Origin of the sequence: Paenibacillus azoreducens, from assembly GCF_021654775.1 — a bacterium.
Classification (GTDB): Bacteria; Bacillota; Bacilli; order Paenibacillales; family Paenibacillaceae; genus Paenibacillus_AQ; species Paenibacillus_AQ azoreducens.
Window position 1 is genome coordinate 4,513,830 of the sequence record NZ_AP025343.1, and the last position, 57,671, is coordinate 4,571,500.

Genomic DNA, 57,671 nt, shown 5'->3' on the forward strand with positions numbered 1-57,671 from the left:
TTGGTTATGCGTCTGTGCGTCGCCGCCTAATACAACGGCAGTAAACGAACTGTTTTCATAAATATCCTTGTACTGTCCGCTCGATTGTATGTTGGCATTCTGGAGCAATGCTTTAAATGCAGCTTGCACTTCATTGCTCTTCGAAGTTGTCTCTAATTTCACGTAAATGGTTCTGCCATAAGCTACATTGGATACCATAAGCGGCGGAGACTCATTGCTTACCCCTTTACGAACCAATTCATCAAACGTCACGCCTTCGGCAAAAAGGTCCGATGGATGGTTTGGAAGTGATGCGCTTACGGTATAAAAGATTTGCTTATAAGCCGCTACCATCACTTTTTTCTCGCCGCTTGCGACCGCATTAAAGTCGATCCCGAGCGTATTGTTAAGCAGTTGACCGTTCACATTAAGCGCGCTGGCAATTTGATTTTTGCTGTAGACCATGGATTCTGCATACTGTAGCCTTGCAGGCAATGTGTGTGTATCGGAATACTTCTCAGCCCAAGTCGATACCAATTGATCAATAGCGCCGGAGACACTGCCGTAATTCGGATTCTGAACCGTGATTGTATTTTCACCCCGGAGCCCGGGCAAATCAATACTGATATCCAAAGGTTTTCTTGCGGCCATAAGCACATCAGGCTGATTATCCGTAAAAGCCCGATTTGCAAGCTGAATTGCGCCTGGATAAGTGCGGCTCGTCATCGAATCAATAATGGAGATATCTACTGGCGAGGTTGAGAGTGATTTTTTCTCACGTTCAACCACAATAAATTTACCATTTGATTGGATTCCTTCTTTGGGAACAAAGCTGCTGATTTGATCGCCGTTTACCGCCAAAACTGCATTGCGATCATAATTCAGGCTTGCGATTCCAGCATCAATATCATGGAGTTCGTTTCCTGCAGCGAAAGAAATACTTGAATAAGCGAACATATGTAAACTTACTAATAGACTTACGAGCACTTTTGTTCCTTTTAGATGTTTTAAAATCTTCATATAGATCCCCTCCTTCTTTATAAAATATATATCGGTATTTTGGTAAAAAATTGTTATATAACAATCGTATGATATAGAATGGGTATGACAAAGAATTGAGGTGAACAAAGTGGACATCCAGCATATAGCGAAATATATGGAAGAGAATTCTGAAATCTATAGGATGCTTAAGCATTGTCCGTATGAAATATTACGGCAATGGAAGCTTATGCGATACAGCAAAGGATCGATGTTGTTTCAGCAAGACGCGATGTACGATCGATTCTGCATTTTGTTAGATGGAGTGGCGGATATTAACATCATTGGGGAGCACGGAAAAAAATACTCACAAGCTACTTACTCTGCCGGAGATATGATTGGCGAGATTGAGATTTACGATTTAATTCCATTTGTCAGTAATGTGGAAGCGATGACGGATGTAACGATAATGAGTTTGCAGCGTGATTACTTTCTAACCTGGCTTCAGTTGGACAGTAACTTTAATCAATACTTTATACGACGGATATTGTACTACAATTACACAATCTCTAAGCGTGAGGGAATTAACATTTTGTATCCTCTTCACCATCGGGTATGTGCCTACTTATTGCACCTTGCTCGAAGTGGAATTCAGTATCCGCAAGGAATAACGATTAAACTGAATAAGCAGGAATTGAGCCAGAAATTCGCAGTTACGCAGCGAAGCATTAATCGAATTCTATTTCAACTTAGAGAAAGCGGCATTATCGATATTCAGAAAAATGAACTGCTTATACGCGACGTGAAGGGATTGGAGCTGGAAACGAAACAAGAAGCCCGATCGTCACCAACGCGATGTTGAACGAGACAGAAGCGTTCCTCGCAGCAGCTGCACTGCTTGAAGGAACGCTTCTTGATATTTTGATCCATCTATAACAGCAGTGCTGTTTCTAACGCCAGTTCAATCATATCGTTCAATTTCGTTTCACGCTCTTCAGGGGTAATCGTCTCTCCTGTCAACATCTGATCCGTTACGGTCAGGATAGATAATGCCTTTGCGCCATAACGCGCTGCGACCATATATAAAGCTGCAGTCTCATTGTCACAAGCCAGTACCTGATGCTTCGCAAGCACATGCTGCATTTCTTCATCGCTGTCATAGAAATGGTCATCCGTACAAACTAGCCCTGCACTTATAGGTTTGCCCTGCTTGACTCCTAGCTCGTAAACGGTCTTCAACAATTCGAAATCAGCTAGCGGTGCATAGGAATACTGGCGGAAAATATGTGAGAACAGATTGGAATTTGTGCAAGCGCCCATAGCGAGCACGATATCCATTTTTTTTACGTCGGGGTGCAACGAACCGCTGGACCCTACGCGCATGACATATTTCGCTCCATATTCATTAACCAGCTCCGTCGCATAGATGGACATGGAAGGCATCCCCATTCCCGTGCCTTGCACAGAGATGCGCTTTCCCTTATACATGCCCGTATATCCCCATATATTGCGAACTTGGTTATAACAAAAGGCATCTTCCAAATACGTCTCAGCGATATACTTAGCGCGTCGCGGATCACCTGGCAACAATACGATTTCAGCAATATCTCCTGGTTTGGCTTCTATATGAAAACTCATGTGTCTTCCTCCTTATTCCGTAACCGTTTGTTTATTCATTGCAGTCTTGTAATCGCGGTTCCATTCAAATAAACCATCAAAGCAGATAAACATGTTAATCAGCGTCAACAAGATCATGACATATAGACCGGACATGAAGTACACAATTAACATGATGCCGTTCATAAGAATCCACAAATGCCAGTTCTCCAAAATCTTTTTACTTAAGAAGTACTGTGCTACAAGTCCAATTACGGCGATAAATGCATCCAGATAAGGATTGCTCGCGTCCGTAAACCGGATTTGTACAAGGGACCATATGGCGGTAGTCGCAATAATGACAATCGACCAGATTAAACTACTTTTTAATGTTAAGCGAGCAATCGGTGAATGGTCTTCTTCACCTTTCGTTTTGTTCCAATAGTACCAGCCATAAATGTTAAACCACAGCTGAAGCAAAGCGAGAATCGTCATCGCATATAGGCCCGTCGTAAAGTAAATATACATAAAACAAGCCACGGCAATAGCTCCAAACAGGAAATTAATGACCTTCTGACGTGCGATCAGCCACACATTAATGACGCCCATAACAGATGCGAAGATCTCAATGTAGGAAGAATCAAGATAGAGACCCGCAATAATACAAATTACACTGGCGATAATGACAAACAATGGATGTTTGACCATGAGAGGCAGCACTCCTTTTTTTAATTACTATAGTAATCTTTATGTTGGCTTGAGCTAAAACGATTTCAATATATTGATAAGGCTTACATTATGAATTGTTAGCGTTTTAGCCTCCGCATTTCATACATTAAGTATAGGGCAGAAACCTGCTGTCAATATAGGACACATGTCCGGTTTTGAGCTTAATTTCCCCTATTCGAAAATGTTTTTAAGCTTTAAGCAGGACAAATGTCTAAGTTGATCTTTTACCGTATAGATGGCGCCCATGCTGGGCGTACAACAGAAAAACGCCCGAATTATCGGGCGCTCTTTCGCGATGGCCGGCTTAAGCTTGCGGCTGATTTTGCTTTTTGGCAGACTGCACTCTCGAATTCCCCATCAAGAACACAAAGATAACTGCAATCGCAATCGGAATAAGCGCAATCAGGAAAATCTGGGTTATCGAATGGGACATCGCATCAATAATTTTGCTGAGGATGGCTTCCGGAATTTTCACGCGCACGCTGGGCTCAAAGATCTGTTTGGGGTCGCCCAAGTTAGACATCGCGGAATTCGCATGGCCGCCCATTTCTTTGAAGCTTTCCGCCAGTTTATTCGTAAACAGATTGTTCTGGATCGTGCCGAAAATCGTAATCCCCATGGTCATCCCGAGCGATCGCAGAAACTGGTTGGTCGAGTTGGCCGTTCCGCGGAAACGCGGTTCAAGATTGTGCTGGGATGCCGTTGGCAGCAGCGAAAATGAAAAACCCATGCCAAAGCCGACAAGAATCATAAAGATCGTTAGCAAGTAACGGGCAGAATCCGGATTCAAAGTGCTAAGCAGGAACATGCCCGCGAAGTAGCAGATCACCGACACGATCATCAGATTGCGATAGCTTGTCTTCGACAAGGAAATGCCGCCGATCGAACTTCCCGCCACGGAGCCGAGCATCATCGGCGTCAGAATCAATCCCGCATTGGTTGCCGAACCGCCGTACACCGCCTGAACGAAAATCGGAATATAAACGGTCAAAATAATAAACGTACCGCCATACAGGAAAGCCAAAATTTGCGATGACGCAAACAGGCGGCGTTTGAACAGGAAAAAGGGCAGAATCGGCTCCTTGGCCTTCAGCTCCACAAAAAAGAACACAATAAAAAAGATGGCAAAGCTAACGAACAAAGAAATAATCGGCGCCGAATTCCAGGCATACTGCTTCCCGCCAAGCTCCAGTGCGAACATCAGGCTGATCACGGCGATCACAAGCGTGGAAGCCCCCCACCAGTCGATTTTTTGCTTGGTATGAACCGGAGATTCCTTGTAATTTTTCATAATCAACGCAAAAGAAATGATGCCAAGCGGCACATTGATGTAAAACACCCATTCCCAGCCGAAATAGTCGGTGATGTATGCTCCAAGCAATGGGCCGACCACGCTGGCCGCACCAAAGACGGCTCCGAGAAGTCCCGTCATTTTGCCCCGCTTCTCCGGAGGAAAGATATCGAAAATAATCGTAAACGCGATCGGCATAAGCGCGCCCCCGCCAATCCCCTGAATCGCCCGGTAAATGCTAAGCTGTTCAATGGATTGTGCCAGCCCGCATAGCGCAGACCCGATCAAGAATACCGTTAAACCGAATATAAAAAATCTTTTTCTGCCGTACATATCGGATAATTTGCCGAAAATCGGCATGCCGGCCATCGTAGTAACCATATAAGCGGATGTGACCCACACGAATTTGTCCATTCCTCCAAGTTTGGATACAATAGTCCCCATCGCTGTGGCAACGATCGTGTTATCGATGGCGGACATAAAAATGGCAAGCAATAAGCCTGCCACAACAAATTTTATGTTGCTTTTTGCAGTCTCCATGTTAAACCCCTTTACAAAGTGATCATGATTTCGATAAAATGAACCTGTTTGGATTATCTCGTCAATCTAATATCTTGATCATCGAGATATTGTAATTTTAAGAGGAGGTTCGTCATTTGTCAAGCCATGATCGGGATTCGACAAGCAATCCGCATGAATGCCTCGCATCTCTCATGCGGGGGTTGGTGACCCGCGCGGCGTTATATCAGCAGCATGCCGCCGCTTCCCTCGGTTTATACTACAATGATATGAAATCCGTAGATATATTACGTGAAAGAGGACCGATTACTGCCGGCGAATTGTCCAAGATCACCGGCCTTGCCACCGGGAGCGTGACCGCATTAATCGACCGGCTTGAAAAAGCCGGCTATGTCCGCAGGGAACATGACCCCAATGACCGGCGTCGAGTGATTCTTGTGCCCGTTGATAAACATACACATGAAGTTGGGCAAACCTGCCGCCCTCTGATGAACGCCATTTCGGAGCTGGCCTCGGACTATTCAGCCGATGAACTCGAGCTGATTACACAGTATATCCGCAAAGCAAGCTCCATTCTGGAAAAAGAGATCCACAGCTTTAGCATCGCCCGCTGCAATCCCCCGCAGGAGCCTCGCTCTTAGAACGTTGAAATAACCCCACAAAGTGACGTGTAGCCTTTGAAGCTTATTCCGATTACTTTGCGGGGACCCCGGAAGTTTATACTTTCATAAGTGGTGCCGCGAAACGGCATGATTGTCTGATATGTTGAAAGGGACGTCCTCTTCAGGATTCAATGAATCCGAAGAGGAGCGTCCCTTTTTTAGATATCAAAAAGTATGAACTTTCGCCTTATTTGAATACTTTAACGCGATCTTCAACCGGCTGGAACTGTTTCTCATTTGCAGGTGCTGCAACTTTGCCAAATGGCATTTGGGCAATCAGCTTCCAGCTTGCAGGCAGATTCCATTCGTTAGCCACTTTTTTGTCAATAAGCGGGTTGTAGTGCTGCAGGCTCGCCCCCAAACCTTCAGCTTCCAGCGCAGTCCATACAACCAGCTGCAGCATACCGGAAGATTGCTGGGACCAGATTGGGAAGTTGTCTTTGTAAGCCGCAAATTGGGATTGAAGCCCTTCGATGACTGCATTGTCTTCGAAGAACAATACTGTACCGTAACCGCTACGGAAAGCGGCCATTTTCTCGGCTGTTGGAGCAAAATTTTCAGCCGGTACGACCTCTCTCAATGTTCCTTCGGTCAGATTCCACAGCTTGTCATGCTGTTCGCCGAGCAGCACAACCACGCGGGCGCTTTGGGAGTTAAAGGAAGATGGCGTATGTTTAACTGCCTCATTTACGATCTCCAGGATTTTTTCGTCGGAAACAGTTACATCCTTGCTGATACCATATATGGAACGTCTACCTTTAATTGCAGAGAAGAATTCTTTTGACATTAGTATAGTTACCTCCGTAAATTTATTTACTTACTTTTTTATTATATATTTCAATCTTCTCACTTGCAATACTTTGGTTAAAATTTTTCTTTAAGCAGATCTGCATAATATTTTCTCAAAGATGCAGCCGCCTTGCTGAAAGCCGAGCAGCTAAGTCCATCACTCATTATCCGTCCGGAAATAGACAAAGGAGCCGTCTCTTCCGTCCTTGGACCGAAAAGGCAGCTCCTTACTTCACTTCAGCTATATTTATATTTGTTATTTCACAATGACCACTTCAGGCTCGGGTTCAAAACCAAAAGCCGTATTGATGCCGTCAATGATTTTATTCATCAAATATTTGATGTCTTCCGCCGTGGCATGGTTATGATTAATAATCATATTTCCATGATGAGGGGAAATCATCGCTCCGCCGTATTCCAGGCCTTTCATGTTCAAGCGGTCCACAAGCGCACCGACAGGTACGCCGTAGTCATAGTTATTTTTAAACACGGAGCCGCAAGACGGGTATGTGAAATGGCACTTGCCATTACGGTAAGCAGCGATATCCGTCATCTCCTGCGGGATGGCAAGCCCCTGCTTCATCAGCTGCGTGGCTTCCCCGTCCATGTAAGTATAAAAGGACGCTAAACCAGACATCCCCTTTTTCGCTTTCCAGCGCGCCAAAAGCTCATTGCCGGGAGCAATCTGCTTTTCGTCCGGAACAGCCAGCATATCCGCACCGAGCACCAGCCAAGGATTCATTTGGAAAATAGACTGCTTATAGCCGTATTTGCACTGAGACACATCCAGGGATTGCACGGCCAGGGACGGATCAGACAGATCAACATAATAAACGGTTTTGATAATATCGCTGATCTGATGCTGATTGTACTTGGCATTCATGTAAATACCGGCTCCGAGCCCCCCTGGAAGAAGGTACGTAAATTCATAGCCGGAAATGCCAAACATAAGTCCGGTGATCGCCAGCATAGACATCGGCGTCCCCGAAGAGATAAACCATTTGGACGGGCTGATATCCCAATAAACAAATTTTTTCAAGGAAATATAGAGGGTGTCTTCCCGCGGATTATCAGGGAACAACAGGTTGGAGCCCATTCCGCATATGAAATAGTCCAGTCCGTGTGTACGGCAGCCCTGCAGGAGAGTCAGCAGCTCCTCCACGGTTTCAGGCATGGCAAAGAAATTCGCCTTCCCCCCAATTTGATAAGAAGAATGATCGGCAAGCGATTCATTGCGCATGCATAAATCTTCAAACATCATCCGGTTATTCAGCATTAGGTTTCCTTCTCGCTTTCAACTTCATTATTCAGGATGGCAACATCCTGCATTTATTAAACGTAGACCTATCTATTCTAATATATCGTTCGGCATAACGCCATGTGTCATTTCATACGAATCTAAAGCATCCAAAAATCAAACCAAAAAGCTTTCAGCTTCTCCGTAAATCTTTCTCCTTGGTTCAATATTCTTCTTTAGTTCAACGTATATAAAACAAAAAAGCAGCGAAGTTTCGCTGCATCCGGATTAAAAAGTTCGAAACATTTACATCTGCAGTATTCATTAGAGTGGGAGCTCCAACAATATAACCATGAATGACAGGCCTTAGGCTTCGGACGCTTCCTTCTTCTCCATGTCTCCACGTCCCCAGTAAGCCTTCATACTGCTGATCAATCCGTCTTCGTTGAACGTCATAACCTCAATAACGTGAAATACGAAACGGGAATTCTCTGCTTGCGTCTCAATATGTATCGCCATTGCACCCGAGTTGCTGTGCGAGCCCCTGATCGGTTCCTGGCGATAAATTCGTGTTCTTCCGTTTACCACTTTGCGATAAAACTCCGTGATGTCCGCTTTTCCCTCAATCGGAGCGGTACCTGCCGGGTCCTCCACTACAGCATCGTCCGCGTAGAGGGACAGAATTCCCTGCAAGTCATCCCGATTGAAGTAATCGATATAGGCTTGCATCGCTGTTTTGATTTCCCGTTCTGTCGGCATATCGCTGCCTCCTTCTGAAATTAAATCAAATATGTTGTGCCCTTACATTATCGTCCGGCTGCAGTTCTTGTGTCAAATAGAGCCCTTTTGGAGCAGCGCCCCGATCGTCCTTGCACTTTACATGACGCTTCGTAAAGGATAAGGTTATATATTGGAGACCTTTTAAATTCTATAATCTAAACTATATAAAACTAAAAAGATTCAAAGAGGAGGATCCGCGTATGAAGTCGGATTTGGATACCGTATTTGGCGGGCAAGATGCCCGCAGCTCCCGTTCAGACGGGCGAATTCTCATCATGACGGCGGTCGAAGCGGAACAGCAGGCCGTCTTGCGCGGAATCGGGGATTCGAATCTGTTCGATGTGCGTCTGGCCGGCTTTGGCCCGGCTTCGGCCGCGGCCCGGACTGCAGCCGAGCTTGCAAAATCCGCATACAGTCTTGTCATCAGCGCAGGCATCGGCGGGGGTTTTGCAGGCAAAGCAGAAGTAGGTTCGACCGTCGTTGCCGACCGGATTATCGCCGCCGATCTGGGTGCGGAAACGCCGGATGGATTCCTCAGCGTGGACGAGCTTGGCTTCGGCAGTTCCGTTATCGTCTCTGAGCCGAATCTGACGCAAACGTTAATCAATGCGATGCTAGCCGCCGGAATTGCCGTTAGCCGCGGTTCTATCCTGACCGTAACGACCGGAACTGGCTCCGCGGAAACGACCGCCGCCTTATCCGCAAGAATCAGCGATGCGGCTGCCGAAGGCATGGAAGGCTTCGGGGTCGCAACCGCGGCGAAGCTTTGGGATCTGCCCGTGCTTGAAATCCGGACGATTTCCAACGTCGTCGGACCAAGGGACCGGGAGGCTTGGCGCATGAAAGAGGCTTTTGCGGCGCTTGAAGCCGCCGGAAACATTTTAAGGAGGGTATTTGCTAAATGAAAATTGCTTTTTCTCCATGTCCCAATGATACTTTCGTCTTCCATGCTTGGGCGCATGGTTTGATTCCCGGTGCGCCAGAGCTGGACGTCACCTATGCCGATATCGACATCACCAATCATCTGGCCGCACAAGAAAACAGCGATTATGATGTTCTCAAAATCTCTTACGCAGCTCTTCCCTGGGTGTTGGACCGGTATGCTCTTCTCCCGTGCGGCGGCGCGCTCGGCCGCGGCTGCGGCCCGCTTGTGCTTGCAGCAGGAGGCGAAGCTGCTCCGAAAGACGCTTCGGATTTATCCGGACGCCGCATTGCGGTTCCAAGCGAACGCTCGACAGCCTATTTGTTGTTCCGGCTGTGGGCCGCCCAGAAAGTTCCGGGCGGTGTAGGCGAGATTGTCGTCATGCCGTTCGATCAAATCATGCCTGCGGTCCGCGATGGACAAATTGACGCCGGACTCGTGATTCACGAAGCCAGATTCACCTACCAGAATTACGGCCTAACGCTGATGGCGGATCTCGGCAGCTGGTGGGAGCAGGATACGGGACTTCCGATCCCGCTTGGCGCCATCATCGCCAAACGGACGCTGGATCCGAAAGCCATATCCGAATGGGCGCGTGCTTCCGTCGAATATGCTTGGGCGCATCCTGAAGCGTCGCGCGAATACGTGCTGAACCATGCACAAGAGATGGATCCCAAAGTGGCCGACGCCCACATCGGACTCTACGTCAACGGCTTCACCGCAAATCTGGGAGAAGACGGTTACGCCGCAATCTCTTCCCTGCTGATCCGGGCAGCCGATGAAGGGCTTGTCCCTCGATTCGACCCCCAAGCTCTAATGCTTCCTTAACCCGAGGAACCAAAAGAAAACGTCCATCGACGTATTTTCTAGGTAGCGGGGGCCGCGTTTACCGCTAATTTTTCTTGCGATATAAATGCTTAGTTCCGCTTAAAACTTATAAATCTAAAATAACCCCACAAAGAGTATCGGAAAGAAGTCCGACGCCTGAAGGGCGCTTTTGCAAAGCAAAAGTACTGAGAGTATCGGAAAGAAGTAAGGGCGACTCTCATAGAGAGGCGCTTTTGCGAAGCAAAAGTACTGAGTGACGTGTAGCCTTTGAAGCTTATTCCGATTACTTTGCGGGGACCCCTTTCATAATATATTTAAATAACCCCACAAAGTGGAGCCTATGCTTCGATGCTTATTCCAAATACTTTGCGGGGACCCCAAAGATCTTATAAAATCTATAATCGCAAAAAAATCCCCCTGCCCTTGATTTATGAGATAAGGACAGGGGGATTTGTATAAGCAGCGGAATCTTGTGCTTTTATCTGAATTCCTTCGGAATTCTCCGGGCTACACCGGTCAGGATGGCAGCTTGTACAACCGCTTTGCGTATTTCCACGACAACTTGCTCGTTAAATATACTTGGAATGATATAAAGTTCATTTAATTCGCCGCCGCTGATAACCGATGCGATGGCGCGCGCGGCAGCCAGCTTCATCGGCTCGTTGATGCAGCGTGCTCTGCAGTCCAGTGCGCCGCGGAATAAACCCGGGAAGACAAGCACGTTGTTAATTTGGTTCGGATAGTCGCTTCTTCCGGTAGCAAACACCCTGGCATGAGGGATCGCCTCTTCAGGCGGTACTTCCGGTACCGGATTGGCCATGGCGAAAACGATCGGGTCCGGTGCCATGCCCCGGATATCTTCCCCATTCAACAAATTCCCGCGGGATACGCCGATAAACACATCCGCACCCTTGATCACGTCTTTGAGCGATCCTTCCACATCCTCAATCTGAGGCTGTTCTGCAAGCCACTGCCACATCGGATAGGGATATGTACCACCTCTAACAATTGCACCGTCCCGGTCTACAGGCACCAGCTTGGTTACGCCTGCGCTGAGCAGCATCTTGCAGATGGACACACCTGCGGCGCCAACGCCATTGACAACGACACGAATGTTTTCGATCCTCTTATTGACCACCTTTAACGCATTCAGCAGACCTGCGATCACGACAACGGCCGTACCGTGCTGATCATCATGGAACACAGGAATGTCCAGTTCCTCCGTCAACCTTCTTTCGATTTCGAAACAGCGCGGAGAACTGATATCCTCCAAGTTGATGCCGCCAAAAATCGGGCTGATCGCCTTGATGGTCCGGATGAGTTCCTCCGTGTCATGCGTGTCCAGACAGATTGGAAATGCATCTACGCCGGCAAGCTGCTTAAACAACATCGCCTTGCCTTCCATTACGGGAGCGGCCGCATAAGGCCCCACATCCCCGAGACCAAGCACAGCCGTTCCGTCGCTGACAACGGCCACCGTATTCCGCTTGATCGTAAGCGAATAGGCTTTATCCGGATTCTCTTGAATAGCCGTACAAACCTTGGCCACTCCAGGAGTATATACGCGGGACAAATCATCCCGGTTTTTAATCGGAACCGTCGGCTGAATTTTGATTTTGCCGCCCAAATGAACGAGGAATGTCCGGTCCGAAACGTTAATCAGCTTGATCCCATCCTGCTGTCTAAGCGATTCGACCACCTTTTCCTCTTCCGTATCCACGACTTCCACTGTAATGTCTCTCACGGAAAAATCCTTGCCAGGTCTGATCACGTCAATGGAGGTGATATCGCCGCCCGATTTGCTGATTGCGGCAGCCACATCCCCAAAGCTGACCTTTTCATGATCAAGTTCAACGCGCAGAATGATACTTGTGTTAGCCATGAAGCTTCCCCCTAAAATGATAATGTTCTGTTGTAACCGATTTCAATACGCACATATCATAACAGCCCTACGGCAGCAATACAAGCGTCTTTCGTATAACAGCTCTTCACGTCAAAACACTTCGCAAGCAGGGAATAAGCCCTACGGCATATTCGCATAAGGAACATTGGCTTCCCGTTTGTTCGTTTCATGAACACCCATGACGACGGCGATCAGTTCATAACTTCCCAGCCTTTCAGTTCCGTTGCGGAGACAGTAGGCTCCGGACTCAAACCATCCATTAATTTTTTCAAAGCGGGCTACAGCAACTCCGCTTTCATCGGCAATAGAGTATTCCTTGGAAAAGGCCGGCGAAAAAATTTCGTAAATTCCTCTCCCTTCCGTCTCATAGATAAACTTTTTGGACATCAAGCTCAATTGATGACGCAGCACTCCGAGCAGGCGGCTTTCCGGGCCTCTGACTTCCCACTTGTTCGACATCATGCGGAACCTCCCGCTGCAGGCCACTGTTCCATCCGCTCCAATCACATCCAGCGACGATCCCAAAGCGCTTTTTAAATCTAGACTGCCTGCAGGCTCATGCCTTTCATTGATGATTTCCGTATAACCTGCGTTAAAGAAGTTATCCCTAAAATATAGATCCAACGTACGGCACCTTCTTTCATAAGATTCATCCTTCTTGCTGGGCTTCCGGAACAAAATAACCCCACAAAGCGTATCGGAAAGAAGTAAGGGCGCCTCTCATAGAGGGGCGCTTTTGCGAAGCAAAAGTACTGAGTGCTGTGTGGCCTTCGAAGCTTATTCCGATTACTTTGCGGGGAGCCCCGTGTCAAAATAACCCCACAAAGTGACGTGCATCCTTCGAAGCTAATTCCGATTACTTTGCGGGGCCCCCCGAACAAGGAAGCCATGGACAAAATGCATCCATGGCTTATGTGAAAGTTGGAATTTTTTAGTCAAGGTTTCGAGGTCAGTTCCTTCATCATAAGGCGCAGTTCTTCTGCTTGCGGTTCCAGCCGCATGGCTAGCTCCAGCACCTTGACCGCATTTTCGCGTTCACCTTTATGAAAAAGGCGCTGAGCAATGTAGCGGAAGCTGAAATCCATATCCGCGGGCACGAAGCCCAGAGCTGCACGGTCCGAAGCAGCGGCGTGTTCATGGATAGCGGCCTCAATTCCTTCGGCTGCCAACACTCCCGCCACATGCATCGTTAGCGAGCGTGGGATTGCCTTCACCTTCTCGCCCAGAAGAACATCCAAAATGGCATTGTTGACGGAATGAAGTCCAAGATAATCCGTGTTGAACATCATGGTAACCGCAATCCCTTTCTCTGGTAGGAGAACCAAATTGGAACGGAAACCGGTATCAGAACCTCCATGGGCTTTGGCTTCAAAACCCCTATACTGACCCATGAACCAGCTAAGCCCGATGTTGCGGAAATAACCGAAATCATCCGCCGGCGCAACTTCCCGCCAGACCTCATTCACGCTGGATTCGCTTAAAATCCGCGCGTCGTTCAGACAGCCCCGATTCAAATAAGCCATCGCATAATTGCAGGATTCGACCGCACTGGTCAGCAGCGTCGAGCTTGGCCCATGTGCGCGGTTATACGGATAAATATCGCTTACCTTCGCTCCGAATGAATGATTCATCCCCATAATATGGGGACTCGCCAATAATCGCTCATCGACCTCCGGCTTAAAAAAGCTGCTTGTCTTCATCCGAAGAGGATCCAGAATATGCTCCTTCATGTACTGTTCGAACGGAATTCCCGACGCCTTGGCGATCAAATCCCCTAAAATTTCAAAGCCGATATTGCTATATTCATATTTTCCGAGATCCGGATCCCACATCAGCTCCCGCCCCGAAATGCTGCGTACGTAACGCTCCAGCGCAGCTTCGTCAAACTGCGGACGATCCCATTCATATTCATCCTCGTCAGGCATGCCGGAGGTATGGCTAAGCAGCTGTCTTACCGTAATATTCCGACAGCGTTCATCGCGCAGGTGAAAATAAGGCAGGTAAGCGGTAATCTTCTCGTCCAGTTGGACCGCTCCCTGCTCAGCGAGCTGCATGACTGCGGTGGCCACATACGTCTTCGCGATGGAAGCCATGTGAAACAGTGTGTGCTCGTCCACTGGTTCCCCTGTATCCGTGTTCTTGCGGCCAAACCCTTTGGCATAGATGGGCTGATGATCATAGACAATCCCAACTGCCAATCCTGCAGCTGCAAGGTCAAGCGAAATATATTCGCTAAGGAGATGGTCCAGTTGTTCTGTAATCTGCTGAATCTCTTTCATTTTCGGTTCCTCCATGGGATCAAGGTATGCTGAACTATTCAATTGTCTGTGCAGTTCAAATCCTTATACCAATGGAAGCACCGCCTTTCGTTAAGCAAATCAAATCCAGTTTAAACTATTTTCATAATTTTTACCATATTTTTTATTCTACGCTTTCAGTACACATTTCATATGTACTTGGTCAATCCATGGCTGAAACCCTGCGGCTTCCAAGACTCGAACGAGCGGTTCCTGAGATAATGGAAGATTTACGGTTCGCCGCAAAACTTTTTTCTCAAGCGGTGCATACACATGAGCCAGCAGCGCTTTTAACAATTCAGGAGCCTGCTCTTCTTCAGCCTTGACCACCCGGCATTGGTACAGGTTAGTTGCATTATGTTCCCCGTTTATATCAAACGCTCTTTTATATAAAGCGTAACCGGCGACCTGCCCGTTCGCATCCGCAGCCACAACCGATTCTCCGCCCGCGATATTCTCCCATTGGGTCTGCCAAGGCATGCTTTCGGCCGGAAGACGGAGCGCTTGCAAATCCTGTGGCAAGCCAAAGCGGAATTGATAGGTATGAGAGGCGTCTGAGGCGAATACCTCCGGCTGAAAGCCCTCTTTTTGTTCGTAAAATCTCAATTTATCGATGATTTGGTACCCCATCTTCGAATACAGCCTGATTGCGGGTTCGTTTTGGCTCAACGCCTCAAGAAGAGCAATCTCCGCGCCTTTTTCTCTGTACACGTCCAACGCCGCTCCGATGAGCGCCCTGCCGTATCCTTTGCCTCTGTATTCAGGAATGATGCCCGTTCCGCCATTCCAGGCGGTTAATCGGCCGTCAACCACGCGGAAACCGCTCATGACAAATCCTACGGCTTGGCCGTCTTCGCATAGAACGATGGAATCCTCCATAGACAGATGATTATCCGGAATCCGCTTAATGAAAGCATCAACGCTCAGTGTCATATCCGTAGCGTATCCTTTAAATCCATCATTCCATAATTGGGTGAGCTGCGCAGCGGAAAAATCACTGAATCTTTTAATTTCCATACCCATCTTCCCTTCCCTGAAATAGAAATCGCCTAGCATGTTTATCATGAACAAAATGTGATAGGAACGCAATCTTTTTGTAACCTTAACTGAAAGCCGATGTGGTAAAGTAAGTACCTGTGACCACTTCACTTGCGAACATCATCTTGTACGGAGGCATCATCGAAATGAATATAAGGGAAATGAAATCATCGATTTACATAATTGGGGCCCTATCAAATGCATCCTGCCAGGAAAGCAGGGTTTATATATATGTCTAATCAACTTCATTCTAATAAACGTTATATGCCAGGTCTTGACGGTCTGCGGACACTGGCCGTATTTTTTGTCGTATTATATCATTTGAACGTAAACTGGGCGCCTGGAGGGCTGCTTGGCGTAAGTATCTTTTTTGTATTATCCGGCTATTTAATTACCGATTTATTAACCTCGGAATGGAGCCGCACCCATACGATTGACCTGAAAGATTTTTGGATCAGGCGATGCAGAAGGCTCCTTCCGGCCATGCTCGTCATGATGGCTGCAGTAGTGGCCTGGGTAACGATATTTAACCCTTCTCTAATCCCTGTGCTGCGCGGTGATGTCGTTTCTTCGCTTTTTTACGTAAATAACTGGTATCTGATCTTTCATCAGGTTTCTTATTTCGAAAAATTCGGGCCGGTATCGCCGTTCGGACATATGTGGTCCCTTGCGGTCGAAGAGCAATTTTATCTGCTATGGCCACTGCTGCTGCTGCTTGGCATGCGCCGGCTGAAGAAACGCGGGCCGGTGTTTCTCTTCATTATCGGAGCGGCTGCGCTATCTGCGTTCGCGATGCTGCTGCTTTATAAGCCAGACAGTGATCCCAGCCGTGTTTATTACGGCACCGATACCCGGGCCTTTTCCCTTTTGATCGGCGCCGCGCTCAGCATTTTGTGGCCCAGCCGGAAATTGTCCGCCAGGGTGTCCGTCAAAACATGGCTTGCCCTCGATGCCATAGGCATCTTTGGTATTGCAGCCGTGTTTATGATGGTATGGCAAACCAATGAATACGAATCCTTTTTGTATCCCGGTGGATTCCTGCTGTTGTCGGTACTAGCGGCCATGATCATCGCTTCCGCCGCCCATCCCGCCACTTTGACCGGAAGGCTGCTTGGCATGAAGCCGCTGCGCTGGCTCGGGGTCCGATCCTACAGCATATATATGTGGCATTATCCCGTTATCGTACTTACGACCGGATCGAACTCGGAACCGAATGTTTGGCGGGCATTGATCCAATCGGCGGTCAGCATCATTCTGGCCTCCTTATCCTATAAATACATAGAGGAACCGATACGGGGCGGGCTAATCGGCAAATCATGGAACAAATTGCTTAAGGGACATATCCGTCTATCCCACATTCCGCTGAAAAGGTGGATCACTTTCGCTTCGGTGCTCGTCATGACGGTTGTGTCATGCGCCGGTTTTGCGATGCGGACGCAAGTAGGTGCCTCCATGCTTGAGCATCAAACGGCGCCGGTTACCGCAAACCCGTTATCTCCCGGCCAAACCGGAAGCGGATCTTCCGGCGTGACCAAGGCTCCTGTGTCTGGTGCTGTAAAGGCCGGAGATGGCGGCATGTCAGCAGGGGAGAATGAAGCAGACCCGGCAGACAGTTCTTCAAGCGACCGGGGTAACTCCGGATCGTCCGCGAACGAATCCATGGATGCCGGGCAGCAACAGCCGCAAACGGATCAGCAGGAATCAACAGACAAAACGGAAGCATCCAAGCAGACCGCCAAGTCAACGAAACCGCAAGAGACGGGAGACCCTCAGGCCGCAAAAGACGGCAAAAAATCGGCTCCGCCTGCGGCAAAACCCGGTAAAGGCAAGTCGATTACAATCATTGGGGATTCCGTTATATTAGATGCCGAACCTTACTTGCAGAATCAAATGCCGGGTGCCGTTATCGACGGCAAGATCGGCAGACAGATGGCGGAAGCGCCGGATCTCATCGCGTCTTTGCGCGCGGAAGGCAAACTCGGCAGCCAGCTCGTCATCGAGCTTGGAACCAACGGTCCTTTCAGCCGCAAGCAGTTGATGTCGCTTCTGGATTCCTTGCAGGATGTACGCCGCATTGTCCTTGTCAACGCCCGGGTTCCCCGCGGCTGGGAAAGTGTCGTCAACTCTTCCATTAAAAAAGCGGCAGCCTCTTACCCGAATACAACGCTGCTTGACTGGCATGCCGCGAGCAATGGCAAATCTTACTTCGAACCCGACGGCGTCCATCTCAAGCCCCAAGGCGGGGAAGCGCTGGCTGATCTGATCGCCCGGGAACTGGGATTTTGATTCAGCAATCATACATTCTTACTTCAATAAAAAACTTGCTCTCGTCGGAGATCATTCCAATAAACATCTACGATTATCGTTTGTTTTTCAAACTGAATCGGTGATATGAATACACCAAAAGAGCTGCCTTTACATGGTCAATCGACCTGAGGCAGCTCTCATTGTTTCAACATTCATTCTCTAAAAAATCGCTTATGTACCGTATTCCTTTGTCATTTATTTTCAACATCCATTTTACATGACTGAAATATCCGGTTTTATTTTGAATACACACACCTTCAACAATAATATCGTCCCTTCTGCCATCTATATCCTCATCCTTCTGAAATCCAACAACCTCTAATCCTTCATAAAGCGAAACAGGGGCTCCAAAATAATCATTTTTTATATCGGTTTTTGAAAGCATAATGATATCTTCTTCAATAAGTTCATTGTAATCTACATAAAGGAAGGGCTTGTCTATTTTATGGACTATCTGGTCTACTGTATAGCTCATTTCTTATCTCTCCCATCATCATCTGACAAATGTTTCTTTTAACCGAGCGTTCATCGAGGAATTGGGTTCAAAGCACATTCCTACAAAATGTGCCCAATCTTCCCGGCCTGCTGCTTTATGAGCGTTTTACTTTATTTTCTTTATAGTGCCGCTAGGCTCTTTGCTCTGCTAAAAAGGACCTCACCCCAATTTGTGGAGGGTGTCGAATCCGAACCCTACAAAGAGGATAAAGTCCACTGTGTATATTCTCCAAGTAATTCTATTTTCCTTTGAAGAATGGCTAAACTCTAATCACAAGAGCAATGTGTTCCTCATCTTCTTGCCGCCTTACCCCGCCTGAGACTGAGCCTGCTCCGAAGCAGCCGGTTGCGACACCTGCCGTACAGCAAGAGAACCTTCAATAATCGCGTCCAATAGCGCGGAGAACGTATAACCGGCGGCACGGGCGCTCCGCGGCAGCAAGCTGGTCTCCGTCATGCCAGGCAGCGTATTGACCTCAAGGATGTAAGGTATGCCATTCTTCAGCATCATATCCACCCTGGCATATACAGAGCATTTCAGGGCGCTGAAGCTGCGCTCGGCAGCCTCGCGGACACGCTTGGCGGTCTCGTCATCCAATACGGCAACCTGCTCATCGCTGCCGCCGGGTTCATATTTAGATGTATAATCAAAAAACTCCGCTCCCGGTTTGATGGAGAGCACCGGCAAAAATTCGCCGTTCAAAATGCTGCAGGTGATTTCCTCGCCCTCAATATATTCCTCGACCAGCACCTCTTCACCATAAACGAAAGCCGTTTGCAGCGCTTCAAGCAGTTTTTCTTCGTTTCTGACAAGCGTGACCCCGATGCTGGAACCGCCTGCGTTGGGTTTAACCACCATCGGATAGCTGAAACGGGAAAGGCGTCCGTTACGCAGATCGTCCATGCTGCGCAGTAACGTCCATTCCGGAGTAAACAGCCCTTCATAACGCAGCAGCCTTTTGCTCAGATCCTTATCCATGCATAAAGCGCTGGAAAGCAGCGTGCAGCCTGTATACGGAATGCCCATCGTTTCAAGCGCTCCCTGAATCGTTCCGTCCTCGCCGAAACTGCCATGAAGCGCAAGCAGCGCGACATCGATCCCCTGCGCCTGCTTTAACAGATCCTGCTTTCGGCGAATGTCGATGGGAATGATTTCATATTTGGTTTTGTCCAGATGCGCCATCATTTCTTTGCCCGTCGCCAGCGATACTTCACGTTCGGAAGAAATGCCGCCCATAATTACGCCAACCTTCATCATTATGCCTCCATTCTTTTTTTGACCGCGTTGCCGATAATTTGGATTCCCCGCTCCAGCTCATCATCGCTTACCCGTGAAAAACCGAGCCGGAGCGTATTGGCTCCGCCGCCGTCGGTAAAAAACACATCCCCGGACGTGAAAACGACTCCTTGCTTATAACATTCGCCAAGAATCTCCCTTGCGTTAAGTCCGTCCTGAAGCTCGATAAACAGATGCAGTCCGCCCGACCCGGTCAGGCGTTTAAAAGGAATATGCTCCGTACAGTAGCGGACCGCCAATTCATGTTTCCGCTTATATTCGGATTTTGCCCGTTTCAGATACTTCTCGAAATTTCCGTTATGGAAATATTGGAACAGCACCGCTTGATCCAATGTAGAGGTATGGATATTCCGCGAGCGTTTAACGCTGACAAGCGCATCGATCAGATCCCGGTCCGCCGCAATCCAGCCGATCCGGATGCCCGGAAAGAGAATCTTGGAGAAACTGCCCAAATAAACAATGCTGTTCCCTTCCCCGCCAAACGCAGCCAAAGGCGCCATATGCGAACCTGAATAACGCAGCTCTTCGTTAAATCCGTCTTCGATCAGCGGTACGCGGTGCTCGGTAAGCAGGCGCAGAACTTCGACCCTCTTTTCGGCCGACATGACGATGCCGGTAGGATTATGGTAAGACGGGGTCAAAAAAGCAAGGCCAAACTCCTGCTCCCGCAGCGTTCGCTCAAGCTCTTCAAGACAGATGCCGTCCGGATCCATCGTAATACCGGTAATATCATAGCCGTGCAGCTTGGAGATTTTGATTGCAGTGTGATGCGTCGGATTCTCGCAAAGAATATGTTTGCAAGAAACCTCAAGGGATGACAGGAGCATGTCATAGGCTTCGGTAAAACCGTTGGTGATCAGAATATCCTTTCCTTCCATATCCACACCTTTCGTTTCCATATATCCGGTCAGATATTGAATCAGCGGCTTGTAGCCTTTGGCGTAGCCGTAATTGAGCAGGATTTCCCCTTCCAGCGACATCCGGTCCAGAAAGGCGCGTTTTACATTCGCCAGATCAAACAGCTTCTCATCCGGCGCGATGCTCGCGAAATTGATCATCCCCTTTTCGCCGCGCAAATCCCGTTTCATCAGATCGTATTCCACTGCCTGCTGCGCCGTGCGGTTCAGACGCTGCCGCCAATCCGTCGACCAGGATGGAACGGAGGCGATTCCTACCCGGGAAACAAAACTCCCCTTGGAGTGAACCGTGTAAATAAATCCCTCCTCTTCAAGCTCCGAATACACCGTGACCAGCGTATTGCGGCTAATGCCCAACATCGTGCTCAGCTCCCGTGTCGACGGAAGCTTTTGATCGACTCTGCCTTTGCCTTTCGTAATCCATTGCTTCAAATATTCTTTAACCTGCACCGTAAGCGGCCGGCCTTCTATAATTTTAAAATCGGTGAACATCGTTAATCCCCCCACGTATTATCTTGGCATAAACCTCTGGCGGAAGAAAGGTCCACCGCAATGCGTTTTGCCGCCGGTCGTGGTTTGGTTTGTCCGTAAATAGCCCAAACCAATGTATGCTCTATTCGCATTGTTCAATTTTATACGAAAATATGCTTTGGCTTTTTGAGACAAAACCTTTAGCATTTCATCGTTGGTGGTGACCGTGAGGTCATGTGGGCTTCTAACGAAACCTGCAATCGTTATTCATGCAAAATAGAACCTATATATTTTATAACGAAACAGGGTATCGCTATTGATCAAAATAGTCGGGAATCAAGCCTGATTTTGCCCAAATAACGTTATGTAGTTTCGTTAAATTTAATTTAGTGGCATTTTGGTGGCAATAGCGTGTCACAGTTTCGTTAGCAGCATCGAACGCTAAGATTATGGTTCCGCCTCCTCAATGCGGCATGAAAACAACCAATCAAAAAAAGCCTGAAAAATCAGGCTCTTAAAACGTTTAAAGCGTTTATAAAATGGGTTTAGTTTCATGTCTTTAGACAACCTTCAAACCGGGCCGTTCAATCACAACCCTAGCTTACATTCCTAAGATTCCCCATTCTCGCTTTTTTCGATGCGCGGCATGGTGGATAACGCCACATTTCCGGCGACGGCGCGGGAGATCATACAGGAACCCTCCGCCTTTTCCGCCAATTTGCGGGCATGCTCCAGATCTTTTTCCGAAGCGGTTTCTTCTAACAAAATGTAGGGTTTATGAGCGATGCTGACATACGTAAAAATATTGTTCGTAACATCTACGATCCCTTCCGATTCCAGCGACAGCTTTTGTACCGGCAGCCCGGCCCGTTCCATCATCGCCGCCAGCGTGATCAGATAGCAGGTCGCCGCCGCGCCCAGCAGCATTTCGTCCGGATTGGTGCCGATGCCGGGACCACCCATCTCTTTTGGAATGGAAATTGCGGTTTTCAGTTGTCCGGCTTCGATTCTGCCTTCGCTGTTCCGGCCTCCATCCCACTCTGCTTTTAGTACAAACGAGTGATTCATCATCACTGCCTCCTTCGCTTTATTACTCGGGCCGACTCCTAGCTTAAGAAGGGGTTGCTCTAAGCCCACTACATCCATTACCTATATAATTTTTTCCCCAGTCACAAAGTGCATCTACAATTGGAATTAAACTTTCCCCAAATTCTGTAAGAGAATATTCGGTTTTGGGAGGAACTACCGGATAAACAGTCCGAGTAATAAGTCCCTCTCCTTCAAGCTCGCGTAATTGCTGAGTCAGCATTTTAGGAGTAGCTTGAGGAATGAATTTTTGTAATTCATTAAACCGCAACGTTTGGTTTATTAAGTAAAACAAAATAATAGCTTTATATTTTCCGCCAATTAAGCTAATAGGTGCTTCTATTGGACAATTAAAAATTTTTTCATGATTCATGATTATCTCCTAACTATCATTTTGGGTAGTATATTACAAAAAGGTGCATACTTGTCCAAATGAAAATAACTGGTAAGATGATAACATCAATTGATTCAATATTCAAACGGTCCGGACCATAAATATCAAAAATGGAAAAATTAATATGAAATGATCCATCGAAGGAGAAAAATAATATGCCAGTAATAACATTGGAAGGCGCGAAATTAAGCAAAGAACAAAAAGGTCAATTAGTAAAGGAATTAACGGCAACAGCGGCAAAAATCATGAACACACCGGAACAGGCTTTTACCGTTTTATTAAAAGAAAATGAAAAAGAGAATGTAGGTATAGGCGGTCAGCTCATATCCGAAAGATAATGCGTAAGTAAAATTCATTTCTCCAGAAAAATAAAATAACTTAATGGGAGGTACCTGCAATGAAACATCTCATTGTTTATGCACACCCACGTACTAACAGCTTTAACCATGTGATTCTGGATACTGCAGTAAATACACTTAAAAAGAATGGACATGACGTTGTTGTACGCGACTTATACGAGCTTGGTTTCCAGCCTGTTCTTACAGCCGCCGATATCGCTTCGATGCGAAAGGGTGTGATTCCTGAGGATATTAAGAATGAGCAGTTGTACATCACTGAAGCAGATGTGATTATCTTTATTTCTCCGATCTGGTGGACAGGGCTTCCAGCTATACTTAAAGGGTATGTAGATCGGGTATTTGCAAAGGGCTTTGCTTATGCTTCAGGTGAAGAGGGTATCGTTAAATTATTGAAGGGCAAAAAAGGGCTGATTATTAATACACATGGCGCTCCAAAAGAGGTTTATAACCAAATTGGCATGACTGATGGTTTGAAGATCACTTCTGATACAGGCATCTTTGATTTTACAGGAATTGAGGCTATTGATCATTTATTATTTGGCAGCGTACCAGATGTAAATGATGCTGCACGCAATCAAATGTTACAAACCGTTGAGCAAACCATACAAACTCATTTTGCGTAAATGAAGGCAAGTGAGTTGGTTGGTACGGTGAACCGAGCTGAACGAATAGACTTCATACGCCGTTGTGCTGAGCACAACGAGTAGGCAGAGCTTATGGATTCAGCAGCGAAGATTATCCGGTACTTTAGAATCTTATAGTTATATCGCTAACAGGAAAAGATAGTTAAACATTAAGGGTTCTACATATTAGTCATCCATAATATGTAGAGCCCTTATATTATTTGATTTTTTTAGCTTAGGTCTTGATAATTTTCAGTCTAATACTTTATTTTCAAAGTACTTTATTTTCACTGAACATTCATTAGCCGATATATTGCCGTAGCGAATCGATCGGTCAGGTGTTTGCCTGTTCTCCCTTCAATACCGTAAGCGCTTGTTCCGCCGCTGCGCCTTGATGAACGATTGACATTAACGCAGCCGTCATGCCGGCAGGATTCGGATGTGATCACATTGCGTCCGTATACGATTCCGGCAGCGCCCTGCTTCATCAGCTCCGCCGTGTGATGCACGATCTCTTCGTCGCTTGCGCGGCCGCCGCCTCTTACGAGCACGGGAACGCCGGAGGCCACCTCAATCACCCGATGATATTCTGATACATCGTCACAAGGATCCGCCTTGATGACATCCGCACCGAGCTCGACGCCCTGACGGACAAGCGCCGTAGTTTTATGGATGTCGCCATCTACCATATAGCCGCCGCGCGCTTCATTCGGCAGCATGACCAGCGGCTCGACCATGAGCGGAATGCCGTATTGCTCGCATTCCGTTTTCAGCCGGGAGATGTTCGCGACGCATTGATGATGCAGCTCCGGCTGGCCCGGAAGGAGCAGCAAATTGACGCATACGGCAACTGCGTCCAATCGCACGGCATGCCAGATCGCCCGATCGACCAACTCGCTGAACAAGTGCCGCGGCAGCTCCTTTCCATAAATGTTGGCCGCATCCGTCCTCAGAACGAGACCGGGCTTCGACTTCCCTGGAATTTGCTGATATTGGCGGGCTTGTCCGACGCTCAGCTGCACGCAATCCGGATTCGCCCGAATTACGGTATCAATCGCTCCCTGGACGCCGACGCATCCGAAGCCGACCCGATTCCGCAGCCAAGCTTATAGTACCATCCTTTTGAAGGCCAAAAGTCTCTGATTCTCATGCTTCAAAATGATATTCCATATCCCCAGCCATTGCAGTTGGAGTATCTCCCGTCTTCCGAAAGTCATGGGCGTACAGGAGTTGAAAATCCCCAAAATCCAATTGTTTATAGAACTCGAAGCAAGGAAACCCATCATGGCTGCCCTTCACCTGCACGGTGCCATCCTTATGCGCGGTAATCTGCAGAGAGTAGTCTACCGTCGGTGCATCAGGACGAAGCGGATTGCTTGCACTCGCTCGCATGGTTAATGATACCGAATCACCGTTCCACACTTCATCTTCTACTCGAATACCGTCTGTAGACGATTTTCCTTGTTTGTATTCGACGGAACCGTCTGAGGCTGTCAATTTGAGCACGGTGACACCCGTATCGGCAAAAGTTGTAATTCGTTGCTTAACGAAGTCGATGACGACTTCCTGCTCCACACGGCAACGCCCGGTGTTTACTGCGTATGGGGTGAATTCCCTGGCATCCGCCTGATATTCATAAATCATGCCTGTAGACGGATCTTGAATTGGGGGCAGATAGAGCATACCGCCGATAAACACGCTTCCTCTAATTTTGATTATTTCTGCCATAATAGCAACCTCCTTGCCTCCGAATTTATTAAGATATATTTATAGTATTCGGTGGTTACTAATATTCTCCTTTTTTCTAACTATACTGCCAATTAGCTTAATAAGCTGATGATACGGATTAAAATTAGACAATCATCATAATCGACTTGAGTATAAGTTCTTGTCTTCTTTACCTATTCGACAAAAAAGCCTGTAGAAAAAGTTCCGTAAGGAACAGGTCTACAGGCTGAGCTGTCAAGAATAATTCATTAAGTCCCTTCACTTTTATCCTCTATGTTCTTCATCAGTCTTACAGCATCATACTCAAGTACATCCCTTACATCCTCTGATAAATGATTGTCTTTTTCAAGAAATTCCCGAAAATCATTAAGGTGTTTAATAGATTGAGCAAATTTGCCTGTATCAAAATGATGCTTTGACTGAACAACCTTATTTCTAAGTGTTTTATACAAGCTATGAGCAACATTGCCCGCTTCTAACATCATATCAAGATTATTGTTGATTGAATCGTGAGTTATATCTATAGGTCTTACGATAAAGTTATCAAATTTCGTGGAATTATAGTATGATCTAAGCCCCACTTTTCCTTGAGTAAACGAGGTGGTGCTATTGTCTGTATAATCTATTTTAGGAGTATTCATATCTCCAACATAAATTTTAATATTTGTACCTTTCGCCTCCACTTTCATATGCTGCCATGTGTTTAACGGTTCATTTATTTTTGAACCCTTTAAGTAAGTCCAATTATAATTGAATTTCCCTAAATGAAGACCTTCTTTATTAATATATGCAATATATCCTTGCATAAAGTTTGGATTATTCTGACCAAGCTCGATACCATTGGCTGGATTATTCACTCTAAATATGATCCCGCTGTCACCTGTCCCAGCTCCAATGTTAATATCCGCTTCTACTGTATAATCCCTCCATTTGCTATCTCCGATCACAGACTTTGCAAAGGTACCTGGTGCTGTGCTGTACTCCCCTTTAGTTGCTGGCGGCTCTTTTCCGCTTTCTAACGTAAAGTTAATACTTCTTAAGTCAAATTCACCTTTCACTATCTCGACCTTTATCGTATGCTGTCCAACTGGTAATGATACGTTGTCTATAATGACACTATCCCAGTTATCCCAACCTCCTGTTTTAGGGACATCAATGATACCTGTTAAGTCAACTTTATCATCTAGCCAAAGTCTAATTTGACTTCCCTCAAGTTCTGTTGCAACTTTGATAGCTACTTGGTAAATTCCCTCTTTCTCAATATCGACATTATATTTTAACCATTCTCCTGCTTGATTCCAACCAACATTATAACCACCCTCAGGATTGTTTCGAATATCTACAGCATCCCTTCTATATTTGCCTCCAATATTCTCAGGAGAATTGTCATGATAGGCAACGCCTTCTCCACCAGTTATATAATCAGCAGCCATTATGTTTCCAGGCAATTTCTTATAGTTATCAAACGTATGAAGTGTGAATCTGGATATATCAAATCCACCCTGCAGAGTGATTAGCTTTAAAGTGTGTTTTCCAGCTGGTAATGAAATGTTCTTTAAAGAAACGTTGCTCCAGTTATTCCAATCCCCTGTATTTGGGATGCTTATTTCTCCAGTTAAGTCAATTTTCTCATCTAATAAAAGCTTTACTTTCCCTCCATCCTCAATTGCAGAAGTAAGTAGATCAAGACCATATGTGCCTTCTTCTTCAATGTTTACATCATACGCCAGCCATTCTCCTGCTTGATTGGAAGTTACGGCGTAATCACCATCAAGAGCAGCTCTTATATCAACATCATCATCACGATACCGTTCGCCACTATTTCCTACAGTGTTATCATGATAGCCTACACCTTCACCACCGAGATTGTAATCTTCAGCTTCAATGATTCCAGGCACCGGCTTATGAATAGCAAACGACGAAAAATCAAGACTAGTAAAATCGAATTCTCCTTCTACGATTTCAACTTTAATCGTATGCTCACCCTCTGGTAAATGAATACCTCTTTTAATGACAGGCTGCCAATTGTTCCAATCCCCTGTGTTCGGAACATCCAGGATGCCGGTTAAATCTGTTTCATCATCTAACCATAATCGAACCTTAGCCGCATTAAATGTGGTTGCAGTATTTATTTGGACATTATAGATACCCGTTTCTTTAATAGATACATTGTATTTAAACCATTCTCCTGTTTGATTCCACCCAACCGCCGTACCACCTTTTGGGTTATTTCGAATATCAACAGAATCTCCTCTTAATGCACCTCCAATATTTTCAGCGGTTGTATCATGGTAAGCAACCCCTTCTCCACCAGTTATATAGTAGGCTGCTCCTACTGAACCTGGTATTGGTTTATAAGCATCAAAAGAACTCGGTTTATTTGTTTTAACAGTCCAAAATCCTTCTATTTCGTTCCAATCATCGCTTGTTCCATTATTAAAATCTGAAGAAATTTCATTTACCTGCTTATGTTCTTGAAAATTCATCGTAGACAAGTCAAATGTTCCATTGACAACTACAAGTTTTAGTGTGTGCTTGCCTTTTGGTAAATCTAAACCTTCAATGGAAAATGTCTTCCATTCATCAGTCTTTGGGATATTTAATACACCTGTCAAATCAGTCGAGCCATCTATCGTCAGTTTCACTTGTGCATGATCGCTTGACTTGGATACTCTCAGGTCCACATTGTAAGTACCATCTGCTGCGACATTAACATTGTAATTCAACCATTCCCCGGCATCGTTCAAGCTTACCTTATACCCACCTTCGGAATTTGTTTTTATATCAACTGATTCCTTTCGATACTTACCATTAGCATCTTCTGTGGTTGTATCATGATAGGCTGCGCCTTCCTCACCTGAATTAAAATGTACTGCCTCAATCTTTCCCGGTAAAGGTTTGTACGCATCAAACACATTACTTCCGTTCACTTTATTGCTAAAAGCAGTATAACCAAATGCGGCATGAATATCAGATGTTGCGTAACCAATTTTCCCTCCATCCAGCTTTGCAACCTCACATGTTTGTTTATGCATTCCATCAACAAAAACCTTAAATGTTGAAGATGATTTTTCTACTCTAATTTGATGAAGCTTAGAATAATCATAGTCTTCTGGTAGGTCTGTTACTTCCTTCTTTAGCTCAACTCCATCTACGATAAAGCTAGTTTCTAGTTGGTTTTTATTAGGATTTAATACAGCTAAACCATAATTGTTTTCATCCTTATAGGAAAAAATAGCACCAAAGTAAGGATCATTACTCAGCCCTTTTTTAATTAATTTCATATTAAACTCTGCCGTGTAATCAAAAGTTGTAGATTCCTTTGTGAATTGTTTAAATAAATTAGTGTTATCAACTGTTGACTGTTGAAGCCATCCAGACATATCTGATGTAATACCCCAACTTCCACCGCCTATATTTTGCCAATTTTTTGCGAATGAAGACTGGGTAAAGCGTTCACTGAAATCAGGTAAGTCCGGGTCAGGCTGTTCTGTGCTAGTGGGACCAAGAACGAGCATTTTATCCCCATTCCATGCAATCCGATCCAGATTCAAATATCTTCCAGGATTTGCATGGCTGTGATAAACGATATACTCAGAGTCCAGATCAGGTCCTCTAACGACTGAATTATGCCCTAGCCCCACATTCTCCCCTTCAGTCTTTAGCAAAATTGGATTTTGATCAAAGTTATGAGAGAAGCCGGAAATCGGACTTTCACTACTTGCATAGTCGACACGATACGCCTTGTTCCATACATGATTTCCTGTATAGGTCATATAATATTTACTATTCCTTTTAATCATGGTTGGTCCTTCAGTCCAACCATTCATTTTTGCTCCAGTGTCAAATGCTTTACCAAAGGTATATGGATCCGACATGGGACGTGCATCAATTCTTTTATCACCTGTACTGTAAAAATACCATTTTCCGCCATCATCAATAAACACATGACCATCAATACCCATGCCCAGGTTTTCTGTTTGCTTCACAAATGGACCCAACGGGTCAGAACTTTTGTACACATAATGCCCATTTCCCCCAGGCGATGTATACATATAAAACTCACCATTCCAATAAACAACCTCTGGTGCATATGCAGCTTTCGTTGTAGGTTCCTCCGTAACTAAGCCTTGATACTCCCAATTCACCAAATCCTCTGACTTCCAAGCTTTTACTCCACTCTTATCATCTACGGTACTAACATATAGATAATAGGTACCGTTATACTTTAAAATAAAGGGATCTCCTTCTCCATAAAACACGCCTGTATTCCATGTCCACGAATTAGGTAATTGAAATGGATTACTATAGGCCAAGGACGTTGATGGGGCGGATAAAATAAAAATAGCTATAAACGCCATCATAAAGATCTTTTTCAAAAAAAAATCCCCTCCCTATTCATTTTGCACCTGATCGTTTGCTAGCTTTGATATTGATTTATTTTTTGCAATTGCTAGAATTATTATTGAATATGCCCTATCACCCTTTAACTCCTGATGACAAGGAAAGCGATTCCATGAAATACTTTTGTGTAAATAAATAAAGAATAAATGTTGGTAAAATAGCTATCAATGCCCCGGTTAAAGCGTGACCAATATCAAGTGCATACATTCCCTGTAGCAATTGTAAACCTGGAGTTATTGGCATTTTTTCAATATCATTAAATGCAATTGTCGGCCATAAAAAGTCATTCCATGAGCCTGTAAATGTGAAGAGCGCTACAACAGTCAGTACTGGTTTTATTAACGGTAAAATCAACTTAGTGAAAATTTGAAAATCGGAAGCACCATCCACTCTTGCAGATTCATCGAAATCAATAGGAATCCCTTGCATAAATTGTCTCACTAGAAAAATATTAAAAACTGCTGCCGAGCCTGGGACAATCGCTGCCAAAAAGTTATTTACCCACCCTAAAGTATCAATAATTTTATAGAGTGGAATAAGGTTTACAACTGCCGGAAACATCATTGATGCCATTAAAAAGGCGAAGATAGCATTTCTTCCCTTGAACTTCATTCTTGAATATCCGTAACCAGCCAATGAAACAATGACTAAAACCAACACCGTATGTGATACCGATATAGTTAACGAGTTCATAAACCATTTAGCTACTGGAGCACTTGTGTTTTTAAAAAGAACATCTTGATAATTATCAATAACCCAATTAATTGGTAGTAGCGTGAAGGCATTTGATTGAATGTCAGCTTCACTTTTAAATGAAGAAAAGAATGTATACAATAGTGGAATTACCCAAATCAGTGCCATTATTGATATAAAGATGATAGAAACAAATTTTGAAACTGTTTTTTTCTCCAAGGAAAAAGCACCTCCTAGTCGCGTTGTCTTAAAAAGATAAATTGTATCGCTGAAACAACCATAATACATAAACCAAGGATTACAGCCATTGCTGATCCAATACCTGCAATAGAATTTCCAGAACCAAATGCGTTTTCTTGAATGTACATTAATAGCACTGAGGTTGAGCTCGCAGGTCCACCTTTTGTTAGCATGAGTGGTTGCCCATATACGTTAAATTGCGCAATTGTTGTAATCACAAGAGTATATAATATTTGAGCTCTTATGCTAGGGAGAGTAATTCTAAAAAACTTTTGTATGCTATTTGCTCCATCTATTGATGCAGCTTCATATATATCTTTTGAAACACCGTTAAGAGCTGCCAGATATATAATCAGATTTGCACCGATTGTCCACCACACCGTTACAACAACTAATGTAATCCATGCGTATGGTTGAGTAGCTAACCAGTTTGTCTCAACATTCAGGTAATGATTAATCGGTCCAAAAGAAACGCTAAATAACATTGAAAATATAATCATTACTGCTGAAACTGAGAACAATGTAGGCATGTAGAATAATACCTGAAAAAACTTAAACCCCCTGGGTTTCGTATTAAGACCTGCAGCTAAAAGTAATGGAACAATGATACAAGCTGGAACTGTGAAAAGCACAAATTTGAATGTATTTCCGAGTCCAACACGCAGTTGTTCATAAAATGTAGAATCTTTGTTAAATAATATTTCAGTGTAATTGGAAAATCCCACAAATTCTGGATTACCTATTAAATCCCAGTTGGTAAAGGATATATAAATACCATATAAGGTGGGGATTAAAAAGAAAATAGTAAATAAAATGAGATGTGGACCAATGTAAAGATAGGGAGAGAAATTCAATCGTTTTTTTCTATATTTCTTTCCACCAGCATTTATCATATATTTTAACTCCTATTCTTTAGTTATCGAATAGAAAGAGAAATCCATATTCACTTATAAGGATTTCTCTATAATATCCACTAATTTCCTATATGATTATTTTTTATTATTTGTTGCTATCTTATCTTCAACAGCTTTTTGAGCAGTTTTCAACCCTTTGTCAATATCTAATTTTCCATAAATAGCGTCCCCTACCAATTTATCAATTTCTTCAGCTGCAAAGCCATTGTACTTATAATCGAAGATTTTGAGAGTTTTCTGTAATTCAGGATCTTCAATTAGGAAAGCTTGTGGTAATTTTTTATATTCTGGACTTTCTAATATCGCTAATGCAGCAGGATTTTGCCCTGCTTGAGCCCATGGAAGAGAGTTTTCTCGAACGTAATCAATGAAATCCATGATACCCTTTGTTTTCTCTTCTGAGCGATTTTTATCGTTAAACATGACAAATTGATGAGACGATGTCCAGTTCACAATTTTATCAGGTGAAATTTGAGGGAAAATAGTTAAACCCCAATTTAAATTTTTCGCTTCATTTAAACTGTTTTGCATCCAAATACCTTCAGGATAAAATATAGCTTTACCGGATTTAAATAACTGAGCAGGATCTTCCCCATCCTTGTTAGCAATTTTGTCATCGACTAGACCTTTTAATAATTGTAGTGCTTCCTTAGCTTCTGGGGTATTAAGAGTTGGTGTTTCACCATCACTAGTGATATCGCCGCCAAGTTGATTGTAAATGGATAAGAAAATCGGTCTTGTCCAAGTTATACCAACTCCGGTAATATTGTCTTTTTTGGATTTTTCTCCGGCTGCTCTTATTTCATCAAAAGTTATTACATTATCATCAAGCGCATTCGGTGCATATTTTTCTAATAAATCTTTATTGTAATACATAACAAAACTGTGCACGTCTAACGGCACGCTATATCTACTTCCATTAATGTCACCAATATTCCATCCTGCTGGTACATAGTTTTCTGATTTAATTTCAGGATAATTAGCCAATAGATTATCATATGGTGTTAATAAATCATTATCAACAAATTGTTTAATTCTTTCAGCATGCACAATGGTTAGATCAGGAATCCCTTTTCCTGAGTTCACCACAGTTGGAATCTTTTTATACATATCGGAATCTTTATATGATACATTTTTTATCTTATATTTTGGATTTGTCTTGTTATATTCATTTACAATTTGTTTCATATTTTCACCATCAGGACCTACAAACGGATTCCAATATAGAATCTCGTTTTTAGCTGTGCCAGAACTTGAAGAAGTTGTACCGCATCCTGTTAAAGCAACTAATAACACCAAAATTACAGAAAACATTGAAACCACTTTTTTTCTCATTTCGATTCTCCTCGCTTCACATTAAATTTCTTTTCTACCAACTAAAAATCTTGTTTCCCCACTATTTTCATAATTAAAAGTGGATTGTATTAACTATTTACAATACTTACATGCCACATATCATTAATTATTCGAATCTTTTTTAAATCACACTTTGGAGTACGATCGTACATCAATATACCATTAATCTCCTGTTCAACATCTGTTAATTGTGTATAACAGTAGCCATGTAATGAATTAGATTCATATACCGCCTTCATAACACGTTCATAGTCAGCTAGATATTCTTCCTCATTCTTAACCGTAGTGTAACCCCAGCCATTTTCATTATTAAGTTTAAATCCTATTCCGCCAAACTCTGTTAATAGAATGGGCTCACCACAGTGGTTAAATCCTTCTGTATATATCCTCCTCCCTGCTGGTCTGGAGTTAAGTAAATTTTCCTTATTCAGTAGTGCATTTCGAAACTCATTGTATTTTTCATTTTCATTCAATTGCCCATGGTTGTAGTTATGGATTGCGCAAATATCTGTTTTTGTTAATTCCCATCCATCATTTGAAATTACAAGCCTTGTTGTGTCAAGTGAATGTATTAAATGATACATTGCTACCGAGTGGTGCTTTTGTTGTTCATTATTACATATGAGAGGAACACCCCAACTCTCATTCAAAGGAACCCAAGTTACAATACACGGATGATTGTAGTCTCGATTTATTATTTCAATCCATTCATTTGTCAGACGTGCAACAGCATCTTCACTGTAAGATGGAGCTGACGCACATTCACCCCAAACCAGGAAACCTAATTTATCTGCCCAATACAGAAATAATGGATCTTCTACCTTTTGATGTTTTCTACATCCATTAAATCCCATTTCTTTTGAAAGTTCGATATCCTTTTTTAAATCTTGTTCAGTTGGGGCAGTCAGTAAACCCTCTGGCCAATACCCTTGATCAAGTACTAGTTTTTGATAGTATGGCTTATTGTTTAGATAGACCATCCCATTTTCTGTATGAATTTTTCTCATGCCAAAATAAGAGCTGATTTCATCCAGAATTTGATCCTGTTCTTTCATACGAATATTCACATCAAATAAGTTTGGTTTTTCCGGAGTCCAGTTCCACCCAACATCATGAAAACCGGTTCTGAATATTTTTCTGTTATATAAATTAATAGATCGTCTTAAGTAACCATCCGTTATTATTATTGTATCTTTAGCTACATTTTCTCCTTCAAAAGTGATATCGATTTCAAGGCTTTTCTCACCATAGTCACCTGATAATTCAACATCTATAATAATGTCACCATTATCAATATCTGGAGTAAATTTCAACTTCTTTATATGAGTTTTATTTACTGCCTCTAGCCAAACCGTTTGCCAAATTCCAGTAGTTCGCGTATACCAGATCCCGCCTGGCTTATCAAGCCAATTTTGCTTCCCTCTTGGAATCGTTTCCTCTATAGAAGGATCTTCGACTCTCACAACCACCGACTGAATTCCACTTATTAAATAATTCGTTATGTCAAATGAGAATGGAGTGTGTCCACCTTCGTGAGTACCTACAAGTTTTCCATTAATAAAAACCATTGCCTGATAGTCTACTGCTCCAAAATGCATAATGATTTGTTTCCCAACCATCGTATCAGGTATGGCAAATTCTCTACGATACCAGACCCAATCATGAAACGAAGAGTCATTAATTCCGCTAAGCTTTGATTGAAAAGCAAAAGGTACATTTATTTTTTGTGTGTATTCCTTATGTTTTTCGAACCATTTCTCATCTAACCCTATATTCTGATCATCAAATTCAAAGTCCCATTCGCCATTTAAATTAACCCATTCGCTTCTTACGAATTGTGGCCGAGGATATTCTAGTCGCAATACCATCAACTTCTCCTTTAAATGTTGAAATTATTTATTATTAATTGTTCTTATTTCCTTTAAGTCTACTTTTGGTACTCTATCTTCATTCAATAATCCATTAATCTCTTGTTGCACATCAGTTAGTTGCGTATAGCAAAACCCGGTTATATATGGTGTATTTTTAATTCCCTGGGTAATAGATTCATAACGATGTAAAAAGTCAACTTCACTCTTTACTTGGTTTCCATATCCCCAACCTTTTTCTGAATCGAACGCAATCCCACCATATTCGCTTATAATGATAGGCTGACCATTATATTTATACCCCTGTGCCATAGCATGCTTAGAATGATTAAAAGCTATTTCATTATTAACTATCTTTTCTTTATTTTTATAACGATTTAAAAATTTATCACCATATTCCTCATAATCGTGTAAAGTAATAATGTCTGAAATCGTATGCTCCCATCCATCATTTACGATAACAGGTCGCATACTATCCATAGCTTTAGTAAGATAATAGATTCCTTCTGTAAACGTTTGTTGTTTACGATCCGTATAAATATTTTTAATACCCCAAGATTCATTAAAAGGCGTCCATGTAATGACACTCGGATGATTATAATGCTGTTTAACAACCTCTATCCATTCTTCTGTGAAATTTTGAATAGCCTCATCTGAAAATTCATATGTTGCAGCCATTTCAGACCAAACAAGTAATCCTTTTTGATCCGCCCAGTATAGAAAACGTTGATCCTCCACTTTCATATGTTTTCTTACACCATTGAAACCCATCTCTAACGTTCTATCTATATCCTCAATAATTGCTTCATCAGAAGGGGGCGTTAAATGTGATTCCCTCCAATACCCTTGATCTAAAATAAGTTTTTGATAGATTGGAATGTTATTTAGCAATACATTTCCGTTTTCAATAGAAATTTTTCTCATTCCAAAATATGACTTTACACTATCTACTTCTATTCCATTCATATATAAAGTAAATTCAATATCATATAAATTTGGGGATTGAGGACTCCAATGGAGGACTCTCCAATGATGAAATTCACTCGCAATATTCGTAATAATAGTCTGTACTGGACGACTTACGGTGAGTTCGAACGATTTTACTTGCTCACCTTTAAATGATATTGACGTCTCTAACACCAAGGACTGATTCGTGTCACCTGAAACCTCATACACAAGCTCAACTGATTCTTTATCAATATCAGGTGTTATTTTGACCGTTTCAATATGTGCTTCATTTAAAAATTCAAGCCATACAGTTTGCCATATTCCAGTTGTTTGAACATACCAGCATTCATAGCTATTTTCCAACCATCTTTGTTTTCCTCTTGGTTGAAAACAACTTTGGCTATCTTCAATTTTCACGACTATATTTAATTCATTCTTCTCACCTAAATAATCAGTTATATTAAATGAGAAAGCGATTTGCCCACCCTTCTTTTTACCAACAAATGTTCCATTTACCCATACCTTTGTTATATAATCAGCTGCCTGAAAATGAAGAATCATTTTCTTTTTTTCATATTCACTAGGAATAGTAATGCTTTTTTGATACCAGACATTCGGACAAAATACTTCCTCTCCAATGCCACTAGCTTTTGTTTCATATGTAAACGGAACAATAATTTTTTTATCAAAGTGTGGATCTAAATACCATTTTTCCTTTTCACCTCTATCCTCTTGATCAAATTTAAAATTCCATTCCCCGTTTAAATTCATCCACTGTTTTCTTTCAAATTGTGGCCGGGGATACTCTTTTCTTGGTATGCTTTTTTCCATCTCTCCACTTATCTCCTTTAATGGAACTTGTAATAGCACGAAGTACATTCAACTCTTGAAAGTGCTTACAACATACTTTACATCAATAGATTTAACATTAATATATTAAATTTAGTATAAAATATACCTTTTCTAATGTGATCATATATTTTATAAATATAGTAGAAAAAAGAGATGGCAAAAAAATAAAATCCCACTTTGATATAGATTATGTCAAAGTGGGATTTTATCAATTTATTACTCAGAGGGAACTTCACACAGGTTAAGTTTAACAGGCACATAAATTCTTCTAGGATTATATATACCATCAATTTGCTCTAATAAGAGATCAACTGTCTTTTTACTACATTCTTCAATGTCCTGCTTTATAAACGAAATTCCGGATATTCCCGTTGGATCAAATGTTATTAATTCAATATCTCTACCTGTTTCATTCTTAAGTAAACTTATAGCTAAATGGGTGTACACAGCTAGTTCAGCATTCATTGTAAACACTGCTGTCATTGCAGGTTTAGTCAATAGAAATTCTTTAATTAACTTTGGAGTTTTATTTGGAGAAATCTCATTAAATTCTAACGTTAACCAAAGATTTTTATTAATTGTGGTTTTCCGCTTTAAAAACGCATCTTCAAAACCCTTAGCCCTCTCTTCAGTAACCGTATTTGTTAGGATCGGAGATACTAGTCCAATATTCTCATGTCCTTTATTTAGTAAGTATGAAATTGCTTCAAGGGTTCCATTTTCATTTTCTGAAGACACACTATAAGTTAAAACATTCTGCAAATATCTATCAATTAACACAAACGGAAATTTATCCAATGAAAGTCTTAGCACTTCTTCGTTATAATTCTCTTTTTCAGTAGGAAAAATGATCATTCCCTTTACTTTCATTTTTTTATATACCTCTATTGCATTTGCTTCTTCAAATTGAGATTCTCTTGTTATTTTTATAATTAGACCATATCCATTCTTTGAAACATATTTTTCAATATAATTGACGAATTCTTGCTCAATTTTGGTTTTCATACTAGGTACTATAAGCCCTATTAACCTATCGGACTTATCATGTTGATTCATCGAAGATGTAAGGTAGCTCTCACAAACAAACGTTCCTCTTCCTTTAATTCTTTCTACTATTCCATCTTCTGCTAGACCAACAAGTGCATTTTTGGTCGTAATCTGACTAACATGATATATCTCTGTTAACTCTTTTTCGGAGGGAACACGGTCACCCACTCGCAGCTTTCCGGACTGTATTTGTTCTTTAATTTTATTCTTTATTTGTTGATATAGCGGTTCATTCTTAATTTTGACTCATCCTTTACTTTATGTACTAACTCATATTAAGTATACTAATACTTAATATATAATTCTACAAATTATTCAATTTTCGCCCCTGTAAATGGCCTCCCATCTATATAATGTTTTTAGTGAGATAATAGAAGCTTTTTCTGCAGATAGGCCCAAAAGGAGGGCAAGGGGGTTCCGGAAAAAATCCGGCGAAGAAAGAATTCTATAATGTGGCTGGCAAACCGCTCCCCATGAACAATGAGTTTTTAACCCTTACATAATTCATAATTTTACCGTTATTTGTGATACGGTTCAGCGTATCACCTATAATGCGAAATCAAAAGGCATCCACTCGGGTGTCTTGATTCATGTCTAAAAAAGACCGGTTGCCTCATACTAAACTCTTTGAGAAGATTCAAGCGGCCCTGAATGCTGGCCTTGATAATCAATTAACAGCTGCTGCATTTTTTCCACTGTGCCATCTTGATGGGGAACATGAATGGAAACGGTCAAAGTTGTATCGTTAAAATACTTAAATGAAACACTCTGCGTTAATGGTGGTTTTATTTAGCTTACAGAAAGAACGTTTCCTTCCCACGATTCCCCTCTGTTTATGATCAAGTTCACCGCGCTGTTTGTAACGGCAAGTTTTAGGGACCATCCTTTTGCAGGATGGCCTTTCTTACTCGATCAAGATCGATTTCCTGTGTCAGTTGACGCTCCTCTTCCTCCGTGAGGAGGAAATGCTTCTCTTCCTGATTGTAGAAGTGAGCGAAGATATCTATAATTCGACGTTTCACCTGGCATCCGTCCTTTCCTTATTTTTATGCCTCATCTTAACAGACACCGCTGATGATGAAACTCCTACGGACCTCTGGTCTCCAGATTGATGCGTAGTTTCTCCCTTGCTCTGTGAATCCGGGCGGTTACAGCTTTCTCCTGCATACCCAGCCTTAGGGCAATATCTCGGACTTTCTCCAAGTAAAAATACCTGCGGATAAAAATTTCACGGTCGGGCTCTCCCAGATTCCTTACCAAGTCGTTTATCTCATCCCTTTCGCGCCGTATCATTGCCAGTTCTTCCGCGGAAGGGTAAACTATGTAATCATGTTCCAACGCTTCTTCAAGATACTCGCTTTTTTTCCGTAGCGCATTCAGGGTATGGTTACGAGCGGTTACAGCCAAATATGGCTTCAGCCGATCCCCACGTAGCTGGATTTTTGGCCCGTCTGTCCACAACTTTACGAGAACATCGCTCGTAACCTCCTACACGTCATAAGGATAAATCTCCCCCCTGCCACTTTTGCTACTACAGCGGCTATATAACGCGAATACTTTTCAACAAAAGCTTCAAAGCATAGAGGATCCTTTCTCGATAGTCCTTCCAGTAATTCCTCCCCAAGATGGAAGTCCGTTTAGTAATGGAACTCCATCCGGATAATATTCAACTGAGAGAGAAATCCTTGATTTTATCCTAAATCGTTTCAGAGCCTTCGCCACGGGAACGACAAAGACTCCAATGACAGAAAGCTGTGGAAACCCACGGGGTGTTAAGTTAAATTAGCTTAACGAAGAACCCACCGAAGGCGTCCAACCTCTACGGTGGGTTTGTTTAAAGCTATGGCCAGACAGCGATATTATTCCCCGTTACCGCCAGATGCTGAATAATGATTTTTTAATTGATGTAAAGCTTGGGAACCATGCCGTCGACCAAAAAGAAGAAATAATGTTATGATCTAGAAATATCTTCGCGCCAGTGAGAAAGCAATTAACGGACAACGCAAAGAATTTTGCCTGCTAACACAATAGAAACATTGGCTCTCTAATACTTTATATTTCACCTTCCAGGAAAGCCCGGCCAATGCCGGATGCTACCCATCAAGATCGATCAGCATGGGTCAAGGGTCCATTACACCACGGACAGCCATGCCGGCCGTCAACATTTGCACAGCCTCGCCGTTTCCGAACAGACCGGTACAGCAAATTGTACCGTGAATAAAGAAAAATAAGACGACTATATTTAGAACTACGCTCCCTGTTAACGTAACGCCCCCTCGAAAGACTGAGATCCATTAACTACAAATAAAGAAATCTTATTAGCTACTTCTTCCTTTTTCATGGTGTGATTACCAAGAGTCATTTGCAATGCACCTTCATGAATAATTTGCGCAAAAATCGATACAAACATGTTCTTTTCGTTATCGGTATACATTTGTTCCAAACTCTTCGATAAATATGCCTTCAATTCATTTAGTATTTTTTCTTTCATTTGCGGTAGGACCAAGCCACCATAGCTGCTGCGACATTCAATGTTCGGTTGTTGATAAAAATCAGATACCGCTAAAATGAGTTGATGTATGCTATCCAGATCGAATTTCACAACACCTGAAGTATGCTTTTCGATAGAGGCTGAGGCGAAATCCCCCATAATAAAATCGATTAAATCGTATTTATCATTAAAGTGTGCATAGAATGTAGCCCGATTAACCTGTGCTCCCCTTGTTATATCCGCTATTGTAATTTTTTCAAAATCCTTTTTAGAAGCCAAATTGAAAAAAGCATTAATCAATGATTGTTTCGTTTGTGTCATTCGTATATTCCTTGCTTTTGTGGCCATTTCCTTCACCTCTAACCCAACAATTTATTATTCTTGTGGCTATAGCAACATTCGCACAGGGTTGTTGATTGTTGCATTAAGCCTTTGGCTGTATAGTTTTCATTAAAGCAACACATGTTTCTTTTAATATATCATAGATAAGGAGCTAACGAAAAATGAAAACTATTGTCATTGTTGGTGCAGGTCTTGGATTAGGTTTGTCTCTAGGGAAAAAATTTGGAAAGAATGGTTTTAGGGTAGTGGCCATTGCACGTAATCCTGAGAAATTAGCCATTTTCGAGAGTGAACTTAGAAAACTAAATATTGAAACGCAGTCTTTTGTAGCGGATATTACGGACTTAGCTGCTTTAAAACAAGCCATTCAAGCAGCTAAAAAAGAGTTTGGTTCGATTGATGTACTAGAATTTAGCCCCTATGCCAGGGAGGATAAGTTCACACACGTGCTGGAAACTACGCCTCAAAGTGTATTAGATATTATGAAGAGCTATTTGCTGGCTGGCGTTCTTTCCGTTAATGAGGTTCTACCGGATATGATAAATAACGGTTCTGGTGCAATTTTATTTACAACAGGCGTATCTACTATATTCCCTATACCTTATGCCGGGAATGCCGGAATCGTTGGGGCTGGTATTCGTAATTATGCCGCAAACCTGCACAATGCGTTGAAAGAAAAAGGTGTGTTTGTCGGACATCTTTCAATCGGAGCCATGATACAACCCGGAACAGCAGGGGACCCGGATGTTATTGCTGAAGCTTGGTATAATTTCTATGAGAAAAAGGACCATTTTGAAGAAATATTCCCTCCAGGGCTTGATCCAACTAAAATTCTTGGTGAAAATTAATACGAAAGAGATAAGACAACTATTGAAATGATAGTTGTCTTATCTCTTTTAATGCCTAGAGCAATCTCTAATTGACAATCGGAACAAGTTCTTGTCCCTCGACAGGACTGTCTACAGCCATATCCATTGTTCCATTACATATTGGATCAAACAGTGAAAGCATCAAGAGATGCGTTGTTTAATTATAATGTCTAATATCATATTGTTTACGCTTTGCCCGCTACCTCCTCGATTTGTTTCAGCCACGCCGTACGCGTCGCCTCGTCGGAGCTCGGCACGGACTCGAAAAATACATGGTGCAGTACCTCCATGCCGCAATATTCAAATATTCCTTTGTCAGATGTCAACATTAAAGCTTTGTCCATACCGCTAGCTGCATATTGGGCATGTGATTTCCCTTGTGTGTTAATAATTACAGCTTTTTTACCTTTTAGCATTCCCAATTGCTCGCCACTCACGTAACGATAGGCAAACCCGTAAGTAAAAACCCGCTCTATATAGCCTTTGACGATTGCTGGCAGTCCGGTCCACCAGATCGGATAGATGAAGATAATCACCTCAGCCCATTTCAGATACTCCTGCTCCTGCTCAATGTCTTCACCTACGCCGCCTAGTATCTCGCTGCTGCTAATGACAGGCTGGAACTCCATAGCGTATAAATCGCGGACGATGATCTCGTGTCCTTTTTGACGGAGGCTTCGAACGGTAGTTTCCAAAATAGCATGGTTAAAGCTTTCTTTTCTCGGATGGGCATACACGATCAAATGATTCATAGAGATATCTCCTCTCATTTTGTGTTTCATATTGTTATGTTATTGATTGATCAATTACAATTACTGAAAACTAGCGCATGCCTCGACCAGAACATAGTTAATACCGCCTGATCCAAGACATGACAGACAAGCCTTTCCTCCCCGCAAGTATCGTCTGGTCTCTTAAAAAACCAGTAAATCAGTCAGTGAGATATAGACACGACACGCACCTCAAGATAAGTCACTTGGCTGTTATTTGAATATAGATGTTTAGTAATTGATCAATCACTAACATGGTCATTATTGTATGTCTTCTTTCTCTGAAATGCAACTGATATTTCGTAATTATTCATATGTAATTTCATAACTCAATAGTTTGAGGCTCTCTTGTAAATGAATAATCTTGTCGTGATTTCACATTCGACGTTCAACCCACTGCCTTCAATTAATCACTTGAATTAACTGAAGTAATGGACTTTCCCCATGTCTTAAAGAATCGATGATAGTGGATAATTTTTTCCCTGTTCAGTTAGGGAATATTCTACTTTTGGTGGCACAGTGTCATCCACCAGGAGGAATAAAATCGGCATCATTCTTTGACAGTATCATGTCAGTACTTTTTTACCCGGTCTGTATCTACGTTATATGTACTATTTGGAAATGTATGTTAAGTCAAATACAATTATCTAAAAATACAAAGTCGCTAATTTAGCGACTTTGTATTTGGCATCATCAAATTTTGATGTTACGGGTGAAAGTGTAGAACCTATGATTGGATCATAAAATGTAGGAAACGGCGAGAAGAGGTACGCCCCGGTCATCCGCTGCCTATGCAGCCGTGCGTGTCATTCTCGCCTTTTTCTATGCTTCCCATGGCAAACCGCCATGTGAGGTTCAACTGAGACAGACACTAGATTTAAAAAAAGTCGAGTTAGGGTTACATTTGTCCCTAAACTCGACTTTTTTTGCTTTTTAGTTGCCACTTCGGCAAATTGTTGGCGAGCGCAAGCCACGCGACCACAAGACTTACTAATATATCGATTATTACAATAACATTAAGGCAAAACTAAAAGGCATGAGCCCGGTACAGTACCGAACTGATGCCAAATAAATCACCAAATGATATACCTGTCTAACTTCATGGGGTTACTTCACAATTGATCCAAGTATCACTCAAGAAATTATATTCCCCTCAAAAGAACCCATCATTATTACATCTAGGATAGGTCATTACAAAAAAAATCAGCCCCTAAAGAGAACCAATTTCTGTTAGCTGAATAAAGCGAGGTTCTCTATCTCACTGATTAGATTCAGAAAACCGAATCGAATAGATTAAATCTGTTGACGGATCAAATTGGATAGATACATACAATCCGAACTCATTACCTTCTTTGTTTCTGAGCCATAGTTTGAACTTCTCTTCTGATTTTTTTGGAGTTAATTCGATACGACCAATATGCTTATAGTCAATTATGTCCGCTTTAAATCGTTTTTGTGTTTCGTTCACTGCAATTGCACCCCATTTTGCATATTCAGGCTCAGCTTCCACTGAAACATTGAAAGCAATAACAATAAAAACAGCTACTGAGAAAATCAACAATCTCTTCATAACATGCATCCTTATCGAAAGTTTTCTTCTTAATATTCCATACACTATTTAGAGATATTCATCCTTAAACTGAGCCTTAATAGACAGCAAATGAGAAATAACATTGAAGCATCAACTAGGTTTTTTCTGACCGCCAACAAAATGCGAAAAAACGTACGTTAAGCGAAAATTTATTCAAACAAGCCGAATAATCCGTACACTAAGGAGAATCCGGCTTGTTTTTATCTCTTCGTCGGTGCACGACTCCAGAAGGCCCATTGTCTTACTCATATCTCTCGTAAATGCGTTGCAAATGTCATTCGAGTCATCTTGTTCTTATTCTTCAATTGACAATTGTTTGAGTGGGCGTAATCCTTTTAACGATGCGATTTATTTTATATTCAATCAGCAATATATAGCGAAACGGTTTAGTTCGTCAGCAGCCAGACTCGAAATTCAGATCAAAAAAAGTTAATATTGGTACTTTTTTACCATATGATTAAATGTAATATATATCTAAAATATGAATTAATACGAAAATATTACAGAAGAATTTGTGTTGCTAGGATTAAAAAACTGTTCAGCCTGTTACGTTCTTATTTGATAGACAGCACAAATAGAGGCACTCCGTTACGGAACTACCTCTACGGAAACAGGAATGTACAGACATGTAATTTTAAAAAGGTAACTATCTATAGGCGGAATAGTTACAAATAAATTTAATAAGGAGTGCTTGATCGTGAATCTTAAGTCCGTTTTCAAAGGAGTAGTATCAACTGCTCTGGCAGTATGTCTAATTGCTGGAACTAGTATTATACCTGCTTTTGCGGAGTCGACTGAAAGTTCGTCGAAAGATTATGCAACTAAAAGTGGAGTAATAAAACCTTTTCTTACAAGTGGAAGTCGTTCAGGAACTGAATTTCAGGCTAAATACCCATTAAAAAAGAGTAATGGGGCAAAAGTAAACTTCTGGATTAAAAATACTGGGAAGGTAAGTGTAAAAATCACAATAAATGGAGATCAGAAAAGAACTCTCGCACCAGGTAAAAGTGGCCACATTAGTGCTCCAGTTGGTTCCTTAAGTAGCGAATATAAATTTAAAGCTGTACCAACGCCTAATGGTGGTGAAATTAGTATAGACTATCGTATTGCTCAAAGAGATTAAATTTGATGCTTGAAGATATTTTTTAGTTTTTTATAAGGTTCCTGAATCCGAGATGGTAATTTGGTAATTCAGTGCAGACATAGAGTAAAAAGAGTACGTACTAGACTTGAGAAGTCTTATACAAAATGCTCATAGATGAAAGCTAGGAAAATAAATACCTAAATTAATAAAAGCCGATTTTCCTTAACGTACAGGAAAGTCGGCTTTTCTATTCAAGGAATTTCTCAATCTCTTTGAGCAATCTTATATTCTATACTAATATCACCACCGTTCGGCGTTGGTACAGCTTTAAAGTTATATTCGCTAGCGAAGTAACCAACTGGAGCACTAATGTGGCCACTCTTACCTGGTGCGAAAGTGGCTTCATAACCTCCATTAATTGTAAGTTTCACACTTACTTTCCCAGTGTTATTAACCCAGAAGTTTACGTTTTTCCCATTAGCACTTGATAATTTGTATGTAGCCTGAAATGCTCCCCCTGAATGAGTGCCTTTTGTAATATCCATGTCATAAGGTTTAATTACTCCACTTTCAGTTTCATAATTTTCCGACGAACTTTCAGTTGACTGCGCAAAAGACGGTAAAGTACTAACTCCAGTAATTAGACCAACTGCCAGAGCAGATGACACTGCTCCTTTGAAAACGGACTTAAGATTCACGATACAATCCCCTCCAGTAATATTTTTATATACATCCATATTTTGAATGTATACTATGTATAATAACATTAAAGGATATTATTGTAAATATCTATATAACTCTATTCTTGACTCGTTTCGTCAGAGTTGAGTTCTTCATTATGAGGAATCCCCTTTAATGCGCTTGATAGCGTTGTGAAGTTTCTTAACTAGTTCAGATATTATATTTAGAGCATATTTCGGGAACTTTAATTCTTTCGTCATACAGCTCGAAAAGTACCAGTAAAATATTAAATGGCGTACGATCTTGTTTGCACGGGATCTTTAGGAGCGCCACTTGAGTTTGGTAACCATCGTGAAGGGTTCAATCTGTTCGAGCGGTGGATCCGAGATCTGCTCAAAACCTACAAACTTAGCAGCGTTATCGTTGGCATGGAACCTACCGGCCACTACTGGTTTAGTCTTGCACGTTGGCTTCTCGATCAAGGTATAGAGCCCGTTCTGGTGAATCCTCATCTCGTCAAAAAGAATAAAGAAAACCGAGATAATACACCGTCTAAGAGCGATCACAAGGATGCACTAGTCATTGCAGACATGATCAAAAATGGGTACTACTCCCCCTGTTCGTTTTCATCCCGAAGACTACGAGGAATTGCGTATTCTAATGGCAAATCGAGAGACGGTTACCAAACGCCTCAACGCTGCGGTTAATCAGATTCATCGCTGGGTGGATATTGTTTTCCCTGAACTTCGCCAGGTCTTTAAAATCCTTACTTGTACCAGTGCAATCGCAACTCTCAGACTCTTTCCTCTACCGAAAGAAATCAGTCGGCTAGATACGGAACAAGTCCTTGCCGGTTGGAAGCAATATGTAAAACGTCATGCTGGTGTTAAACGTGCTGAACAACTCATTGCACTGGCAAAATGCAGTGTTGGAACCACACAGGCACTTCACGCCTACAAGCTTCACTTGGGTCAACTGCTTGAGGAATATGACTTAGCACAACGTCAGTTGAAGCAGATTGAACATGAACTTCATCTCATCCTCGAACGAATTCCCTATGCCAAAAAGTTGCTTGAAATACGAGGTGTAAATGCAACGAGCCTAGCCGGTGTGCTCGGTGAAGCTGGTGATCTAAGCGGTTATGCACACGGAAATGCGCTATTGCGGCATGCTGGCCTTAATCTAGCTGAGGCAAGTTCCGGGAAATGGCGAGGAAAAATGGTGCTTAGCAAACGCGGCCGCCCACGTCTCAGGCATTTTCTTTATCTCTTGACGATGTGCATGGTGATGACCAATCCGGATGTTAGGGCTTTGCACCACCATAATGTTGACGGAAAGAAAATAAAGCGGATGAAGTCTATCATGAAACTGTGCGGTAAAGTCGCCCGCCTGCTTGTTGGTCTGGCCAAGAGCGACGAAGTTTACGACTCGGCCAAGGTCTTCCCGCAGGCAGCCTAATACCAATCTATCCTCACCAGCTCATGCATTCGCAGGATGATGAGAAGCACGGAGTATCGGGAGACATTACGCAAAAGGGCTCGGACCCGTTCCGTTAGAAAGACCGACCTCCACCCCCGCAAGGAGATGACCGTTAACTTTTTTAGCTTAGCCTTGCGTGTATTTTTTCATCGTAAATCTCGCGATGGGCTTAAGCACCATACTTCGATTCAAAATGTGATGCCGACATTTCTAAACCGGCGCCGCAAATTTGCTCCGGCTCCACAGCCACATCGGCGTATGAATGTCGATCGGGCACAGCCCGCTGCCCTGCAGCATCTCTTCCCATCTGGAAGCCGCAAGCTCCCTTGCCTTCGGGCCGGCCGCTTCCTCCTCCGTTATGATCCCGAGTTTGGCGCTGGATTGAAGGACATGGGTGTCGGGCGCCACCGTAATGCATTCCCGATCCGGAAAGTCAGCATCCGTGTACTGTTTCATCACGTACAGCCAGTAGTTCATGATTTTGTCGCCGCCCAGATAGGGGAAGCTTTTTTTATGCTGCATCATATGCTGCTTGATCCGGCGGACGGAATTCCCGTTTTGGCGGAAAAGGTTCCGCAAGTCCCCGTCCAGCTGATCCATGATCGTGACGCACAGCGTCCGCCAGACGGCGGGCTGCTTGTTCGGTTGAAGCGCGACCTTATGTTTCAGCAGCTTTTCCCGCAGCTCCTCCGCGTCCATGGCAGCGGCCGCCGCCGGATCAAACACGTCCATCGTGTCCGGATCGTTAAACGTCCGGTGAGCGCTCTCCCAAAGCGCATACGAATTCCGCTGGTAATTCAGCGCCATCGGCAGCGTAAAATAATGATAGTTGGCCGCCGAAGATGGATCCAGAGGCGGGTGTTCGTCCTCGGGCATCTTCTCGCCGCCAAGCTTCCCCTGTTGATGAAGCAAAATTAATTCCGTTATATCCCGTAAAATATCGTCCCTGCTCCGCAGCATGCGTCCTTGGCTCCTCTCAAAACGGCGTCCCCTTTTTGCCCGTCAGCAGCGGCAGCAGCAAATACAACCCGTAAGCAAACGCCATCCAAATGACGAAGGCCAGCAGCTGTTCATCGGGCAACCCCGCAAAAAAGACGCCCTTGTTCCATATCACAAACGTGTCCAGGATTAAACCGACGGCGCTGCCCACCACGCCAAGCCTTACGGCCGCGTAGGGACTCGGATCGAGTCGGCGAAAAAGGACAAATACGACGTACAGCACGACGCCCGTCGCGACCTCCAGCAAAAGAAACGGCGGCAAAAAGTGTTGCCGGTACGGGCTGACCAGCACCAGCGGTCCGAAAAAGACGAAAAACAGCGTCGCCCCCAGCCAAACCAGCAGCGAAAACAGCAGCGTCAGCCCCATCTTTTCAGAAAACATGCCAAAAGCTCCTTTCCACACGGAATTGTCCAAAACTATTCGGGTTTTGCTTCCCGCAGCAAACGCTCAAAAAATCGGCCGAGTTCGGTAAACACTTTATTCCGGTCCAGCGCGGGAGAAACCAGGCTATGCACGGCCAAGCCGTCAAAGATGGCGTTAATGACGACGGCCCACACCTCGAACGACATGCCCATAAGACGATCATCCGCATCGTCTGTTCCGGATTCGGCTTCCTGACGGCCGCGGCGCGTAGTTTCGCCGTTCGGCGGATCCGTTTTCGGCCGGTCCCCGCTTCCGGAAGTTTCGCTTGAAGGCTGCGGATTTTCCGCGCCCGCAAGGTGCCGCAGCCGATCCGCAAGTACCCCGTTTTCGAACGAAATCAGGGCGCCCAGCTCCTTTCTCGTTTCTTCATGTTTCAGGCTGAACACGACAAGCGATAGAAACAAGCGGTGAAAAAAGGAATCGGGCCCTCCCCGTTCTTTTGCCGCTCCCAGCGCCTCCGACACGACAAACTCCTTGGTCTGCAAAGCAGAGAACTCATTCCATGAGCGTTCGCAAACATCTTTGACGACGTCCAGCATCAGCCGGTCTTTGGTCTGGAAATGGTAATACACCGTTCCTTGCGTGACGCCGATGCGTTCCGCCACCATTTTTAAGGTCAATTTCTCCAAGCCCTGTTCCACGATGCATTGTTTGGCCGCTTCGATCAGTTCCTGCTTGGAAACGACATTCGGTTTAGCCATGTATATGCTCTCCTTTTTCTATAGTTAGTCATTCGACTAACTTACTAACAATATATACCATTCGCCGAGAAAAAGTAAAGACGGATTTTAACCTAAGTTGACCGGAAGTCCAAACGGAACATGCCAAAAGGCTCGTAAACAGCTACAACAGCCGTTTGCGAGCCTTATTTCGATCGAAGCGGCCAACAGGACTCGAACTCCGAACCCCGATAGCAATCTTACAACAACTCAAAGGTAAAGTCCGGTATACCCGCCGCCACAGGTTCAAACGTTGGTTCAATATAGCCCAGTTCCAGCACAGAAACGATCCTCTCGTCTTTTTGAACACCCAAACGCCCCGCATAAGCTCCGTCGTAAATCCAGTCATTCATCGTCATCCGGACATGCAGGCCGCCCTCCCGCGCAAGCAGACGAAAATTTTGCATAAGGCAGCTGGCCGCCCCAAAATCTTCTTCCCTTTTATGAAGGTCAGGATCTTCTTTGATGACCAATACCAGATAGGCTGGAGCCTGATCCTGCAACCCGGACATGAGGCCTGCGCTGCCGGAACCTATGTATATGAACCGCCAAGGCTCCCGCATGCCGTCGTTCGGAGCCCATACGGCAACATTTAATAAGTCCAGCACATAACTTTCGGAAACGGGTTTATCGCTGTAACTTAGTGAATGGCCCCCCTTGGAACCGCTCTTGGCATCATTCAACAAGTCCCTCTCCTCCCGATAAAACGGTCCATTTCTTTTCCGCTCGCGTCCTTGCCCTGGCTTTCGGAATTTTGTCGAAGTATCCGAGGTGAAAAATGCCGACAAGCCTTTCTTCCGGGCTCATATTGAGCAGATGGAACAATTCTTTGCTTTGCATCATCGGTTCCGTATCCCACAGCGCTCCAAGCCGCCGCTGCCAGGCAAGAAGCTGAAAATTTTGCATGATCCCGCAAACTGCCGCATAATTCATGTCGCTTTCTCTCCTGTCCGGACCTGTGACAGCAATGACGGCGAGATGGCCCGGAATATCGGTCACCCTTTTCCGAACAAAATCCCTCACTTTCTCCGGAAGCCATTTGACCAGCCTGTTCTTTACCAAAGGCTCCAGCATGCAGGCAGCCAGACGTTCCCTGGAATCCGCCGTTCCCGCATACACGCAACGAAAAGCCGCGGCTTCCCCGGACGAATACAGCTGCCGCGCTTCGCAGAGCAATGTGAACACCAGCTCCTGGTCCACGGGGGATGAATGAAACCTGCGGATGCTTCTACGCTCCTGGATCGTCTTCCTGAAATCCATTTTATTTTACCCCCGGCTTTTGTTCGTACGAATCGCCCGTCAAGCTTCTCAATTCCCCTGCCCAACGAACAACGCCGTCTCTTATCGTGCCTGCCGGATCCGGGTCCGACACAGGCACCGCCCAGGCGATATGGCCATCCGGACGAATCAAAGCGGTGTGAACATCGTCCCAATGGGCCGCTTTCGCCGCCAACGAAGCTTCGATCACCTGAAGATGTCCATAACGATTCCACTCCTCGCTGTTGTTCACATCCGAAGACAGATGCAGCAAAAGAAACTTGCCTGACCGGAGCAGTTGATAAGAGCTGGCCAAATCCCCGTTTTTCAGCCGCAGAATCAATTCTGCCGAACGCTTTCCGTTTAAAACATGGTGCGGCGCCCGGTCATCGGACGGGTAGTGGACATTTAAAGCGGAAATTTGTTCCGCCATCTGATGGTTCACCTCCGGATGAAGAAGAAGTTTGGACATGATGCTCCGGAGTTCCATGACGCCGGGACTTGTGTCAATCAGCGTAAACTGCGCTTCCGTATTGCCCAGCATCGCCGTGCTCCAAGGAAAACGCTCGGCGTGATAGCTGTCGAGTAGCCACTCCGGCGCCCAGCCTTGAATCGCTCCGGCGAGTTTCCATCCCAGGTTCACCGCTTCTTGAAGGCCGATATTCATTCCCTGCCCTCCCGCGGGAAAATGAATATGCGCCGCATCTCCCGCGAGAAACAGTCGATTTTCCCGATAGCGGCTCGCTTGCCGCGTGGCATTCCCGAAACGCGACATCCACTTCGCTTCAGCCAGCCCAAAATCGCTTCCCGCTGTCCGAATAAGCGACGATCGTAATTCTTCCATCGTAACCGGCCCGTGTTTGGATACAGACGACCTTTCCGGATCCAGAATTAGTATTCGATAAGTCGTCGAATCGATCGGCAAGATCGATACGATTCCCTTTTCCGCCATGCGGGAGACAACGCTCATCGGAGGCAGGCCGGGAAGGTCGGCATCCGCCAAAATAGCCATGAACGTCGCGTCGTGGCCCTCGAACGGAATGCCCGCTTGTTTTCGGACCAAACTTTTGGCCCCGTCCGTGCCGACGACGTACGCGGATCTGAGCGTACCCTCCCCCTGAGGGCCCGACATGCGCACTGCAACGCCTTCCTCATCCTGATGCACGGATAAAGCTTCCGTTTCCCTCCGTATTTCTACGCCCAAGTTCAGAGCCCATTGTTCCAGCACTTCTTCCGTTTCGCTTTGCGGCAAAAAAAGGGTGTAATTAGAGGAAGAATCCAAAACCGAAAAGTCCAAGGGCGTATCCAACGAGGCAAAATGTCCCATAGGCAAACGGCGCCCTCTATCCAACAGTTTCGATTTCAAGCCGCGCATGTCCATGATTTCAAGCGTTCGCGGATGAACGGTAAGCGCGCGCGAAAACGGCGTGGTGCTTTTTAATCGTTCCAGAATGCAGACTTTGACGCCGGCTAAAGCCAACTCTCCTGCCAGCATCATGCCAACGGGTCCTCCGCCGATCAGTATCACATCATAATCCATAAAAATGACCTCTTTCCCCGAACCCGAACTCGGGAGATGAAAGCGACAAAAGATGGCCTCGTCAGGCCATGGATGGATCCATCGGCGCCTTCACCGCTGTCCTTAACGATAGAAGTCCGACAGATCTCCAAACAGCCGCTTTATAAAATCAAGTTCGGATTCGCTGTATTTATTCAAAAACTCGTACATCCTCTGCTGTTCCTTGTGATGAAGTTCATCATGAAGAGCAAAAAGTTTTTTCCCGGCCGTCGTTAGCCGGAAATACACTTCTTTTTTGTTGTCGTTGAGCTGTGTCTTGCGTACCCAGCCTGCGTTCAATAACTTATTGGTAATTTTTGAGGTGTTCCCTTTGCTTAGGTTCATCTTTTCGGCGATCGAAGTGACATTAATCGGCTCCTGCTCCCCAATGCATGCAATGGTGTGCAGATCCGTCATGTTTAGGGTGGATTCCACTTCGATTATTTTCCGAAGTTCTTCAAGAATAACGACGGTTTCCCGGTTCTCATATTGTTCCTTTTGCTCAAGGAATCGAATGAAATTGTCATGGATCGCGATTTTGACCATCTGGTTCGTATTCATGATTCGGCAAGCTCCTCGACTCATTTTTTTCTCATTATATCCAAAATTAGTTTCATTGGAAACAATATGAGCAAAACGAAAGGATTTTAGCCTTGAATGAAACGGTTAATTCAGTTTTTCAGGCCATTTATAACCTCCTTAAACTTTCATTTTAGTTTCTCAAGAATAAATATTAATAGCGAAAATTACAGAGTTCTCAGTTATTTCATCGAAATATTTATTCGCATGAAACAATTTTATTTTAAGTTTTGTTTTTTTCCTTGTCAACTCGTGCTTGGGATGCGAAATGGCTAGACCGAATGCCGGCGGCTAATAAAACTACTGTTGTTCAAGTTGCCGATATATGGCGTGTGATATCCGCTAGCCGCTTCCGAGCGCCGGCCATCGAATCATACACGGTTTATCGGGTCAGCGAAAAAAGGCTCGCAAACTGCTAAAATAGCAATCTGCAAGCCTGTTCCGGCGGGTCGCCCGTAAACCATGCAAAACACTTCCGTAAATGCGGCTTTTTGTCAGCCCTTCAGGACTGCTCTCAAGCCGGCGGCGGTTTGCGGCAGCTCTTTTTTCATCGATTGACGCATAAAAAATTCGGCTACCTTCGGAACGTTGCCAACTTGAATGATGAAATGAACGCGGCAGGATTTTTCCGAGACTGGTAGGCAGTAGACAGGCATTCCCCCACGTCCGCTCCTCCAAAAGCAGCATAGCCCATTGTACGAAGCAATTCGAACGAAAACGTCTGATCATTGAAAATAAGTTTCACAGTATCCACTCTCCAATATTATGTTATTTTTAACCTTACAATTTCTTTATGTCAATATCATTTTATGTTATAGTTAACCTAAGGATCTGAATGACAGTATGTACGTGAATTTGAGAGAGGAGAACTTCATGAATAATATCCAATACACATTATTAGGATTGTTGGCACGCGAACCCTTGAGCGGTTATGAAATGAAGCAACAAATCAACAACCGAATTGCCCATTTCTACAAAATTAACAACAATCAGCTTTACCCTTCTTTGTCTAAACTAGAGGATGCTGGTTTCATAGAATTGCAAGCCATTGAACAAGATTCTTATCGTCCGCCTCGAAAGATATACAGAATCACGACTAGCGGCATTGATGCTTTAAAAGCTTGGGTGCTGGAGCTTCCGGAGATTGGTGATCATGATACTTTTCTGTTGAAGCAGTACAGTGCTTGGTTGGTAAGACCTGATGCACTGATTGGGCTTTTAGAGAAGAATAAAGAACAACATGAACGCACGCTGGAGGATTATAAGGAGAAAATATCATCTTTCCAAGAAAAGGACCCTGACGTCAGCGATCCCTTGTTCTCTACAATTTCCGTTATTGAAATGGGGATAGCCATCGAAGAAGCAAGTATCATCTGGTGCAATAGGATGCTTGATGTATTAAGACGTACACTTGCCAATAGAAAAGAGACCTAGAGTCGGGGGCTGCGGCAAATTTGCTCCGGCTCCATAGCCAAATCGGCGTGTGGACGTCGATCTGACAAAGCCTGCTCACTTTCAGCAGTTCTTCCCATCGGAAGCCACAAGCTCCCGGAAAAATTTAATGAATATGAAAGTCATGTACTCCCTTTGCTTCATGAGCACGGTGCGAAATTAGAAAGAAGGCTCCAAAGCCCTGATCGTCTCAACGAGGTTCATATCATCTGGTTTCCGTCATCGCAGTCTTTTGAGAATTATCGGGAAGATCCCAGACGCAGCCAATATGCATATCTCCATGTTGAATCAGGCGCTTCCATTGAGTTAAGGATGATGAAAGATCTCATCGGTTTTAATAATTAAAAATCCCCCTGAAGGGGGATAGAGGGGTTCATATATATTGGATTGGATCTTCGCAGCTCCGACTGCTCATCACTTAATCGTTTTGTTTCCGTAGGAAGTGTCAGACTGTCCCAGCCTAGAATTTTACAGGCAGGCTTACGAGAGAACGCAGCGTAGTTAAGTGATAATTCAGCTGTTCCGGCTCGATAGCCAGATGCAAATCAGGCAGTCGTCCCAGCAGCGTCGCGAATGCGATCTGTGCTTCCAGGCGTGCCAGCGGGGCTCCCAAGCAAAGGTGGATCCCTTTACCAAACGCAAGGTGCTCGTTCTCTTCCCGCGTAATATCCAAAGCCTCGGGATTGGCAAATTTATTCGGGTCCAGATTGGCACCGCCCAAAGAAATGACAATCATATCACCCTTGCGAATCTCTTGGCCGTGCATGGTGATATCCTCACCCGCAACCCGGCTTGTAATGATAACCGGTCCCACATAACGCAGCAGCTCCTCGACAGCGGTTGGAATGATGGATGGATCACTCTGGAGCAAGCGCAATTGATCGGGATGATTCAGCAGTGCAAGCACGCCATTACCAATCAGGTTCACCGTGGTTTCATGACCGGCGGTTATGAGCAGCCAAATGGTTGAAAGAAGTTCATTCTCGTTTAACTTGTCCCCCTCATCATAGGCTTCTACCAATTTGCTCGTTACATCGTTGCCCGGATGCTTCCGCTTATCAGCCAGCATGGATTTGATATAGCGGGTAAACTCTTCAAATGTTGCGGCAACTTCTGCTTCCCGACCAGGCATCAAAGCCGCATTCCCGAGCGTGTGCGTCCATTCACGAAAAAGGTTCCGGTCAGCGGTTGGAATCCCGAGCATTTCCGAAATGACAATAATGGGCAGTGGATAGGCAAAATCCGCAATGAGGTCCATTTCTCCCTTTTCCATCACAGCATCCAACAGCTCATCGGCAATTTGCTGAATACGGGGACGCAGTTCCTCAACCATACGCGGGGTAAAGGCTTTGGAAGCCAATCTCCGCAAGCGGGTATGATCGGGAGGATCGACCGTAAGCATGTTGGGCATATTGTTCAGCCATTCAATGATTTGGCTTACGGAATCGTTCGATTCGAAAGATTTCTGTTCATTTTGCTGTGGCGCGAGACTGCGCATATTTTTAAGGAAACGGGGATCTTTCAGGATCTGAACGACATCGTCATGCCGAAATGCGACCCAAGCCTTCCCCATGCCGAAAAAATCATCAATGGGATATATAGGCTCTTGCTGTCCAGAGAGTCGCTTGTAGAACGAAATGAAATCGCGCATGGTTTCCGGTGAAGCAAAATCTGAACCTCTGATCTCCTCCATTGTACCGCCCCTTTCATTCTCATTGAAAGTAGTATAGGCAATTACTCAATTCCATGCCGTAACATGCTGCAAAACGTATTCATCTGATCGAAAAAGTCGCGTACATACTCCTCATCCACGTCGTCGATATCGATAACATCGGATAGAAATTTTTTCTCGAAATGTTCAAGCATAACCATAATCAGTTCGAATGCCTGCTTGCGGTCCACGCCTCTCCGGAGAGGAACCTTAGCGAATAATTTCTCCCAAACCTGATTCTTAGAAGCGATCACTTGACCATACTTTTCTTCAATCTCCTCCTTCAACTCATCCGGTGCCGAATAAAATGCTTCGTATACCAAGTGATAGGCATCGGGAAACTTTCGGAAATAGTCGAACTTAAAGCGGCTAAATTGATCCAAGGCTGCAAAAAAATCGTCATGCTCCAGCACGGCTTCCAGCCGAAGCCCCGCTTGAATCTTGTCAAAACAGTGTTCCAACAAGCTGAAATACAGTTTTTTTTTGCTGCTGAAGTGGTGAAAGATCAAAGCCTTGGAAATACCCGCTGCTTCCGCCAGCATCCCGGTCGATGTGTTTGTATACCCGTGACGGGCAAATACGGACAAGCAGTCTTCCAGTACCTTGTCTCTTTCATAAAGCTGCACAGGCAATATCTCTTCATCTCCGTTTCTATTACTGACCGATCGGTTAGTAAAAATATAACTTTTGCTGACCTATTAGTCAACATATTTTATTCGCGACGAACAGATGCTTTTTTTCCTGATGCATACAAGCCTCCTCAAGGCTCCACCGCCTTTAGGGGGTTCGTTCTATTCATGTACAGCAGCCGGATCACTCGACCTCATAAATTCAAAGGAAGGAAAGTAAAAATATCTAAACTTTAAATCAAAGGATCGTTAGACTAAAAGCGCTTCCATCACTAAACTAATAATTGAAAACAGAGAAGGAGGCACTCGTATGAAGCTGGCTTTAATCGGCGGCGCGGGAGTCCGGACGTGCGACTGTTCGTGCGAGCAAAATCCCAGTCAAGAGACCGCTCATCACACTCCCGATCGCTTTGCCTCGTTCATTGGGAGCAGCAATCTCAGCCGCGAGCGGTATTATGATTTGAGGTGTTACGGTAGTGATACCCACTGCAAGGCTTGCTGCATAAAGCCAAATCAGTGTTTGCGCCGTCGCCAGGAAAATCAACGCCAAAAAGGCCGCGAGCAAAAGCACCGTGATCAACTTCCTTTTTTCATAGATATCCCCCAGGGGGATAAATAAAAACATACCTATGGCAAAACCAACCTGAGTAAGCATGGAAATGATCCCAGAATGCTGATCATCCACACCGAATGTTCGCCCCATATCAGCTAGCAAGGGCTGATTGTAGTACAAATTTGCAATCGCAAGCCCGCATGACACCGACATTAAGAGGAGAAGCGCGGGAGATAACTGCTTCGAATTTCCTAAATGTAGAATAAAACTCATCTCCTTCTTCGGGTAAAAAGGTATCAACAAAAAACCCTTTCGTCCAAGTTGACGGCATACTGCCATGACAAAGGGACGAAAGGGGTTCATTTTCGCGGTACCACCCTGATTTGCCAGAAATCTCGCGATTCCGGCCTCACAAAGTAAAGTTTTCTTACTTTCAGCACGATAACGGGTGCACCTGTTTGAGATTACTGCCGAAACGCTCTTCATTCGGTTTCGGCTAACAGTTCTGAGACGACTACGTACAAGAGGTTAAGGCAAAGGTTGCAGCATTCCCTCTGCTCTCTGGACATAAGTGCTCTTCTACTTTCTTCTCTTCATTACTTTTCCCAATATGTTAAAAACATTTTATCACGACTTTTCCATTTGTCAATTTTCGGAATATACTCACGATATGATCAAAACGTATGAGAACGGCCGCGTGCTCGCCGGGCATAACCGGATGAATGCAGCAAGGCTCATCGGCCTAGTGCATTGTTCGCGGGGTCGCAATTGAAGTTGTTATTGCCGCTCGGATAATTACAGAGCAGCTGCGTCAATTGGTGATGCTCGGAAAGCTGCTAAATCCGCCTTCCGGCCAAAGATCCCCCAATTTTCCTCGGGAACTTCGTGAATGATGATATAGACTGGGATGAGATCAGAGGTGCAGAGCAGCCGTCC

At 44.0% G+C, this 57,671-nt stretch carries 53 protein-coding genes and 2 pseudogenes (2 of these 55 cut by a window edge); 13 read left to right on the top strand and 42 right to left on the bottom strand.

The annotated features are described in order from the left end of the window. Positions 1–999, bottom strand: the 5' portion of a protein-coding gene (locus L6442_RS19830; RefSeq protein WP_212976775.1) for a thiol-activated cytolysin family protein. 504 nt of this gene lie to the left of the window's left edge; the window shows 999 of its 1,503 coding nt (coding positions 1–999); it begins with the start codon at positions 997–999; its stop codon lies off the left edge, out of view. A gap of 109 nt (positions 1,000–1,108) precedes the next feature. On the opposite strand from L6442_RS19830, the gene L6442_RS19835 reads away from it, so the two are divergent. Further along, on the top strand, positions 1,109–1,819 hold the full coding sequence (locus L6442_RS19835; RefSeq protein ID WP_212976776.1) for a Crp/Fnr family transcriptional regulator: 711 nt from the start codon (positions 1,109–1,111) through the stop codon (positions 1,817–1,819). Between the two features lie 68 nt (positions 1,820–1,887). Here the strand turns inward: L6442_RS19835 and deoD are convergent, their stop codons facing one another. The 3 genes from deoD to L6442_RS19850 form a co-directional block, all read right to left on the bottom strand. Continuing rightward, complete coding sequence (gene deoD / locus L6442_RS19840) at positions 1,888–2,595, bottom strand: purine-nucleoside phosphorylase (protein WP_212976777.1); 708 nt, start codon at positions 2,593–2,595, stop codon at positions 1,888–1,890. Positions 2,596–2,607: 12 nt separating this feature from the next. Continuing rightward, on the bottom strand, positions 2,608–3,261 hold the full coding sequence (gene pnuC / locus L6442_RS19845; protein ID WP_212976778.1) for a nicotinamide riboside transporter PnuC: 654 nt from the start codon (positions 3,259–3,261) through the stop codon (positions 2,608–2,610). 325 nt (positions 3,262–3,586) lie between these two features. After that, the gene (locus L6442_RS19850; protein WP_212976779.1) at positions 3,587–5,113 is read right to left on the bottom strand and encodes an MDR family MFS transporter; all 1,527 of its coding nucleotides are present in this window, start codon (positions 5,111–5,113) and stop codon (positions 3,587–3,589) included. A 173-nt stretch (positions 5,114–5,286) separates the two neighbouring features. Here L6442_RS19850 and L6442_RS19855 point away from each other — a divergent pair, with 173 nt between their 5' ends. Beyond that, entirely contained in the window at positions 5,287–5,733 is a 447-nt protein-coding gene (locus tag L6442_RS19855) for a MarR family winged helix-turn-helix transcriptional regulator (protein ID WP_212976876.1), read from the top strand. Between the two features lie 208 nt (positions 5,734–5,941). Here L6442_RS19855 and L6442_RS19860 read toward each other — a convergent pair whose 3' ends face one another. The 3 genes from L6442_RS19860 to L6442_RS19870 form a co-directional block, all read right to left on the bottom strand. After that, positions 5,942–6,541 (bottom strand): nitroreductase family protein, encoded by a 600-nt coding sequence (locus tag L6442_RS19860; protein WP_212976780.1) that lies wholly within the window; start codon positions 6,539–6,541, stop codon positions 5,942–5,944. Between the two features lie 258 nt (positions 6,542–6,799). Continuing rightward, positions 6,800–7,819, bottom strand: a complete 1,020-nt coding sequence (murB, locus tag L6442_RS19865) for a UDP-N-acetylmuramate dehydrogenase (protein ID WP_212976781.1) — start codon at positions 7,817–7,819, stop codon at positions 6,800–6,802. Positions 7,820–8,146: 327 nt separating this feature from the next. Continuing rightward, positions 8,147–8,539, bottom strand: a complete 393-nt coding sequence (locus L6442_RS19870) for a nuclear transport factor 2 family protein (protein ID WP_212976782.1) — start codon at positions 8,537–8,539, stop codon at positions 8,147–8,149. 221 nt (positions 8,540–8,760) lie between these two features. Between L6442_RS19870 and L6442_RS19875 the strand changes: the two genes are divergently transcribed. Both L6442_RS19875 and L6442_RS19880 read left to right on the top strand, forming a co-directional pair. Then, positions 8,761–9,465, top strand: coding sequence for a futalosine hydrolase (locus tag L6442_RS19875; protein ID WP_212976783.1), 705 nt, complete (start codon positions 8,761–8,763; stop codon positions 9,463–9,465). Continuing rightward, the gene (locus tag L6442_RS19880; RefSeq protein WP_212976784.1) at positions 9,462–10,310 is read left to right on the top strand and encodes a 1,4-dihydroxy-6-naphtoate synthase; all 849 of its coding nucleotides are present in this window, start codon (positions 9,462–9,464) and stop codon (positions 10,308–10,310) included. The genes L6442_RS19875 and L6442_RS19880 overlap by 4 nt, the downstream gene beginning before the upstream one ends. 478 nt (positions 10,311–10,788) lie before the next feature. Here the strand turns inward: L6442_RS19880 and L6442_RS19885 are convergent, their stop codons facing one another. The 4 genes from L6442_RS19885 to L6442_RS19900 form a co-directional block, all read right to left on the bottom strand. Continuing rightward, positions 10,789–12,192, bottom strand: a complete 1,404-nt coding sequence (locus L6442_RS19885) for an NAD-dependent malic enzyme (RefSeq protein WP_212976785.1) — start codon at positions 12,190–12,192, stop codon at positions 10,789–10,791. A 141-nt stretch (positions 12,193–12,333) separates the two neighbouring features. After that, positions 12,334–12,837: a hypothetical protein gene (locus L6442_RS19890; RefSeq protein ID WP_194231190.1), complete on the bottom strand. Its 504-nt coding sequence runs from the start codon at positions 12,835–12,837 to the stop codon at positions 12,334–12,336. Between the two features lie 311 nt (positions 12,838–13,148). Then, positions 13,149–14,492 carry a serine hydrolase domain-containing protein gene (locus L6442_RS19895; protein WP_212976786.1) on the bottom strand — a complete coding sequence of 448 codons (1,344 nt, stop codon included), beginning with the start codon at positions 14,490–14,492 and terminating at the stop codon, positions 13,149–13,151. A gap of 147 nt (positions 14,493–14,639) precedes the next feature. After that, positions 14,640–15,527, bottom strand: coding sequence for a GNAT family N-acetyltransferase (locus tag L6442_RS19900; RefSeq protein ID WP_212976787.1), 888 nt, complete (start codon positions 15,525–15,527; stop codon positions 14,640–14,642). 252 nt (positions 15,528–15,779) lie between these two features. Here L6442_RS19900 and L6442_RS19905 point away from each other — a divergent pair, with 252 nt between their 5' ends. Beyond that, positions 15,780–17,834, top strand: coding sequence for an acyltransferase family protein (locus L6442_RS19905; RefSeq protein WP_212976788.1), 2,055 nt, complete (start codon positions 15,780–15,782; stop codon positions 17,832–17,834). 166 nt (positions 17,835–18,000) lie between these two features. Here the strand turns inward: L6442_RS19905 and L6442_RS19910 are convergent, their stop codons facing one another. The 5 genes from L6442_RS19910 to L6442_RS19930 all read right to left on the bottom strand — a co-directional run bounded on the left by L6442_RS19910 (position 18,001) and on the right by L6442_RS19930 (position 22,494). Beyond that, positions 18,001–18,330 (bottom strand): hypothetical protein, encoded by a 330-nt coding sequence (locus tag L6442_RS19910; protein WP_194231186.1) that lies wholly within the window; start codon positions 18,328–18,330, stop codon positions 18,001–18,003. Between the two features lie 327 nt (positions 18,331–18,657). Further along, positions 18,658–19,605 (bottom strand): D-alanine--D-alanine ligase, encoded by a 948-nt coding sequence (locus L6442_RS19915; protein WP_212976877.1) that lies wholly within the window; start codon positions 19,603–19,605, stop codon positions 18,658–18,660. Between the two features lie 2 nt (positions 19,606–19,607). Beyond that, positions 19,608–21,056 (bottom strand): aminotransferase-like domain-containing protein, encoded by a 1,449-nt coding sequence (locus L6442_RS19920; protein ID WP_194231185.1) that lies wholly within the window; start codon positions 21,054–21,056, stop codon positions 19,608–19,610. 588 nt (positions 21,057–21,644) lie between these two features. Further along, on the bottom strand, positions 21,645–22,103 hold the full coding sequence (locus L6442_RS19925) for an OsmC family protein (protein ID WP_212976878.1): 459 nt from the start codon (positions 22,101–22,103) through the stop codon (positions 21,645–21,647). A 43-nt stretch (positions 22,104–22,146) separates the two neighbouring features. Beyond that, on the bottom strand, positions 22,147–22,494 hold the full coding sequence (locus L6442_RS19930) for a winged helix-turn-helix transcriptional regulator (RefSeq protein WP_212976789.1): 348 nt from the start codon (positions 22,492–22,494) through the stop codon (positions 22,147–22,149). A 176-nt stretch (positions 22,495–22,670) separates the two neighbouring features. Here L6442_RS19930 and dmpI point away from each other — a divergent pair, with 176 nt between their 5' ends. Both dmpI and L6442_RS19940 read left to right on the top strand, forming a co-directional pair. Beyond that, positions 22,671–22,853, top strand: coding sequence for a 4-oxalocrotonate tautomerase DmpI (gene dmpI, locus L6442_RS19935; protein WP_194231183.1), 183 nt, complete (start codon positions 22,671–22,673; stop codon positions 22,851–22,853). Between the two features lie 59 nt (positions 22,854–22,912). Then, complete coding sequence (locus L6442_RS19940; protein ID WP_212976790.1) at positions 22,913–23,497, top strand: NAD(P)H-dependent oxidoreductase; 585 nt, start codon at positions 22,913–22,915, stop codon at positions 23,495–23,497. A 287-nt stretch (positions 23,498–23,784) separates the two neighbouring features. Here the strand turns inward: L6442_RS19940 and L6442_RS19945 are convergent, their stop codons facing one another. The 9 genes from L6442_RS19945 to L6442_RS19985 form a co-directional block, all read right to left on the bottom strand. Next, entirely contained in the window at positions 23,785–24,519 is a 735-nt protein-coding gene (locus tag L6442_RS19945) for a class I fructose-bisphosphate aldolase (protein WP_237100002.1), read from the bottom strand. Positions 24,520–24,643: 124 nt separating this feature from the next. Further along, positions 24,644–25,225, bottom strand: coding sequence for a DUF3238 domain-containing protein (locus L6442_RS19950; RefSeq protein WP_212976791.1), 582 nt, complete (start codon positions 25,223–25,225; stop codon positions 24,644–24,646). Positions 25,226–25,473: 248 nt separating this feature from the next. Next, positions 25,474–29,604, bottom strand: coding sequence for a carbohydrate-binding protein (locus L6442_RS19955; protein ID WP_237100003.1), 4,131 nt, complete (start codon positions 29,602–29,604; stop codon positions 25,474–25,476). Positions 29,605–29,704: 100 nt separating this feature from the next. After that, entirely contained in the window at positions 29,705–30,541 is an 837-nt protein-coding gene (locus L6442_RS19960; RefSeq protein ID WP_280516424.1) for a carbohydrate ABC transporter permease, read from the bottom strand. Between the two features lie 14 nt (positions 30,542–30,555). Then, positions 30,556–31,455 carry a carbohydrate ABC transporter permease gene (locus tag L6442_RS19965; protein ID WP_212976793.1) on the bottom strand — a complete coding sequence of 300 codons (900 nt, stop codon included), beginning with the start codon at positions 31,453–31,455 and terminating at the stop codon, positions 30,556–30,558. Between the two features lie 96 nt (positions 31,456–31,551). Continuing rightward, on the bottom strand, positions 31,552–32,811 hold the full coding sequence (locus L6442_RS19970) for an ABC transporter substrate-binding protein (protein ID WP_212976794.1): 1,260 nt from the start codon (positions 32,809–32,811) through the stop codon (positions 31,552–31,554). A gap of 89 nt (positions 32,812–32,900) precedes the next feature. Then, complete coding sequence (locus tag L6442_RS19975; RefSeq protein ID WP_212976795.1) at positions 32,901–34,700, bottom strand: glycoside hydrolase family 2 protein; 1,800 nt, start codon at positions 34,698–34,700, stop codon at positions 32,901–32,903. 24 nt (positions 34,701–34,724) lie between these two features. Continuing rightward, entirely contained in the window at positions 34,725–36,479 is a 1,755-nt protein-coding gene (locus L6442_RS19980; protein ID WP_212976796.1) for a glycoside hydrolase family 2 protein, read from the bottom strand. 237 nt (positions 36,480–36,716) lie between these two features. Continuing rightward, positions 36,717–37,787, bottom strand: coding sequence for a GntR family transcriptional regulator (locus L6442_RS19985; protein ID WP_212976880.1), 1,071 nt, complete (start codon positions 37,785–37,787; stop codon positions 36,717–36,719). A gap of 350 nt (positions 37,788–38,137) precedes the next feature. Between L6442_RS19985 and L6442_RS19990 the strand changes: the two genes are divergently transcribed. Then, complete coding sequence (locus L6442_RS19990) at positions 38,138–38,296, top strand: hypothetical protein (RefSeq protein WP_212976797.1); 159 nt, start codon at positions 38,138–38,140, stop codon at positions 38,294–38,296. Between the two features lie 123 nt (positions 38,297–38,419). On the opposite strand, the gene L6442_RS19995 is transcribed toward L6442_RS19990, so the two are convergent. The 3 genes from L6442_RS19995 to L6442_RS20005 all read right to left on the bottom strand — a co-directional run bounded on the left by L6442_RS19995 (position 38,420) and on the right by L6442_RS20005 (position 40,386). Next, positions 38,420–38,569, bottom strand: a complete 150-nt coding sequence (locus L6442_RS19995; RefSeq protein ID WP_212976798.1) for a hypothetical protein — start codon at positions 38,567–38,569, stop codon at positions 38,420–38,422. Positions 38,570–38,633: 64 nt separating this feature from the next. Continuing rightward, a complete protein-coding gene (locus L6442_RS20000) occupies positions 38,634–39,008 on the bottom strand; it encodes an RNA polymerase sigma factor (protein WP_237100005.1) in 375 nt (124 codons plus the stop codon). A gap of 799 nt (positions 39,009–39,807) precedes the next feature. Then, a complete protein-coding gene (locus L6442_RS20005) occupies positions 39,808–40,386 on the bottom strand; it encodes a TetR/AcrR family transcriptional regulator (protein ID WP_212976799.1) in 579 nt (192 codons plus the stop codon). Positions 40,387–40,541: 155 nt separating this feature from the next. Between L6442_RS20005 and L6442_RS20010 the strand changes: the two genes are divergently transcribed. Next, on the top strand, positions 40,542–41,228 hold the full coding sequence (locus tag L6442_RS20010; RefSeq protein ID WP_212976800.1) for an SDR family NAD(P)-dependent oxidoreductase: 687 nt from the start codon (positions 40,542–40,544) through the stop codon (positions 41,226–41,228). Positions 41,229–41,434: 206 nt separating this feature from the next. Here the strand turns inward: L6442_RS20010 and L6442_RS20015 are convergent, their stop codons facing one another. Beyond that, the gene (locus tag L6442_RS20015; RefSeq protein WP_212976801.1) at positions 41,435–42,001 is read right to left on the bottom strand and encodes an NAD(P)H-dependent oxidoreductase; all 567 of its coding nucleotides are present in this window, start codon (positions 41,999–42,001) and stop codon (positions 41,435–41,437) included. Positions 42,002–43,013: 1,012 nt separating this feature from the next. Here L6442_RS20015 and L6442_RS20020 point away from each other — a divergent pair. After that, positions 43,014–43,091, top strand: a pseudogene (locus tag L6442_RS20020) (IS3 family transposase); the annotation flags it as partial. 186 nt (positions 43,092–43,277) lie between these two features. On the opposite strand, the gene L6442_RS20025 reads toward L6442_RS20020, so the two are convergent. After that, positions 43,278–43,589 carry a DUF3889 domain-containing protein gene (locus tag L6442_RS20025; protein WP_212976802.1) on the bottom strand — a complete coding sequence of 104 codons (312 nt, stop codon included), beginning with the start codon at positions 43,587–43,589 and terminating at the stop codon, positions 43,278–43,280. Positions 43,590–44,307: 718 nt separating this feature from the next. Between L6442_RS20025 and L6442_RS20030 the strand changes: the two genes are divergently transcribed. Next, positions 44,308–44,733 (top strand): hypothetical protein, encoded by a 426-nt coding sequence (locus L6442_RS20030; protein WP_212976803.1) that lies wholly within the window; start codon positions 44,308–44,310, stop codon positions 44,731–44,733. A 224-nt stretch (positions 44,734–44,957) separates the two neighbouring features. Here L6442_RS20030 and L6442_RS20035 read toward each other — a convergent pair whose 3' ends face one another. After that, entirely contained in the window at positions 44,958–45,392 is a 435-nt protein-coding gene (locus tag L6442_RS20035; protein WP_212976804.1) for a hypothetical protein, read from the bottom strand. A 300-nt stretch (positions 45,393–45,692) separates the two neighbouring features. Here L6442_RS20035 and L6442_RS20040 point away from each other — a divergent pair. Beyond that, positions 45,693–46,833: pseudogene (locus L6442_RS20040) on the top strand (IS110 family RNA-guided transposase); the annotation flags it as partial. A 231-nt stretch (positions 46,834–47,064) separates the two neighbouring features. On the opposite strand, the gene L6442_RS20045 reads toward L6442_RS20040, so the two are convergent. From L6442_RS20045 to L6442_RS20075, 7 genes are all read right to left on the bottom strand, one after another. Further along, positions 47,065–47,814, bottom strand: coding sequence for a hypothetical protein (locus L6442_RS20045; protein ID WP_212976805.1), 750 nt, complete (start codon positions 47,812–47,814; stop codon positions 47,065–47,067). Positions 47,815–47,830: 16 nt separating this feature from the next. Further along, the gene (locus tag L6442_RS20050; RefSeq protein WP_212976806.1) at positions 47,831–48,235 is read right to left on the bottom strand and encodes a hypothetical protein; all 405 of its coding nucleotides are present in this window, start codon (positions 48,233–48,235) and stop codon (positions 47,831–47,833) included. Between the two features lie 35 nt (positions 48,236–48,270). Beyond that, on the bottom strand, positions 48,271–48,978 hold the full coding sequence (locus L6442_RS20055) for a TetR/AcrR family transcriptional regulator (RefSeq protein WP_212976807.1): 708 nt from the start codon (positions 48,976–48,978) through the stop codon (positions 48,271–48,273). Positions 48,979–49,196: 218 nt separating this feature from the next. After that, the gene (locus L6442_RS20060; RefSeq protein WP_212976808.1) at positions 49,197–49,679 is read right to left on the bottom strand and encodes a nitroreductase family protein; all 483 of its coding nucleotides are present in this window, start codon (positions 49,677–49,679) and stop codon (positions 49,197–49,199) included. Continuing rightward, a complete protein-coding gene (locus tag L6442_RS20065) occupies positions 49,672–50,256 on the bottom strand; it encodes a nitroreductase family protein (RefSeq protein WP_212976809.1) in 585 nt (194 codons plus the stop codon). Before L6442_RS20065 ends, L6442_RS20060 begins: the two co-directional genes overlap by 8 nt. A gap of 1 nt (position 50,257) precedes the next feature. Further along, positions 50,258–51,793: a monooxygenase gene (locus L6442_RS20070; RefSeq protein WP_212976810.1), complete on the bottom strand. Its 1,536-nt coding sequence runs from the start codon at positions 51,791–51,793 to the stop codon at positions 50,258–50,260. A gap of 102 nt (positions 51,794–51,895) precedes the next feature. Next, on the bottom strand, positions 51,896–52,372 hold the full coding sequence (locus L6442_RS20075) for a MarR family transcriptional regulator (RefSeq protein ID WP_212976811.1): 477 nt from the start codon (positions 52,370–52,372) through the stop codon (positions 51,896–51,898). A gap of 891 nt (positions 52,373–53,263) precedes the next feature. Between L6442_RS20075 and L6442_RS20080 the strand changes: the two genes are divergently transcribed. Next, complete coding sequence (locus L6442_RS20080) at positions 53,264–53,824, top strand: PadR family transcriptional regulator (protein WP_212976812.1); 561 nt, start codon at positions 53,264–53,266, stop codon at positions 53,822–53,824. Between the two features lie 478 nt (positions 53,825–54,302). On the opposite strand, the gene L6442_RS20085 is transcribed toward L6442_RS20080, so the two are convergent. From L6442_RS20085 to L6442_RS20100, 4 genes are all read right to left on the bottom strand, one after another. Next, on the bottom strand, positions 54,303–55,535 hold the full coding sequence (locus tag L6442_RS20085) for a cytochrome P450 family protein (RefSeq protein WP_212976813.1): 1,233 nt from the start codon (positions 55,533–55,535) through the stop codon (positions 54,303–54,305). Positions 55,536–55,576: 41 nt separating this feature from the next. Continuing rightward, entirely contained in the window at positions 55,577–56,179 is a 603-nt protein-coding gene (locus L6442_RS20090; RefSeq protein ID WP_237100006.1) for a TetR/AcrR family transcriptional regulator, read from the bottom strand. Positions 56,180–56,504: 325 nt separating this feature from the next. Continuing rightward, a complete protein-coding gene (locus tag L6442_RS20095) occupies positions 56,505–57,098 on the bottom strand; it encodes an MFS transporter (protein ID WP_237100007.1) in 594 nt (197 codons plus the stop codon). A gap of 432 nt (positions 57,099–57,530) precedes the next feature. Then, positions 57,531–57,671, bottom strand: the 3' portion of a protein-coding gene (locus L6442_RS20100) for a tautomerase family protein (protein WP_237100008.1). 288 nt of this gene lie beyond the right edge of the window; the window shows 141 of its 429 coding nt (coding positions 289–429); its start codon lies off the right edge, out of view; the stop codon is at positions 57,531–57,533.

Coding starts and splice junctions, on each gene's coding strand:
- deoD (WP_212976777.1), bottom strand. CDS start 2,595: ATGAGTTTTCATATAGAAGCCAAACCAGGAGATATTGCTGAAATCGTA.
- pnuC (WP_212976778.1), bottom strand. CDS start 3,261: ATGGTCAAACATCCATTGTTTGTCATTATCGCCAGTGTAATTTGTATT.
- L6442_RS19850 (WP_212976779.1), bottom strand. CDS start 5,113: ATGGAGACTGCAAAAAGCAACATAAAATTTGTTGTGGCAGGCTTATTG.
- L6442_RS19855 (WP_212976876.1), top strand. CDS start 5,287: ATGCGGGGGTTGGTGACCCGCGCGGCGTTATATCAGCAGCATGCCGCC.
- L6442_RS19860 (WP_212976780.1), bottom strand. CDS start 6,541: ATGTCAAAAGAATTCTTCTCTGCAATTAAAGGTAGACGTTCCATATAT.
- murB (WP_212976781.1), bottom strand. CDS start 7,819: ATGCTGAATAACCGGATGATGTTTGAAGATTTATGCATGCGCAATGAA.
- L6442_RS19870 (WP_212976782.1), bottom strand. CDS start 8,539: ATGCCGACAGAACGGGAAATCAAAACAGCGATGCAAGCCTATATCGAT.
- L6442_RS19875 (WP_212976783.1), top strand. CDS start 8,761: ATGAAGTCGGATTTGGATACCGTATTTGGCGGGCAAGATGCCCGCAGC.
- L6442_RS19880 (WP_212976784.1), top strand. CDS start 9,462: ATGAAAATTGCTTTTTCTCCATGTCCCAATGATACTTTCGTCTTCCAT.
- L6442_RS19885 (WP_212976785.1), bottom strand. CDS start 12,192: ATGGCTAACACAAGTATCATTCTGCGCGTTGAACTTGATCATGAAAAG.
- L6442_RS19895 (WP_212976786.1), bottom strand. CDS start 14,492: ATGAAAGAGATTCAGCAGATTACAGAACAACTGGACCATCTCCTTAGC.
- L6442_RS19900 (WP_212976787.1), bottom strand. CDS start 15,527: ATGGAAATTAAAAGATTCAGTGATTTTTCCGCTGCGCAGCTCACCCAA.
- L6442_RS19905 (WP_212976788.1), top strand. CDS start 15,780: ATGTCTAATCAACTTCATTCTAATAAACGTTATATGCCAGGTCTTGAC.
- L6442_RS19910 (WP_194231186.1), bottom strand. CDS start 18,330: ATGAGCTATACAGTAGACCAGATAGTCCATAAAATAGACAAGCCCTTC.
- L6442_RS19915 (WP_212976877.1), bottom strand. CDS start 19,605: ATGAAGGTTGGCGTAATTATGGGCGGCATTTCTTCCGAACGTGAAGTA.
- L6442_RS19920 (WP_194231185.1), bottom strand. CDS start 21,056: ATGTTCACCGATTTTAAAATTATAGAAGGCCGGCCGCTTACGGTGCAG.
- L6442_RS19925 (WP_212976878.1), bottom strand. CDS start 22,103: ATGAATCACTCGTTTGTACTAAAAGCAGAGTGGGATGGAGGCCGGAAC.
- L6442_RS19930 (WP_212976789.1), bottom strand. CDS start 22,494: ATGAATCATGAAAAAATTTTTAATTGTCCAATAGAAGCACCTATTAGC.
- dmpI (WP_194231183.1), top strand. CDS start 22,671: ATGCCAGTAATAACATTGGAAGGCGCGAAATTAAGCAAAGAACAAAAA.
- L6442_RS19940 (WP_212976790.1), top strand. CDS start 22,913: ATGAAACATCTCATTGTTTATGCACACCCACGTACTAACAGCTTTAAC.
- L6442_RS19950 (WP_212976791.1), bottom strand. CDS start 25,225: ATGGCAGAAATAATCAAAATTAGAGGAAGCGTGTTTATCGGCGGTATG.
- L6442_RS19965 (WP_212976793.1), bottom strand. CDS start 31,455: ATGATAAATGCTGGTGGAAAGAAATATAGAAAAAAACGATTGAATTTC.
- L6442_RS19970 (WP_212976794.1), bottom strand. CDS start 32,811: ATGAGAAAAAAAGTGGTTTCAATGTTTTCTGTAATTTTGGTGTTATTA.
- L6442_RS19975 (WP_212976795.1), bottom strand. CDS start 34,700: ATGGTATTGCGACTAGAATATCCTCGGCCACAATTCGTAAGAAGCGAA.
- L6442_RS19980 (WP_212976796.1), bottom strand. CDS start 36,479: ATGGAAAAAAGCATACCAAGAAAAGAGTATCCCCGGCCACAATTTGAA.
- L6442_RS19990 (WP_212976797.1), top strand. CDS start 38,138: ATGTCTAAAAAAGACCGGTTGCCTCATACTAAACTCTTTGAGAAGATT.
- L6442_RS20005 (WP_212976799.1), bottom strand. CDS start 40,386: ATGGCCACAAAAGCAAGGAATATACGAATGACACAAACGAAACAATCA.
- L6442_RS20010 (WP_212976800.1), top strand. CDS start 40,542: ATGAAAACTATTGTCATTGTTGGTGCAGGTCTTGGATTAGGTTTGTCT.
- L6442_RS20015 (WP_212976801.1), bottom strand. CDS start 42,001: ATGAATCATTTGATCGTGTATGCCCATCCGAGAAAAGAAAGCTTTAAC.
- L6442_RS20025 (WP_212976802.1), bottom strand. CDS start 43,589: ATGAAGAGATTGTTGATTTTCTCAGTAGCTGTTTTTATTGTTATTGCT.
- L6442_RS20045 (WP_212976805.1), bottom strand. CDS start 47,814: ATGCTGCGGAGCAGGGACGATATTTTACGGGATATAACGGAATTAATT.
- L6442_RS20050 (WP_212976806.1), bottom strand. CDS start 48,235: ATGTTTTCTGAAAAGATGGGGCTGACGCTGCTGTTTTCGCTGCTGGTT.
- L6442_RS20055 (WP_212976807.1), bottom strand. CDS start 48,978: ATGGCTAAACCGAATGTCGTTTCCAAGCAGGAACTGATCGAAGCGGCC.
- L6442_RS20065 (WP_212976809.1), bottom strand. CDS start 50,256: ATGGATTTCAGGAAGACGATCCAGGAGCGTAGAAGCATCCGCAGGTTT.
- L6442_RS20070 (WP_212976810.1), bottom strand. CDS start 51,793: ATGGATTATGATGTGATACTGATCGGCGGAGGACCCGTTGGCATGATG.
- L6442_RS20075 (WP_212976811.1), bottom strand. CDS start 52,372: ATGAATACGAACCAGATGGTCAAAATCGCGATCCATGACAATTTCATT.
- L6442_RS20080 (WP_212976812.1), top strand. CDS start 53,264: ATGAATAATATCCAATACACATTATTAGGATTGTTGGCACGCGAACCC.
- L6442_RS20085 (WP_212976813.1), bottom strand. CDS start 55,535: ATGGAGGAGATCAGAGGTTCAGATTTTGCTTCACCGGAAACCATGCGC.
- L6442_RS20095 (WP_237100007.1), bottom strand. CDS start 57,098: ATGAACCCCTTTCGTCCCTTTGTCATGGCAGTATGCCGTCAACTTGGA.